At 64.1% G+C, this 55,580-nt stretch carries 59 protein-coding genes and 1 pseudogene; 13 read left to right on the top strand and 47 right to left on the bottom strand.

Annotation, left to right across the window (positions count from 1 at the left end; translation table 11 throughout):
• Positions 1-224 precede the first annotated feature (224 nt).
• Together pepN and JI748_RS08905 are read left to right on the top strand one after the other, a co-directional pair.
• Entirely contained in the window at positions 225-2,858 is a 2,634-nt protein-coding gene (pepN, locus tag JI748_RS08900) for an aminopeptidase N (RefSeq protein WP_201629695.1), read from the top strand.
• A 214-nt stretch (positions 2,859-3,072) separates the two neighbouring features.
• Positions 3,073-4,473: a sensor histidine kinase gene (locus JI748_RS08905; protein WP_201629696.1), complete on the top strand. Its 1,401-nt coding sequence runs from the start codon at positions 3,073-3,075 to the stop codon at positions 4,471-4,473.
• Here the strand turns inward: JI748_RS08905 and JI748_RS08910 are convergent.
• The 8 genes and pseudogenes from JI748_RS08910 to ccmI form a co-directional block, all read right to left on the bottom strand.
• Positions 4,474-7,245, bottom strand: a pseudogene (locus tag JI748_RS08910) (bifunctional [glutamine synthetase] adenylyltransferase/[glutamine synthetase]-adenylyl-L-tyrosine phosphorylase); the annotation flags it as partial.
• 149 nt (positions 7,246-7,394) lie between these two features.
• Complete coding sequence (locus JI748_RS08915; protein WP_201629698.1) at positions 7,395-8,810, bottom strand: sensor histidine kinase; 1,416 nt, start codon at positions 8,808-8,810, stop codon at positions 7,395-7,397.
• Between the two features lie 4 nt (positions 8,811-8,814).
• The gene (locus tag JI748_RS08920; RefSeq protein ID WP_201629699.1) at positions 8,815-9,486 is read right to left on the bottom strand and encodes a response regulator transcription factor; all 672 of its coding nucleotides are present in this window, start codon (positions 9,484-9,486) and stop codon (positions 8,815-8,817) included.
• Positions 9,487-9,552: 66 nt separating this feature from the next.
• Positions 9,553-11,085, bottom strand: coding sequence for a Do family serine endopeptidase (locus tag JI748_RS08925; RefSeq protein WP_201629701.1), 1,533 nt, complete (start codon positions 11,083-11,085; stop codon positions 9,553-9,555).
• 123 nt (positions 11,086-11,208) lie between these two features.
• A complete protein-coding gene (locus JI748_RS08930) occupies positions 11,209-11,673 on the bottom strand; it encodes a cytochrome c-type biogenesis protein (RefSeq protein ID WP_201629702.1) in 465 nt (154 codons plus the stop codon).
• On the bottom strand, positions 11,670-13,643 hold the full coding sequence (locus JI748_RS08935; protein WP_201629703.1) for a heme lyase CcmF/NrfE family subunit: 1,974 nt from the start codon (positions 13,641-13,643) through the stop codon (positions 11,670-11,672). Before JI748_RS08935 ends, JI748_RS08930 begins: the two co-directional genes overlap by 4 nt.
• A complete protein-coding gene (gene ccmE, locus JI748_RS08940) occupies positions 13,640-14,080 on the bottom strand; it encodes a cytochrome c maturation protein CcmE (protein WP_201637179.1) in 441 nt (146 codons plus the stop codon). Before ccmE ends, JI748_RS08935 begins: the two co-directional genes overlap by 4 nt.
• Positions 14,081-14,109: 29 nt before the next feature.
• On the bottom strand, positions 14,110-15,186 hold the full coding sequence (ccmI, locus tag JI748_RS08945) for a c-type cytochrome biogenesis protein CcmI (RefSeq protein WP_201629707.1): 1,077 nt from the start codon (positions 15,184-15,186) through the stop codon (positions 14,110-14,112).
• A 138-nt stretch (positions 15,187-15,324) separates the two neighbouring features.
• Between ccmI and JI748_RS08950 the strand changes: the two genes are divergently transcribed.
• Both JI748_RS08950 and JI748_RS08955 read left to right on the top strand, forming a co-directional pair.
• On the top strand, positions 15,325-16,401 hold the full coding sequence (locus tag JI748_RS08950) for a hypothetical protein (protein ID WP_201629708.1): 1,077 nt from the start codon (positions 15,325-15,327) through the stop codon (positions 16,399-16,401).
• Positions 16,398-18,359 (top strand): FAD-dependent oxidoreductase, encoded by a 1,962-nt coding sequence (locus JI748_RS08955; RefSeq protein ID WP_201629711.1) that lies wholly within the window; start codon positions 16,398-16,400, stop codon positions 18,357-18,359. Before JI748_RS08950 ends, JI748_RS08955 begins: the two co-directional genes overlap by 4 nt.
• Here JI748_RS08955 and JI748_RS08960 read toward each other — a convergent pair.
• The 24 genes from JI748_RS08960 to JI748_RS09070 all read right to left on the bottom strand — a co-directional run bounded on the left by JI748_RS08960 (position 18,356) and on the right by JI748_RS09070 (position 34,700).
• Complete coding sequence (locus tag JI748_RS08960; protein WP_201629712.1) at positions 18,356-19,573, bottom strand: hypothetical protein; 1,218 nt, start codon at positions 19,571-19,573, stop codon at positions 18,356-18,358. The genes JI748_RS08955 and JI748_RS08960 overlap by 4 nt on opposite strands.
• 82 nt (positions 19,574-19,655) lie before the next feature.
• Complete coding sequence (locus tag JI748_RS08965; protein WP_201629716.1) at positions 19,656-20,135, bottom strand: RT0821/Lpp0805 family surface protein; 480 nt, start codon at positions 20,133-20,135, stop codon at positions 19,656-19,658.
• A 61-nt stretch (positions 20,136-20,196) separates the two neighbouring features.
• Positions 20,197-21,573 (bottom strand): sensor histidine kinase, encoded by a 1,377-nt coding sequence (locus tag JI748_RS08970; RefSeq protein ID WP_201629718.1) that lies wholly within the window; start codon positions 21,571-21,573, stop codon positions 20,197-20,199.
• Positions 21,574-21,738: 165 nt separating this feature from the next.
• Entirely contained in the window at positions 21,739-22,398 is a 660-nt protein-coding gene (locus JI748_RS08975; RefSeq protein WP_164534957.1) for a response regulator transcription factor, read from the bottom strand.
• 34 nt (positions 22,399-22,432) lie between these two features.
• On the bottom strand, positions 22,433-22,732 hold the full coding sequence (locus tag JI748_RS08980; RefSeq protein WP_164534956.1) for a hypothetical protein: 300 nt from the start codon (positions 22,730-22,732) through the stop codon (positions 22,433-22,435).
• 75 nt (positions 22,733-22,807) lie between these two features.
• Positions 22,808-23,545, bottom strand: a complete 738-nt coding sequence (locus JI748_RS08985) for a glycoside hydrolase family 108 protein (RefSeq protein WP_201629725.1) — start codon at positions 23,543-23,545, stop codon at positions 22,808-22,810.
• Positions 23,538-26,042, bottom strand: a complete 2,505-nt coding sequence (locus tag JI748_RS08990) for a baseplate multidomain protein megatron (RefSeq protein ID WP_201629732.1) — start codon at positions 26,040-26,042, stop codon at positions 23,538-23,540. The genes JI748_RS08985 and JI748_RS08990 overlap by 8 nt, the downstream gene beginning before the upstream one ends.
• The gene (locus JI748_RS08995) at positions 25,988-26,830 is read right to left on the bottom strand and encodes a hypothetical protein (RefSeq protein ID WP_201629734.1); all 843 of its coding nucleotides are present in this window, start codon (positions 26,828-26,830) and stop codon (positions 25,988-25,990) included. Before JI748_RS08995 ends, JI748_RS08990 begins: the two co-directional genes overlap by 55 nt.
• A 131-nt stretch (positions 26,831-26,961) precedes the next feature.
• A complete protein-coding gene (locus JI748_RS09000; RefSeq protein WP_201629736.1) occupies positions 26,962-27,231 on the bottom strand; it encodes a hypothetical protein in 270 nt (89 codons plus the stop codon).
• Between the two features lie 140 nt (positions 27,232-27,371).
• Positions 27,372-27,791 carry an NlpC/P60 family protein gene (locus tag JI748_RS09005; RefSeq protein ID WP_233280471.1) on the bottom strand — a complete coding sequence of 140 codons (420 nt, stop codon included), beginning with the start codon at positions 27,789-27,791 and terminating at the stop codon, positions 27,372-27,374.
• Positions 27,788-28,513, bottom strand: coding sequence for a DUF2163 domain-containing protein (locus tag JI748_RS09010; protein ID WP_201629738.1), 726 nt, complete (start codon positions 28,511-28,513; stop codon positions 27,788-27,790). The genes JI748_RS09005 and JI748_RS09010 overlap by 4 nt, the downstream gene beginning before the upstream one ends.
• Complete coding sequence (locus tag JI748_RS17600; protein ID WP_407644922.1) at positions 28,401-28,679, bottom strand: baseplate hub domain-containing protein; 279 nt, start codon at positions 28,677-28,679, stop codon at positions 28,401-28,403. Before JI748_RS17600 ends, JI748_RS09010 begins: the two co-directional genes overlap by 113 nt.
• Entirely contained in the window at positions 28,676-29,293 is a 618-nt protein-coding gene (locus JI748_RS09015; protein ID WP_201629739.1) for a DUF2460 domain-containing protein, read from the bottom strand. The genes JI748_RS17600 and JI748_RS09015 overlap by 4 nt, the downstream gene beginning before the upstream one ends.
• A gap of 137 nt (positions 29,294-29,430) precedes the next feature.
• Positions 29,431-29,979: a phage tail tape measure protein gene (locus JI748_RS09020; RefSeq protein ID WP_201629740.1), complete on the bottom strand. Its 549-nt coding sequence runs from the start codon at positions 29,977-29,979 to the stop codon at positions 29,431-29,433.
• Positions 29,969-30,160, bottom strand: a complete 192-nt coding sequence (locus JI748_RS09025; protein WP_201629741.1) for a rcc01693 family protein — start codon at positions 30,158-30,160, stop codon at positions 29,969-29,971. The genes JI748_RS09020 and JI748_RS09025 overlap by 11 nt, the downstream gene beginning before the upstream one ends.
• On the bottom strand, positions 30,157-30,471 hold the full coding sequence (locus JI748_RS09030) for a gene transfer agent family protein (protein ID WP_201629742.1): 315 nt from the start codon (positions 30,469-30,471) through the stop codon (positions 30,157-30,159). Before JI748_RS09030 ends, JI748_RS09025 begins: the two co-directional genes overlap by 4 nt.
• Positions 30,472-30,629: 158 nt before the next feature.
• On the bottom strand, positions 30,630-31,043 hold the full coding sequence (locus JI748_RS09035) for a phage major tail protein, TP901-1 family (RefSeq protein WP_201629747.1): 414 nt from the start codon (positions 31,041-31,043) through the stop codon (positions 30,630-30,632).
• A gap of 146 nt (positions 31,044-31,189) precedes the next feature.
• A complete protein-coding gene (locus tag JI748_RS09040) occupies positions 31,190-31,582 on the bottom strand; it encodes a DUF3168 domain-containing protein (RefSeq protein WP_201629748.1) in 393 nt (130 codons plus the stop codon).
• 3 nt (positions 31,583-31,585) lie between these two features.
• Entirely contained in the window at positions 31,586-31,930 is a 345-nt protein-coding gene (locus JI748_RS09045; RefSeq protein WP_201629749.1) for a phage head closure protein, read from the bottom strand.
• The gene (locus JI748_RS09050; RefSeq protein WP_164534943.1) at positions 31,927-32,493 is read right to left on the bottom strand and encodes a head-tail connector protein; all 567 of its coding nucleotides are present in this window, start codon (positions 32,491-32,493) and stop codon (positions 31,927-31,929) included. The genes JI748_RS09045 and JI748_RS09050 overlap by 4 nt, the downstream gene beginning before the upstream one ends.
• A gap of 158 nt (positions 32,494-32,651) precedes the next feature.
• Complete coding sequence (locus JI748_RS09055; protein WP_201629753.1) at positions 32,652-33,878, bottom strand: phage major capsid protein; 1,227 nt, start codon at positions 33,876-33,878, stop codon at positions 32,652-32,654.
• A 9-nt stretch (positions 33,879-33,887) separates the two neighbouring features.
• Complete coding sequence (locus JI748_RS09060) at positions 33,888-34,367, bottom strand: HK97 family phage prohead protease (RefSeq protein WP_201629755.1); 480 nt, start codon at positions 34,365-34,367, stop codon at positions 33,888-33,890.
• A complete protein-coding gene (locus tag JI748_RS09065; protein WP_201629757.1) occupies positions 34,367-34,507 on the bottom strand; it encodes a hypothetical protein in 141 nt (46 codons plus the stop codon). The genes JI748_RS09060 and JI748_RS09065 overlap by 1 nt, the downstream gene beginning before the upstream one ends.
• A 4-nt stretch (positions 34,508-34,511) precedes the next feature.
• Positions 34,512-34,700 (bottom strand): hypothetical protein, encoded by a 189-nt coding sequence (locus tag JI748_RS09070; RefSeq protein WP_201629759.1) that lies wholly within the window; start codon positions 34,698-34,700, stop codon positions 34,512-34,514.
• Positions 34,701-34,795: 95 nt separating this feature from the next.
• Between JI748_RS09070 and JI748_RS09075 the strand changes: the two genes are divergently transcribed.
• Both JI748_RS09075 and JI748_RS09080 read left to right on the top strand, forming a co-directional pair.
• Positions 34,796-35,038: a DUF4160 domain-containing protein gene (locus JI748_RS09075; protein ID WP_201629760.1), complete on the top strand. Its 243-nt coding sequence runs from the start codon at positions 34,796-34,798 to the stop codon at positions 35,036-35,038.
• Complete coding sequence (locus tag JI748_RS09080; RefSeq protein WP_201629761.1) at positions 35,013-35,276, top strand: DUF2442 domain-containing protein; 264 nt, start codon at positions 35,013-35,015, stop codon at positions 35,274-35,276. Before JI748_RS09075 ends, JI748_RS09080 begins: the two co-directional genes overlap by 26 nt.
• Here the strand turns inward: JI748_RS09080 and JI748_RS09085 are convergent.
• Genes JI748_RS09085 through JI748_RS09095 form a run of 3 tightly spaced genes read right to left on the bottom strand, consistent with a single transcriptional unit; the run spans position 35,262 to position 38,089 of the window.
• Entirely contained in the window at positions 35,262-36,425 is a 1,164-nt protein-coding gene (locus tag JI748_RS09085) for a phage portal protein (protein WP_201629762.1), read from the bottom strand. The two genes, JI748_RS09080 and JI748_RS09085, sit on opposite strands and share 15 nt — an antisense overlap.
• Positions 36,426-36,435: 10 nt before the next feature.
• Positions 36,436-37,701: a DNA-packaging protein gene (locus tag JI748_RS09090; protein ID WP_233280472.1), complete on the bottom strand. Its 1,266-nt coding sequence runs from the start codon at positions 37,699-37,701 to the stop codon at positions 36,436-36,438.
• A complete protein-coding gene (locus tag JI748_RS09095; RefSeq protein WP_201629763.1) occupies positions 37,682-38,089 on the bottom strand; it encodes a hypothetical protein in 408 nt (135 codons plus the stop codon). The genes JI748_RS09090 and JI748_RS09095 overlap by 20 nt, the downstream gene beginning before the upstream one ends.
• 87 nt (positions 38,090-38,176) lie before the next feature.
• On the opposite strand from JI748_RS09095, the gene JI748_RS09100 reads away from it, so the two are divergent.
• A complete protein-coding gene (locus JI748_RS09100; protein WP_201629764.1) occupies positions 38,177-38,422 on the top strand; it encodes a KTSC domain-containing protein in 246 nt (81 codons plus the stop codon).
• Between the two features lie 226 nt (positions 38,423-38,648).
• Here the strand turns inward: JI748_RS09100 and JI748_RS09105 are convergent, their stop codons facing one another.
• The 4 genes from JI748_RS09105 to JI748_RS09120 all read right to left on the bottom strand — a co-directional run bounded on the left by JI748_RS09105 (position 38,649) and on the right by JI748_RS09120 (position 42,388).
• On the bottom strand, positions 38,649-39,881 hold the full coding sequence (locus JI748_RS09105; RefSeq protein WP_201629765.1) for a DUF2254 domain-containing protein: 1,233 nt from the start codon (positions 39,879-39,881) through the stop codon (positions 38,649-38,651).
• A gap of 48 nt (positions 39,882-39,929) precedes the next feature.
• A complete protein-coding gene (locus tag JI748_RS09110) occupies positions 39,930-41,189 on the bottom strand; it encodes an Hsp70 family protein (protein WP_201629766.1) in 1,260 nt (419 codons plus the stop codon).
• Positions 41,190-41,253: 64 nt separating this feature from the next.
• Complete coding sequence (locus tag JI748_RS09115; protein WP_201629768.1) at positions 41,254-41,859, bottom strand: diguanylate cyclase domain-containing protein; 606 nt, start codon at positions 41,857-41,859, stop codon at positions 41,254-41,256.
• Between the two features lie 73 nt (positions 41,860-41,932).
• The gene (locus JI748_RS09120) at positions 41,933-42,388 is read right to left on the bottom strand and encodes a YcgN family cysteine cluster protein (RefSeq protein WP_201629769.1); all 456 of its coding nucleotides are present in this window, start codon (positions 42,386-42,388) and stop codon (positions 41,933-41,935) included.
• A 137-nt stretch (positions 42,389-42,525) separates the two neighbouring features.
• On the opposite strand from JI748_RS09120, the gene JI748_RS09125 reads away from it, so the two are divergent.
• Positions 42,526-44,685: a transglycosylase domain-containing protein gene (locus JI748_RS09125; protein ID WP_233280473.1), complete on the top strand. Its 2,160-nt coding sequence runs from the start codon at positions 42,526-42,528 to the stop codon at positions 44,683-44,685.
• 82 nt (positions 44,686-44,767) lie between these two features.
• Here the strand turns inward: JI748_RS09125 and JI748_RS09130 are convergent, their stop codons facing one another.
• On the bottom strand, positions 44,768-45,202 hold the full coding sequence (locus tag JI748_RS09130; protein WP_201629770.1) for a hypothetical protein: 435 nt from the start codon (positions 45,200-45,202) through the stop codon (positions 44,768-44,770).
• A gap of 132 nt (positions 45,203-45,334) precedes the next feature.
• Here JI748_RS09130 and JI748_RS09135 point away from each other — a divergent pair, with 132 nt between their 5' ends.
• Both JI748_RS09135 and JI748_RS09140 read left to right on the top strand, forming a co-directional pair.
• Complete coding sequence (locus JI748_RS09135) at positions 45,335-45,907, top strand: DUF1214 domain-containing protein (RefSeq protein ID WP_201629771.1); 573 nt, start codon at positions 45,335-45,337, stop codon at positions 45,905-45,907.
• The gene (locus JI748_RS09140) at positions 45,904-46,455 is read left to right on the top strand and encodes a DUF1254 domain-containing protein (RefSeq protein WP_201629773.1); all 552 of its coding nucleotides are present in this window, start codon (positions 45,904-45,906) and stop codon (positions 46,453-46,455) included. Before JI748_RS09135 ends, JI748_RS09140 begins: the two co-directional genes overlap by 4 nt.
• On the opposite strand, the gene chrA is transcribed toward JI748_RS09140, so the two are convergent.
• From chrA to JI748_RS09155, 3 genes are read right to left on the bottom strand one after another with little or no spacing between them, the layout of a single operon-like run.
• Positions 46,447-47,634, bottom strand: coding sequence for a chromate efflux transporter (chrA, locus tag JI748_RS09145; RefSeq protein ID WP_233280474.1), 1,188 nt, complete (start codon positions 47,632-47,634; stop codon positions 46,447-46,449). The two genes, JI748_RS09140 and chrA, sit on opposite strands and share 9 nt — an antisense overlap.
• An 8-nt stretch (positions 47,635-47,642) precedes the next feature.
• Entirely contained in the window at positions 47,643-48,464 is an 822-nt protein-coding gene (locus JI748_RS09150) for a hypothetical protein (RefSeq protein ID WP_201629774.1), read from the bottom strand.
• Positions 48,457-48,627 (bottom strand): hypothetical protein, encoded by a 171-nt coding sequence (locus tag JI748_RS09155; RefSeq protein WP_201629775.1) that lies wholly within the window; start codon positions 48,625-48,627, stop codon positions 48,457-48,459. Before JI748_RS09155 ends, JI748_RS09150 begins: the two co-directional genes overlap by 8 nt.
• 191 nt (positions 48,628-48,818) lie before the next feature.
• Here JI748_RS09155 and JI748_RS09160 point away from each other — a divergent pair, with 191 nt between their 5' ends.
• Positions 48,819-49,961 carry a DUF2336 domain-containing protein gene (locus JI748_RS09160; RefSeq protein ID WP_201629776.1) on the top strand — a complete coding sequence of 381 codons (1,143 nt, stop codon included), beginning with the start codon at positions 48,819-48,821 and terminating at the stop codon, positions 49,959-49,961.
• Here JI748_RS09160 and JI748_RS09165 read toward each other — a convergent pair.
• Genes JI748_RS09165 through JI748_RS09175 form a run of 3 tightly spaced genes read right to left on the bottom strand, consistent with a single transcriptional unit; the run spans position 49,958 to position 53,339 of the window.
• On the bottom strand, positions 49,958-50,296 hold the full coding sequence (locus tag JI748_RS09165; RefSeq protein ID WP_201629777.1) for a DUF1491 family protein: 339 nt from the start codon (positions 50,294-50,296) through the stop codon (positions 49,958-49,960). The two genes, JI748_RS09160 and JI748_RS09165, sit on opposite strands and share 4 nt — an antisense overlap.
• A gap of 29 nt (positions 50,297-50,325) precedes the next feature.
• Positions 50,326-51,531: a peptidoglycan-binding domain-containing protein gene (locus JI748_RS09170; RefSeq protein ID WP_201629778.1), complete on the bottom strand. Its 1,206-nt coding sequence runs from the start codon at positions 51,529-51,531 to the stop codon at positions 50,326-50,328.
• Positions 51,528-53,339 carry a PAS domain-containing sensor histidine kinase gene (locus JI748_RS09175; protein WP_201629779.1) on the bottom strand — a complete coding sequence of 604 codons (1,812 nt, stop codon included), beginning with the start codon at positions 53,337-53,339 and terminating at the stop codon, positions 51,528-51,530. Before JI748_RS09175 ends, JI748_RS09170 begins: the two co-directional genes overlap by 4 nt.
• A gap of 336 nt (positions 53,340-53,675) precedes the next feature.
• On the opposite strand from JI748_RS09175, the gene JI748_RS09180 reads away from it, so the two are divergent.
• Positions 53,676-53,969, top strand: coding sequence for a hypothetical protein (locus JI748_RS09180; protein ID WP_201629781.1), 294 nt, complete (start codon positions 53,676-53,678; stop codon positions 53,967-53,969).
• A 113-nt stretch (positions 53,970-54,082) separates the two neighbouring features.
• Positions 54,083-54,508 carry a SufE family protein gene (locus JI748_RS09185; RefSeq protein WP_201629783.1) on the top strand — a complete coding sequence of 142 codons (426 nt, stop codon included), beginning with the start codon at positions 54,083-54,085 and terminating at the stop codon, positions 54,506-54,508.
• On the opposite strand, the gene JI748_RS09190 is transcribed toward JI748_RS09185, so the two are convergent.
• Positions 54,505-55,533: an acyltransferase family protein gene (locus tag JI748_RS09190; protein WP_201629785.1), complete on the bottom strand. Its 1,029-nt coding sequence runs from the start codon at positions 55,531-55,533 to the stop codon at positions 54,505-54,507. The two genes, JI748_RS09185 and JI748_RS09190, sit on opposite strands and share 4 nt — an antisense overlap.
• Positions 55,534-55,580: the final 47 nt, after the last annotated feature.

The following is a 55,580-nucleotide window of genomic DNA, read 5'->3' on the forward strand; positions in this document are numbered from 1 at the left end:
ACTGCTCAATTTGTTCAGTCGAGCGCTCGTGCCGTCGCAGTTTCGAGGCAGAGGAGCGGTGGGCGCATGGTCCTTCCCCAATCCCGTCTTAATTGACGGCGAGAACTGGGCTATGCAGCCAAGAGCCGCGTAGAATACATGGAACGGCGGAGTCGGCTGTAACCTTCCGGCCACAGATTTCACGCTTCCGTGTTCTTCACCCACGATGCAAAACTGGACCTTTCATGCGCACTGACACCGAACAGACCATCTACCTCAAGGACTATGCGCCGACCCCGTACCGCATCGTGTCAGTAGAACTGGACTTTCGGATCCTCGAGGAAGCGACCCGCGTACGCGCGCAACTCACTATAGAGCCGCGCGAAGAAACTGCGCCGAGTACGCCGCTGGTACTCAACGGCGATGGCCTCAAGCTTGAAACCATTGCCATCGACGGGCTGCCACTCGTTCTCTCGGCCTACGCGGCAGATGCCGATACCCTCACCGTGGTCGAACCGCCGAACCGCCGCTTCGTGCTCGACACCGAAGTCATGTTACAGCCAGAAGCCAATACCAAGCTTATGGGCCTCTACCGCTCCTCAGGCACATGGTGCACGCAGTGCGAGCCCGAAGGCTTCCGCCGCATCACCTACTATCTCGACCGGCCCGACGTGCTGGCTCCGTTCAAGGTTCGGATCACGGCACCTATGGCCGTCGCACCTGTTCTGCTCTCCAACGGCAACCTGATCGACAAGGGTGATGCCGGTGACGGGCTGCACTTCGCGCTTTGGGAAGATCCCTTCCCCAAGCCGGCCTACCTCTTCGCGCTGGTCGCCGGCGACCTCGGGTCGATCACCGACAGTTTTACCACGCAAAGCGGCCGCAAGGTCGATCTCGCCATCTACTGTACCCATGGCAAGGAGAACGAGTGCCATTACGCCATGGACAGCCTCAAGCGCTCCATGGCCTGGGACGAGCGCCGCTTCGGACGCGAATACGACCTCGACGTCTTCAACATCGTCGCAGTCTCCGATTTCAACTTCGGCGCCATGGAGAACAAAGGCCTCAACATCTTCAACGACAAGTTGGTGTTTGCCGAGCCGAACACGGCAACCGATGCCAACTATCATTCCATCGAGCGCGTCATCGCGCATGAATACTTCCACAACTGGACCGGCAATCGCATCACCTGCCGCGACTGGTTCCAGCTCTGCCTCAAGGAAGGCCTGACGGTTTATCGCGACCAGGAATTCACCTCGGACGAACGCAGCCGCCCCGTGCAGCGCATCCACGACGTGCAGAACCTGCGCAGCTCGCAATTTCCCGAAGACGGCGGTCCGCTTGCGCACCCGCCCCGTCCCGACAGCTTCCGCGAGATCAACAACTTCTATACGACCACGGTCTACGAAAAGGGCGCCGAGATCGTGCGGATGCTGGCGACGCTGCTCGGCGAGGCCGGTTTCCGCAAAGGCATGGATCTTTACTTCGAGCGCCATGACGGCGAAGCGACGACCATCGAGGCCTTCCTCAAGGTCTTCGAAGACGCGACCGGCACCGACCTCTCCCAGTTTGCAACCTGGTACCTGCAGGCCGGCACCCCGCAGATCACCGTCTCGGACAATTACGATGCGGCAAGCCAGACCTATTCGCTGACCCTTACCCAGAAGGTCGAGCCGACTCCGGGTCAGCCGGACAAGCAGCCTCTGCTGATCCCGGTGCGCTTCGGTCTTGTCGGCCCGAACGGCAGTGAGATGAGCTGGAGCGGCGTCTCGGGCGGTACGGCCAAAGACGACCTCATCCTCCTTGATCAACCCAGCGTCACCCTGCGCTTCACGGGCATCGCCAACAAGCCGATCCCGTCGCTGTTCCGCGGCTTCTCTGCGCCGATCAAGGTCAGCTCCAGCCTCAGCCAGTCCGACCTGCTGTTCCTGGCCGGTCATGACAGCGATCCGTTCAATCGGTGGGATGCATTACAGACCGTCCTGACCAATCTGATCGCCGGAGCCGCCCAGGGCCGGCCTTGGGCAGGCAGCGACCTCGACGCCCTGCGGCAGGCGATCGTGGATACGCTGGAGAACCCGGAGCTCGACGAGGCCTTCAAGGCCAATGTCATCGCCATTCCCGGTGAAAGCAGCATCGGCCGTCACATCGGCAAGGATGTCGACCCTGACTCCGTCGCCAAGGCGCGGCAAGCGCTGCTGGTCGCGCTGGTCAAACCGATCGAAGCCAGGCTCGAGGCCCTTTACCAGTCGCTCGAGACTTCCGCCGCCTATAGCCCCGACGCGCAACAGGCTGGAGAGCGGTCGCTCCGCACCGGCTTGCTCAATCTCCTGGTGGCTGGCGCCGGTCGCAGCGACTTGGCAGAGACGCAATACAACGCCGCCACCAACATGACCGACCGCTACGCCGCCATGGCGCTCGCGGCCCGGCACTGGACCGGCAACGCTCAAGCCCTGCTCGGCGATTTCCGCACGCGCTTCGCGGGTGACCCGCTGGTCTTCGACAAGTGGCTAACAGCCTGCGCGCAAGCCTCGGACGACGGCGTCATCGAGCGCATGCGCGCCACGCTCGCCGCGCCGGATTTCCCCAAGACCAATCCGAACCGCCTGCGCTCGCTGCTCGGCAGTTTCGTCATGACCAATCCCAGCCAATTTGCGCGCGCCGACGGTGCCGGTTTCCGCTTCATCACAGAAGCGGTCGCTGAAATCGACAAGGTCAACCCGCAGGTCGCCTCGCGCGTGCTCACCGGCTTCCGCGTCTTGCCTACGCTCGAAGCGGGCCGCCGGGAGAGCGGGAAAGCGGCTTTGGAGGCGCTCAAGACGCAGCATCAGCTTAGCCGTAACGTGAGCGAAATTTTGGATCGCATTTTGGCCAGTTAGTGCTGTCGTCGATCTGGCGCGTGGACCACCTGCCGCGCGCAAGTGAGTAGAAGAATTTTTCTTTCGGCTTAAGTGATTCAGCCGACTCCGCTTTTTCCGATGGGGCCCAAAACGGCCCTTTTGGAGCTCTGGACAGCCTGCCCCAAACCGATTCATAACTTGTTCAGGGTTAGTTTGGTTTGGGGCTAAACCCCCTTCGATAATGGAGAATTTCATGCGGTGGTCGGAGGTATCCGGCGCCGGCGCGCTCGGATTCCGCGCCGGCCTAGGAACAAAACGCCGCCTTAGGCCGCACAGCTTCCTCCTCCACCGCCTCGCCCCCGTCGCCACCACCGCCTTCCTCGCCGCCACCCTCTTTCTCGCCTACGACACGGCCACAAGTCTCAACAATCTCAGTGACTTGGAAGGCGTTGCAGGCCGCGGTGCCATCGCCTTCGCCCTTGCGGCCCTTTATACGATCCTCGCCACCCGCCGCCGCAGCAGCGCCACCGACCCGGTGCAGCGCGACAGTTATCTCGAACTGGCCGCAGCCATCCCGATGGGCGTCGCCTGCTGGACCAAGGCGGGCCAACTCATTGTTTGCAACGATCAATATCGCACGCGGCTCGATATCGACGATGCCGACATCACCTATCATCAAGCCGTCAGCCGCCTGATCGCCGGCGGTTACATGAAGGTCGTCGGCGAAGACGACCGCAGCCGCCTTCTCGAACTGCACCGCGAAGACGGCTCCTGCCTCCGCATCGACGAGCGCCCCCTTGGCGACGGCGCCTTCATGACGCTGGTCTCCGACGTTACCGAACGCAAACGCACCGACGCGCTCCTCACCGCAATCCGCGAGGACCAACGCCAGCTCGCCCGTCGCTACCACGAAGAAAAGCTCAAGGCCGAGGCTGCCAGCCAGGCCAAGACCAACTTCCTTGCCCATCTCAGCCACGATATCCGCACGCCGCTCAACCACATCATCGGCTTCGCCGACCTCATGAAGCACGAAACCTATGGTCCGCTCGGCGACCGGCGCTATGCCGAATATGTGCAGTCGATCAAGTCGTCGGGCGACCACTTGCTTTCCACATTCGCGGCCATCCTGGACCTTACGGAACTGGAAAGCGGTCAGCGGCCACTGCGGCAGGACCCGATCCTGCTCGACGAAGTGCTCGACACGGTGGTTCGCCGGTTTCAAGGACAAATGCAGCGCTCGGGCGTTCAGCTGATCGTTGGCAATAGCACCGGGGCCGTGCTTCGTGGCGATCGGCTGGGGCTGACGCGCATGCTGGGCAATATCGTCGACAATGCGGTGCGGTTTACCAAGGCGGGCGGCTCCGTGACCCTTGCCAGTTTTGCTGCCGAAGACGGCGTGGTCATCGAGATCAGCGATACGGGCATCGGCATGAATGAAGAGCGCCTTGCGAGCCTAAGCCAGCCTTTTGCCCTGGGCGACGCGACCTTCACCAAGGATGGCGTGGGGCCAGGCCTTGGCATCTCCATCGCTCGCGCTATCGCCGAACTCAGCGGCGGTCACATTGCGATCGACTCGAGCCCCCTGCTCGGCACGACGGTTGCCATCTCCTTGCCCATTGAACCGGCTGCCGCGGCTCTGGTCGCTGCCGAATAGCTAGAGCGTCCGTGCCTTTGCGTACCAGGCAGACGCGGCTGCGGCCACTTCCCCCTGCATGGCCCCAAGATCCAAGGCCAAGCGCTCGAAATCGGGATAGTGCACGAGTTGCGCCAGAAGCTCCTTGAAGGGCTGTGACCAGGCTTCTTCCTTGAATGGGCTGATCAGGGCCGAACTCATCACCTGCAGGATGGTGGAGTAAACCCCATGGATTTCTGCAAGGCGTTGTCCTTCGGGAACCAGGCCCTCCCGCCCGGCCTGTGCAAGCACTCGTGCGGTCGGCGCCTGTGGGAGGTTTATGGTAGCACCGGCTACTAGTTGCGCCGATTGGGCGATGAACTCCAGATCCACTAGCCCACCATGGGCAAGCTTTAGATCGAAAGCATGACGCGGCTTGCGCTCGCGCGCCATCAAGGCTCGCATGGAGACCACATCGTCGATGGTCTTGTTCGGGTCCCGCTGGCGCTGCATGATTTCAGCGATAGCTGTGTCCACCTCAGCGCCGAAACTGCCGGTGGAGGCGATAACCCGGGCACGGCTGAGCGCAAGATGTTCCCAGGTCCAGGCATTGTCGCGGTGATAGGCCTGAAAACCAGCGATGCTGGTCGCCAGGGGACCGGCATTGCCCGAAGGCCGCAGGCGCATGTCGGCCTCGTAAAGGACACCTTCGGAGGTCGGCGCGGACACAGCTGCCACGAGGCGCTGCGTCAGGCGGGCGAAGTAATGGGCCGGTCCCAGCCCTTTTTCGCCATCTGAGTCCATCTCGGGCGCGTCGTAAAGCAGGATGAAATCGAGGTCGGAGGTGAAGGTCATCTCCCCACTAGCCATCTTGCCGAAGCCGAGGAGGGCAACCTTGGCGCCGGGAATACGGCCATGGCGAAGCGCAAACTCGTCCTGCACTTTGTCGAACAGGCGCCGAAGCAGCGTTTCGGCAAGAGCGGTGAACTGTTCCCCTGCCCCGGCCGCACTCACCGTGCCGGACAGAAGTCCAGCGGCGATCAGGAATTTCTGCTCCTGGCCGATGATGCGGGCGCGGTCGATCAACTCTTCATAGGAGCGTGCGTCGCCTAGAAAGGTGTCGACTTTTGCGACCAGCACGTCACGGTGAGTGACATCATCGGCAAAGGCGGGATCAATCAGGCCATCCACCACATGGGCGCGGTGGATCACGGCTTCCGCCATGCGCGGCGCCGAGGCCATGAACTGGACCAGCAGGGTACGCAGCTGCTCATGATTGCGGAGCAGCGCGAAGAGCTGAACACCGCCGGGTAGTCGCGACAGAAAGTTGTCCATACGCGCCAAGGCTTCGTCCGCATTGCCGGCGCGGCCGAGTGTCGCCAGAAGCGCTGGCAGCAACTCCGTCAGATGGGCGCGCGCCGCGGCCGTGCGCGTCGCGGCGTAGCTGCCGTAGTGCCACTTACGGATTGTGTCGATCGCTTTGGAAGGATTAGAAAATCCCATGGCGGACAGCGTCTCGACCGTGCCCGGGTCGTCGTCACTGCCGGTAAATACAAGATTGCCTTCGCCTGAGCCGAGCGTGTCCCCTTCGGTGAAGAGCTCGGCGTAGTAGCGCGCCACCAGTTCCAGTGCCGCGCGGTAGCGACGTTCGAAGCGCGGTCGCTCGGGCTCACCCATCAGGCGGCCGATGACCGAAACACCCTCGGGGTTGTCGGGCATGATGTGCGTCTGTTCATCCCTTAGCATCTGCAGGCGGTTCTCGACAGCGCGAAGAAACCAATAGGTTTCGGTCAACTCCTTGGCCGCTTTTGGCGCAATCCAGTTCGCCCCAGACAACGCTTCCAGGGCCTCTACTGTTGGGCGAACGCGCAAGGCCTTGTCGCGGCCGCCGGCAATCAGTTGCTGGGTCTGGGTGAAGAACTCGATCTCGCGAATGCCGCCGCGGCCGAGTTTGACATTGTGTCCCTCGACGCGAATATCACCGACCTTTTTGGAGACGTTGATCTGGCGCTTCATGGCCTGGATGTCGGCAATGGTTGCAAAATCGAGATGCTTGCGCCAGACATAGGGCGCCAGTTCCTTGAGGAAGGCCTCGCCCACCGCCTTGTCGCCGGCGCAAGGCCGCGCCTTGATCCAGGCAGCGCGCTCCCAGTTTTGGCCGCGGACCTCGTAATAGGCCAGCGCCGCATCGACGGAGAGGGCGACGGGTGTCGAACCCGGGTCCGGTCGCAGGCGCAGGTCGGTGCGAAAGACGTAACCTCCGGCCTGCTGGTCCTGCATAAGGCCCACAAGCTTCTGCACGATGCGAGAATAGATCTTGGTCGCTTCGCCCGGATCCTTCAGCACCGGCTTCAGGGGATCGAAGAAGGCGACGATGTCGATGTCGGACGAGTAGTTGAGCTCCCGTCCACCGTGCTTGCCGAGTGCAAAGAGGGCGAGGCCGGAATTTGCGGCGCTCGCAAGCTCTGCGGGGATCGCGAGTTGGCCCTTGTCTGCCGCCTGCCGCATCAGGACGTCGAGCGCGGCTTCCAGAGCGGCGTCCGCGAGATCGGAAAGTGCCTCGGTCGCGCGGGCAGTCATCCAAAGACCACCCGTTTCTGCTACGGCTGCAAGAAGGGCAGTGCGCCCCTTGGCGCGGCGGAGTGCTTGGCTGACTTGGGCTTCATCGGCAGTCCGCCCGGCGAGTGCCACTTCGTCGAGCAAGTTGCCAAAGGCTATCTCTATGTCGCTGTCCAGAGCGGCAGCCAACCAGGTAGCGTGCGCTCGGGCGAGACTCAGAAGATATGGAGCCGACTCCAGAAGCGGCCCGAGCAAACCGGAAGCCTGGCGAAACGCCGCCGCTTCACCCGGTCCAAGCTCTGCCAGCAGGGCGTCGAACGAGGGGTGGTCAACGGAGGGGAGAGGCGACAGGAAGGTGCTCATTTTTGAGGCATACCCTGCCCATATAGTGCCGGCAAGGTGGCCTAGCTGGCCGGTAACTCCAGCACTGCGCGCACCCCTGGTGCGTTGTCCACGATCTCGAAATTCCCGCCATGCAGCCGTGCCACTGCATTGACCAAGGCAAGCCCGAGACCCGAGCCTGGCTCAGACCTGCTTTTCTCGAGACGAACAAAACGCTCAAGCACGCGCTTACGGTCAGCCTCGGGAATGCCAGGACCGTTGTCGGCAACGACAATCCGCACCAGATCGCCGAGCCGCTGCAGTTCCACCAAAATCTTTCCCGCGCTGCCGTCTTCGGGCCTGGCGTATTTGATAGCATTTTCGAGCAGGTTCACCATGGCCTGGCCGATCAGTTCACGGTTTGCCTTGAGCGTCACGCCGCCGGTAACTGCGCTGACCACTTCTATGCCTTCGTCTTCGGCCAGCGGTCCGTAAAGCTCAGCAACGTCCGCAACGATGCTGCTGACGTTGATCTCCGACAACGTACCAGACGGTGCACCGGCCTCGGCACGTGCGATCATCAGAAGGGCGTTGAACGTTTGGATCAGCCGGTCGCTTTCGCCGATCACGGTTTCCAGCGCCCGCTCCCGCGTTTCCTGGCTCGCCGTGTCCCGCAGAGCCGCTTCTGCCTGGTTGCGGAGGCGGGTCAGCGGCGTCTTGAGGTCATGGGCGACGTTATCGGTGACTTCCTTGAGGCCTTGCAGCAATTGCTCAATGCGATCGAGCATAGCGTTGAGGTTGGTGGCCAGGGCGTCGAATTCGTCGTTGCGCCGGGTCACCGGCACACGTTCCGAGAGATTGCCGGACATGATCTTGGTGGAGGTCTGCTGGATCGTATCGATGCGGCGCAGCACGCGTCGTGCAGTGATGCCGCCGGCAATCAGGGAAAACAGGATGATGCCGACGACACCGACCAAAAAACTCTGCAGGATAATGGCGGAATAGCCGCGCCGCTCGACGACATCGCGGCCGACAACAAGGCGCATGCCGTTATCGAGTTCGATCGAGCGAACAACGGCAATGCCGCCGCGCGGCCTGGAGGCGCCATCTGGCCCGGGCGGGCCGGCACCAAGAGGGTCTGGACGCTCATAATCGAACGTATAAACGCCGGGCTCGATCAGCACGTCGGCAGGGACATCGGTCACGTTGCCGAGCAGGTAAAGACCGGAAGCATCCCCCAAGAAGTAGATGCCGGGACCGGGATTGCTCGACAGGCGCCCCACCGCAAACGCTAGCGCACGAATGCCCTGATTGGCCTCGATGCGCTGGAACTGGCGCACTTCGCGGTCGATATCTTCGGCCTGCTGGCGCTGGATCTGGATGCTCGACTGCCAGCCGATAAAGGCCATCAGAAGGATGGCAAAGACGATGAAGATAGCGATGAACGTCGCCGTCAGCCGGACTGTCGATGTGCGCCAGACCTGGGCGAAGCGGCTCACCGCATCAGTCCCGGATCATGTAGCCGGCACCGCGCACAGTGTGCAGCAAAGGGCTGGCGTGCCCCTTGTCGATCTTGGAGCGAAGGCGCGACATATGAACGTCGATGACATTGGTCTGGGGGTCGAAATGATAGTCCCAGACATTTTCCAGAAGCATGGTGCGCGTCACCACCTTGCCGGCATTCTTCATCAGATATTCCAGCAGCCGGAATTCGCGCGGCTGCAGCAGGATCGTTTCACCGTCGCGTTCGACTTTGCGGCTCAGCCGGTCGAGCGACAGGCCGCCGACGCTGTAATTGGTTGCCGCTTCCGATGGACTGGAGCGGCGGGCTAGAACTTCGACGCGCGCCAGAAGCTCGGTGAAAGCATATGGCTTGGTCAGGTAATCGTCGCCGCCAGCGCGGAGCCCGGTGACGCGGTCGTCGACTTCGCCAAGAGCAGACAGGATGAGTACGGGTGTCTGGTCGTCTTCAGCGCGCAAGCTTTCGACGATGCTCAGGCCGTCGCGTCGCGGCAGCATGCGGTCGATGATGAGGACCTCGTAATCCATGCCCGATGCCATAGCGTAACCGGTTTCACCATCGGCGGCGTGGTGGGTAACGTGGCCGGCTTCGTCCAGCGCCTGTATCAGATAGCTGGCGGCTTCTCGATCATCCTCGATCAGTAAAATCTTCACGGCCGACGCTCCGCAGTGACTTACGCACAGAAAGCGGCCCCGAACCGAAGTCCGGGGCCGTGTTGTTTACTCGGCGATCGGCAGGCCGATGAACTGCACGTCACCGCTGCGCGACACCTTGAGCAGCACCGTATCGAGACCCTTGCCTTCGACGCCGGCCAGAGCCTGGTCGAAGTCGGCAGCCGAAGCGACGGGCTTGTTGTCGACTTCAAGGATCACGTCGCCGGTCGCCAGGCCACGCTGGGCCGCCGGAGTGTCTTCCTCAACGCTCTGGATCAGGAGACCACCCGAACCGTCACCGTTTGGAACTACGGTCATGCCGAGGCTGGTCGCGGCTTCCGGAATGGCTTCCGGCGGGGTCGGTTCGGCGGGCTGTTCTGGAGCCGCGGCGGTTTCATCGAGAACCTGGAGCTGGACCGAGACGGTGGTCTCGGCGCCATCGCGCCACAGGGTCAGTTCGACCGTCGAGTCCGGAGACTTGCTGCCAATGGTGCGGCTGAGATCGAGAGCATCGGAGATGTCTTCGTTATCAACCTTGAGGATGATGTCGCCAGACTTGATGCCGGCAGCGACCGCCGGGCCATCCGCAGTCGGTTCGCGAACAATGGCGCCGCTTGCCGTGGGAAGACCAACGCTATCGGCAATGTCCTTGGACACGTCCTGAATGGACACGCCCAGGTAGCCACGAGTCACCGCACCGTCCGTCACCAACTGATCGACGATCTGCCGGACGGTCCGCGCGGGGATCGCAAAGGCGATACCGACATTGCCGCCGTTGGGCGAGTAGATTGCAGTGTTGACGCCGACCACTTCGCCATTGGTGTTGAAGGCCGGGCCGCCCGAGTTGCCGGTGTTGACGGCAGCGTCGATCTGCAGGAAGTCACCATAGTTTGAGCCGCCGATATCGCGGCCGGCACCGGAAATGACGCCCACGGTCACGGTACCACCGAGGCCGAACGGGTTACCAACGGCAACCACCCAGTCGCCAACGCGGCTTGGCTCTTCGTCGCTCTCAAAGGTCACGAAGGGGAGGTCCTCGCCTTCGATCTTGAGCACGGCAAGGTCGGTGCGCTCGTCGGTGCCGACGACTTCAGCAATATGCTCGCTGCCATCATCGAAGATCACCGTCACCTTGGTCGCATCGGAAACAACGTGATTGTTGGTCACGACGTAACCGTCAGCCGAGGTGATGAAGCCCGAACCCGCTGCCATGAAGTGGCGCGGCCGACCCTGGCCACCCGGAGCGCCGCGGGGACCGTCCTGACCGAACTGGTCAAAGAAGTCGCGGAACGGATGGTCTTCCGGAAGATCCGGGAAATTGAACTCGAAGTTGCGGCCACCGCGCTGCACGCTCTCGCCGGGGGCTTCAGCCTCAACGAGAATCGAAACGACGGCGGGCTTTACGGCCTCAACGAGATCGGCGAAGCCCTGCTGCACGGATGCCTGCGGCACAACGATCTGTGCGGCATTCTGCACCTGGGCATTGGCTGCCTGGCCAGTCATGACGAAAGCGGTGGAAACGCCGCCCACGCCGACCATAAGGGCCAGCGCGGAAGCGCCAAGCCAACGACGGGTACGGGTAAGGATAGTCGAACGCATAGGAACTGGTCTCCTTGGATAAGCTCTCAACAGCTTGTGCCTAGAGATATGGAACGTCCCGCCTTTCTGTGAAGTTGCGCCGACATTAAACCTTGGCAATGTTGGCGGCGGGATTGCGGCGGGCTATGGCCGCGGTTGCTCGCGTTCCAGTTCGGCCAGCGCAGAAGCTTCTTCCGCGGACAGCTCGGACGGTCCGACAGAGTGCGTTTTCCGGCGGGCAAGAAGCAGCGCCGCAAGTCCGGCCAGCAACAAGATGGGGGCAGCTATCCACAACAGGACCGTGTGTGCTCCCAGGCGAGGATTGAGCAGCACGTATTCGCCGTACCGGTCTACTAAAAACTGCTCGACCTCGGCATTGCTGTCCCCCGCGACCAGCCGCTCACGCACCAGGACGCGCAGGTCTCGCGCAAGATCGGCGTCGCTGTCATCAATGGATTGATTCTGGCAGACGAGACACCGCAGGCCCGCCGAGATTTCGCGGGCACGCTGTTCGAGTGCTGCGTCGGGCAGGATCTCATTGGGGCTCAACGCAAGTGCCGGACCCGACAGCGCCAGAAAAGCGCATAAGATTACTATGCGCAGCTTCATTCTGCCGCCTTCGGCATGGCTTTGCGGGAGGGCTGCGGAGCACCAACGCGCAGGCGGCGGTCGGTGAGCGACAAGACCCCTGCCCCAGCCATCACCAGCGCCCCAAGCCAGATCAGGAGAATATAGGGCTTATGCCAAACTCGAATGACATGGGTATCGTCCAGCGGTTCTCCGAGCTGCAGGTAAAGCTGCGAGAGGCCATAGCTCTGAATAGCCGCTTCGGTGGTGGGCATGCCGCTTGCCACATAGGTGCGCCGCTCTGCGTCGAGCTCCGCCGTTCCGCCGCCGGGCGCCGTTACGGTGAAACGGCCGGTGTCAGCGATGTAGTTAGCGCCGGTCGATTGCTCGAAGCTGTCAAAGGCGATGACATAACCCGAAAGTTCCGTCGTCTCGCCCGGATTGAGCGTAGTGACGATTTCGGTTTCCCAAGCGCTGACGCTGACGATGCCCAGCACCGTCAAGCCAAGCCCGAGATGGCCGAGTGCCGTCGACCAGATGCTGCGCGGTAGGCCGATCAGTCGCCGCACGCTTTCGGCCGCCGGAATGCGCCCGATACGCGCTCGCTCGATCACCTCGGCCAGCGCGCCGAACGTCACCCAGAAACCAAGCAGCAGCCCAAGAGGCGCAAGGGAAATTGAGACGCCGCCTAGAGCGGAGATCAAGATGGTGAGGAAGATCGCCAAGGCCGCCATGCCGATCAGCCGCTGCCCGGCCGCCACGAGATCTGCGCGCTTCCAAGGCAGGAGCGGCCCGAAAGGAAGTACCAGCAGGAGCGGCGCCATCAGCGCGCCGAAGGTCAGGTTGAAGAACGGCGCACCCACCGAAATTGTCGTGCCCGTCAACGCATCGAGCACCAGCGGATAGAGCGTGCCAACCAGCACCGCGCCGACCGCCGTGGCGAGAAATAGATTGTTTAAGATCAGCGCCCCTTCGCGGCTGATCGGCGCGAAGAGCCCGCCTTGCCGCAGCGCCGGGGAGCGCAAAGCAAAAAGAAGAAAGGCACCACCAATCAGGATCGCCAGGATGGAGAGGATTACCAGGCCACGCGTAGGATCGCTGGCGAAGGTATGCACCGAGGTCAGAATGCCCGAGCGAACGAGGAACGTGCCCAAGAGCGACAGCGAGAAGGTGATGATGGACAGAAAGACAGTCCAGATCTTGAGCGCATTGCGCTTTTCCATCACCAGCGCCGAATGGAGCAGCGCCGTGCCTGCCAGCCAGGGCATGAAGCTTGCATTCTCGACCGGGTCCCAGAACCACCAGCCACCCCAGCCGAGTTCGTAATAGGCCCAGTAGGAGCCCATGGCGATGCCGAGCGTCAAAAAGATCCAGCTCAGCATCGTCCAAGGCCGCACCCAGCGGGCCCAGGCCTGATCGATGCGCCCCGACACAAGCGCAGCGATCGCAAAGGAGAAGCAGATCGAAAAGCCGACATAGCCGGCGTAGAGCAGCGGCGGATGGATCGCGAGACCGATGTCCTGCAACACCGGATTAAGATCGGCGCCTTCCAGCGGCGGTTGCGCCAGGCGTTCGAAGGGGTTGGACGTAAAAAGCGTAAAGCCAGCAAAGGCAGCCGTCAGCAGGCTCTGCGTTCCAAGCACCAGATTGTTGAGATCGGATGGCAGGCGCCGGCCAAAGGCGGCCACTAGCGCGCCGAACAGCACGAGGATCAGGATCCAGAGAACCATCGATCCTTCATGGTTTCCCCAAACGCCCGAGATCTTGAATATCAGCGGCTTTAGCGAGTGGGAATTGTTGGCAGCGAGCGCGAGGCTGAAGTCGGAAACAACAAAGGCTTGCACCAGCGCCAGGAAGGCGACGGCCACGAGCACGAATTGGAGCACCGAAGCTTGGCGCAGCACCATCGAGAGCCGGTCGCCCCTTTGCCACAGCAACAGGCCACCGATCGCCGAGACCATCGATATGGCGAAAGCCAGGATCAGCGAAAAATGGCCGAGCTCGATACTCACTGGCCGCCCTCCGGGCGCCACTCACCCTGTGCCTTGAGCGCCTCGACCACTTCCTTGGGCACATAGTTCTCGTCGTGCTTGGCGAGCACGTTGGTGGCGGTGAAGCGTCCGTCAGTGCCCATGCTGCCTTCAGCCACCACGCCCTGCCCCTCGCGGAAAAGATCAGGCAAAATACCGCTATAGTGGGCGGTGATGTCCATGCCACCATCGGTAACGACAAAGGTGTTGTCCTGCCCGCTACGCACCCAGCTGCCGTCCTTGACCAGACCGCCAAGGCGGATTGCCTGACCCGGCGCGACATCTCGAGCCGTGACATCGCTGGGCGAGTAGAAGAACACGATCTGGTCGCGCAAGGCCGTCAGCACCAGAGCCGTCGCGATTGCCAGGACCACAGCTAAACCGGCGATCACCGCTAAGCGCTTCTGCTTGCGAGTCATGCCCTTGCGGCGGGCGGGAGCAGGTGCGGTCACTGGCCGCCTCCATTCAGAACAAGGCCCGCGCCAAGCGCAAGCGTATCAAGGTCACCCCGATCAAATGCAGCAGGGTAAGCGGCAACGGCATCATCGTAGGCGTCTTGCGCTTTGTCGAGGTCGTTGAGCACGATGTAGGCCCGCACCAGCTGCGTCCATTCTTCGATGGTACCGCCGTCAACCGCCAGTCGCTCGGCCAGCCCCGCGACCATGCCGCTGATCATCTGCTGCTGATCGTCGGCAGTTGTCTCGACGCCGCCGTTTTGCGCCACGGCGAGCCCCTGACGCGCGGCGGGCAGCCAGCCTTCGTCGCCGGTCGAGAGGTCGATCGCGGCCGACCAGAGCCCTGCCGCCTCGTCATAGCGCTGAAGCCGCATCAGTTCGGCCGCCAGATAGAGACGAGAGCGCACATGAGCCGGATCGCTCTCGACCGCATCTTGCAGCAGTTGCAGCGCTTCCTCGGAGCCGGCATCACCGGCGGCCAGCATGAGTGCCTCGGCAAGGTCGGTCTGCAGTTCTGCTGTCGGCTCCGATAGTGCAATGACCCGACGATAGGCCTCGGCAGCATCATCGAAACGGCCAAGCTCGACATAGGCCGGCGCGATCACCGTCCACCCTCTGACATCGTCCGGGTCTGCAGCCAGTCGCGCTTCGATCTGAGTGATGGCAGCGTCCAGATCAAGGTTCTGCGCCGCAACTTCGGCACGCCCGGCAAGCGGCTGGGCCGACATTTCCGGGTGGCCCATCGCGGCGTAAAGGCCAAGACTCAGGGCGGCGATCGCGCCCAGACCGATCAGGATCGTACCTTGCCCAAGAGACTTTGCATCTGTGCGGACATCACCCTTGCTGCGCAACACTTCGCGCGCGAGTTCCGCCCGGGCTGCCAGCGCCTGATCAGGGCCGAGCTTGCCGCTGGCAACATCGGCATCGATGCCGGCAAGTAACAGCTTGAAATGGTTGTTTGTATCGCCTGAATCCGGGCTGGCTGCGTTGACCTCACGCCCAGCTGCCGCGTAGAACAACGCAGCGCAGGCGACGGCGGTAACGGCTATGGCGATCAACCAGAAAATCATGGGCCCCAAACGCTTGTCTGCCACGCGCGGCAAGGCATGGTTCTCTATAGGCCGAATGCGGCAGAAAGCCATCAAAACCAAGCGTGAACGGCCGGACGCATTGCCACAGGGGCCGCTTGTCGCAGGTTTTTGCCGCCCATGAGCGACACGCAGGCCGATTTCGCCGTCTTCGGGTCCACGCCTTTGGCGCGCCTCCTGGCAGGCCTTTTGGCTAGTGTGCACGGTCGCAAGGTCATCTTTGTCGGCGAAAGCCAGTCCGGGTACCGCCTCCCGCGCAGCATCGAACTTTCCGTCGCCCCGGTAACAAGGCCAGAAACCTGGGCGCTCCTTGCCGAGGGCGTCGCCGAGACCATGCGCCTGATCGGCAAAGTTGCAGGCAGAGCCGCATCCAGCCGCGTCGATCCTATCTTTTTCGCGGAAAGTGCGTGGGGCATCGAGGCCCTGTCCCACATCCGCCACATGGCGATGGGCTTCCGCATCGCTGCAGAGCCCGTCGCGCCATCGCTTCTGGGCGCCGGCCGCAGCGGCATCATTCTCCGCGACGCCATCCGGCTCAACCGGCCTGTCCTCGAACCTGCCCTGGACCTCTGGCTCGACCGCCACAAGGTGCAGCGGCTTGCTCCGGACCGCGTGGAGATCGCCCTCGACGGCTCGGTTTCGATCCATGCGGGCGGAAAATCGTCCGCAGCGCAACAGGCGGTCCTCGTTGACCCCGAAGCCATCATGGCCTGGCTACCCCTGCGGCAGTGGCCGACCTTGTTCCGCCGCCAGCCCGCCGCAACGATCCTCACGACGCCAACGCAACCGATTGCTGCTCCAGTCATGCTGGAAGTGGGCGACGGCACGGTTCTGCTGCAGCAGGCCGAAGGGGGCATCGCTGGGATCGGGCGGGGTGACCTTGCTGCATTTTCCGCCTCCATGCGCAGCCTCCTCGGTGCCGAACGGCAGGTCGAGCAAGCCGGGCAAACGGCCTTTCCGGCTCTTGTCACGGCAGACGGCGCCCCCGCCGTGGGACGCGCCGGCGGAACCGGCGCGGATGTCGTCGCCAATCTGGGTATGACTGGCGTCTTCTTGGCTCCGGCTCTGGCGCGGTGGCTCGCGGGCGACGCACAGCAGCATCAGGCCAACTGGTTTGCCGCGCGCCTTGTGACCCGCAATGTCCGGTCCGCCAGCGTCTCCGAATTCGCGCCCCCTCTGGAGGATCGCGTCGCATGAGGCCGCAGCACAATCGTCTGCCCGCCGACACCCGCCGCGGCTTCGCCGGCTCCGCAATCGACCGCTCGCGCCCGCTTCAGTTTCATCTCGATGGCCGGCAAGTTTCGGGTTTCGCCGGCGACACGGTGCTAAGCGCCGCTATTGCTTCGGGCATAGATACGATTGGCACCCACGCCGATCAGCCCATCGGACTCGCGTCCCGCTCCACCCCTGTCATCAGTCCTGCGAGCCTCGCCAACGATCCGCAGCGTGCCTTGCCCATGGCGCGAACGCCCGCAACCAATGGCGCCGAATACGTAACGCTTGGGGGCAAGACCATCAGTGCTCTGGGCCGCCTGTTCCAGCCCGGACGAACCCTGGGCTTGCCCCTTGATCAGCCCAAGGCCCTCGCCCGCCCGTGGCGCGCCATGCCGGGCACCGTCGAGCCGGCAGGCGATCTCATCATTATCGGCGCCGGCGTCGCAGGCCTCTCAGCCGCCCTTGCTGCCGCTCGTGCTGGTCTGCGCGTGACCGTCGTCGAGGCTAACCCCTATCTCGGCGGCCATTCTGGTCTGTTCGGCACCCAGGAGGGCGAGGACAGCCCAGAAGACAGCATGTCCCGCCTGACCGGGGAAGTGGCAGCCAATGCTGCAATCACCGTGCTGCGCTCCACCCATGCCTTCGCGATACGGGCCGGATCGGTACGCGTTCACCGCGTCGAACTGGTTAATGGCTCGCCCCAAGCCAAGGTCGTCGACCTCGAAGCACCGCGCATCATCCTTGCCACCGGATCACTCGAACGCCTGCCGATCTTTGCCGGCAATCGCCTCCCCGGCGTCACCGGCACACTCGACGCCTATGAGCTGGCTTTCCGCTTCGGCGTTTGGCCAGGTCACTCCGCTGTGGTCGCGACAACAAGTAATCCAGCCTATCGCCTTGCCATGCTGGCCAGCGACATCGGCGTATCCGTTTCCCGCATCGCCGACAGCCGCCCTGCTCCGGCCTCGCGATTCATCGAGTTCTCGCGCGCCTATGGCATCGTGCAGGCGCCCGGCGCCGTTCCGTCCATTGCCACCATGACCCGCAAAGGGGGCACGCTTTCAGTTGAACTCGAAGGCAGCACCGCCCACGCTCTCACGACCGAGCGCCTCCTGTTTTGCGGCGGGTGGCAACCGGACCTCACGCTCTGGCACGTCGCCGGTGGCGGCAGTCGCTGGAATCCTCTGCGGCACCGGCTCGAAGCCATCGGCATGATGGACGATATCGCCCTTGCGGGCAGCGCCGCAGGGTTTCTCACCCGCCGCGGCTGCATCCAAAGCGGTGCCGACGCCGTCGATGCCCTCCTCGGCCGCGAGCGTCACCCGATCGAAGATCCGGTGATCGACGCACTCTATGAAACTCCGGACGGCACTTGCCCGGTCGGACCCATCCGCCGCGACCCCGAAAGTTATCTCGATGGCGGTGCGCAGCTTCTCACCCGCCCGCATCCGCCGCGACGCCGTTGGCCCTTCGGCAAGGCCAAGGACGTCAGCGGCGTCACCGCGCTTTCTGAAGCCCCCCAGCCGCTCAGCATCGCCGAAGTTGGCGCTGGCGTCGATCTCGAGCTTATCCCGCACGAAGCGGCTGGCGTTGTCGCGCAGGAGCGCGTGGCGCTGGTGCCGCTCAGCGCCCCGTCCTCCGAGGCTCCGGTGGCGAATGCTTCCCCAGAGCCCGATCACATACCCGCATATTTGCACGGACGGTTTGGACCTGAAGCGCAGGTCGTGCGGCTGATCCCGTTCGAGCAGCGGCGCTTCAGTCCCGGCGCGCTGATCTATCGCACCGCCGACGCCGACCAACCGCTGCTGGCCATTGGCGTAGTGCTGCGGCAGGCCGACACTGCCGCCACGGCGCTGGTCGAGGCGGCAGCCGCGCGAGCCAACCTGCCGCTCAGCGTTCGCGACCATGGCCGCGCCATACCGGTCAAGATCGTAAGCTAGACCCGCCGCTCCGCCGCCGTCCGAGCGCGCTTCAGCGTTTCGGCATATTCGGGGTTGAAGCGGATCTCGGCCATCTTGATCGCCGCATCGAGCCTTGCGCCACTGGTCACATCGCTCGGGTTCTGCCGGATCAGGTCCAGATTGCGCTGAATGTGGATCTCCAGCGCCTGCCCGGACTGGCTCCAGGTCTGGTCAAACACGGCATTGAGCGCCAGCGAGTCGCGGCTGTCCCGCACCGCCGAGAGCAGATACATGCCGTTGATCGCCGCCAGCAGCCGATCTTCATCAATCCTGTCGATGCCTTCGCGGGGGCGGCGCATGGCTTGGTTGAGGTCGGTCACGACTTCCTTGAGCCGCGGCTCGATCCGGTCCGAGACCAGCTTGGTGATCGTCGACAGCACCTGCGTGGCCCGGCTGCCGCGCGAAAACTCGATATAGCTCGTCAGCGCCCGCACCAGCCGGTGGAAGCGTTCGAGGCTGCGGCAGACTAGGTCCGTGTCGGCAAAGGTGCCACTAAGCTGCAGGTGCTGCAGTTGGTTCTGCGCATGCGCAAGATAGGCGTCCACCAGCGGCGCAAAACCGTTGCGCGCGATGGCCGCTTCGCTGGCATTGCCGGACAGCTTGATCACCGCCGCGATCAACCGCGTCGGATTAGCCACCTGCCCCAGCGCCGCATGAAACAGGAGCGCTGCGATCTGCGCGTCCAGCAGCGGCATGGATTGAAGCGCCACGCCCAGCGCTCCGTCCTCGGTGATCGTGTTGATTGCCTTGCCAAAGCCCTGAGCCTTGGTCAGCAGCGCCCGAGAGCGAAGCGCCGCCAGCACCACGCCCACTTCTTCGCGCGCATGTTCGCGTGCGAACTGGGCGCGAAAACGGCGCATTGTTTCGGTGTCGCCGTCGATCTTTTCCAGCGCCGCCTTCATGCGCGCCAGCAGTTCCGGCATCAGCGGCTCGAGATCGGAAGCCTTGAAGGCGCCATTCGACACGCCCTCGGCCGAAATCAAGTCGGAACCGACGTCGCGCAACACCCATGTCCAGGCCGCTACCGCGCCGGCGCGGTCGACTGACCCGGGAAAACTGAAGGATACTGGACCTTCCACCAGAACAGGATCGATCAGGCCGCAAAATGGCTTGCGTGGGGCGGCCGAACTACGGGCCGCCGGCCGGGTGACTTGGGCAGCGGCGGCGGCTTTGCTCTGAGCGGGCTGGTTCATAAGGCTTTAAGGTCGGGGACTATTCATCCTCGACCCTATAGCGCCCTGGTAAACAAACCTTTTTGCGGTCCTCAGATACGGGTTATGCCGCGCCCTGGACCACGTTCCAGTTGCCGTTTTGCTCGCGGCAGGCGGTACCCTTCTTGACGAAATCGGTGCCGCCGATCTTCACGGTATGAGTGAAATCACGGCAGTCGAGATTGTTGACGCGCACATAGGGACCCACGGCAACCGAGCCGGTCGTGCCCTTGTCACCCGCCCACTGGCGCGGCGCACCCGGGCGGCCGAACTGCAGCGCATAGAACTGGGCGCTGTTCGCCTCGTTGGAGTCCTTGGCCGTCATCTGATTCAGCGCCGAGGCATCGACGAAACCATTGGCGATGCTGGTGGTCAGCCGCGCCGTTTGCACGGTCTGGGCCGAAGTGGCCACCATGGGCTGCGCCACCACAGGCTGCTGCTGCACGACCACCGGCGCCGCGGCCATCTGCGTGGTCCCGGCGCTGGTGCAGCCGGCAAGAGCCAGGGCAAACAGGGGAAGGGCGAATAAGGTCGAGCGATTCATATCGATTGTGGCCTTTGGCTGCGGTCAATTGCTTCTTGTGGCGTATTACGGCGAAAGTGCGTCACTCCGGGGCCGGCCGCGCCAGCCCTCCCAGGCGCGCCGTCGGCAGCCGCACTTCGACCAGCAGCCCGCCAAGCGCGCTGCGCTTGAGTTCCAGACTGCCGCCATAGACATCGACCAGTTCCTTGACGATATCCAGTCCCAGTCCGGTGCCCGGCGTTTTCTCGTCCAGCCTGACACCGCGCCGCAACACTTTCGTCGCGTCTTCCTCGCTGAGGCCCGGTCCATTGTCCTCGATCGCCAATACCAGCTGGGTCCCCTTGGCGCCGCGCTCGCTCACCAGCTTCACCCCGACCGCTCCCCGCGACCACTTGCAGGCATTGTCGAGAACATTGCCGGCCACTTCTTCAAGGTCCGCTTCATCACCCCGGAACCACGGAAGCGACGGATCGGGCGTATCGAACGCGATGTCGATGCCCGGATGAATCTTGCGCATGACCCGCGTCAGGCGCTGCAGGATCATCGCCGCATCGGCCTTCTTGCCCACCACCGAGGTGCGTGCTGCCAGCCGCGCGCGCTCGAGATAGGTCGAAACCAGGCTGCTCATCTTTTCGGTTTCGGATGTGACGACGTCTGCCAGTCCATCCTTTTGCGCCACCGCCTCGTTGCGCAAAACCGCGATCGGCGTCTTGAGCCCATGCGCCAGGTTGCCGACCTGGTTGCGCGCCCGCTCGATGATCTGCGCATTGGAGCGCAAGAGCTCGTTGACCTCTTCGGCCAAGGGCGCAATCTCGGTCGGATAGGTGCCCGACACTTCGGCCGCATCGCCCTCGCGCACCTGCTCGATCGCCGTGCTCAGCCGCGAAATCGGCCGCATGGCAATGCGCGCCACGATGGCGCTCATGATGGTCAGCATCACGCCCACTGCGCCCAGAACGATAAAGGCCTGGCCGCGGAAGTCGTCGACCAGCTCAAGTATTTCGGTGAGGTTGCCGGCGACCGTAATTGCGTAGCGGCCGCTTTCCAGCGTCACGCTCCGCTCAACCACCCGCAGACGCGTTCCGAATGGGTCATCCACAACTTCGGTGCTGCGCCCCCGGGCATCGGCGCTGGCCGAAACGCCTTGGAGGTCAATACCGACCACCGACGTTGAAAGATTGACCAGCCGCCCCGCATCGTCGCGAATGATCCAGTACCAACCCGATCGTGGCCGCTCGAAGCGCGGGTCGGCCAGGGCAATCCCGGGGTCTTGGGGATCGCGCGTGTCGAGTAGCGCTCCGGCGAGGCTTTCGACATGAAAGTCCAGCGTCTCGGAGAGACTGGTATCGAGCGCCCGCGAATAAAGGTCCGACAACAGATAGCCCGTCGTCATCATTGCCAGCACGAGAAAGCCGGCTGTCAGCCAGAACAGCGACGCCGCGATCGAGCCTTTACGCACCTCGACGCAACCTCATGGCGAAATGTTCGGCTCCCCTCCCCCTTGAGGGGAGGGGCTGGGGGTGGGGGTCCATCAGTGGGCCACTCAGCCACCCCCACCCTCGTTCCCTCCCCTCAAGGGGGAGGGAGGCGCGAGGACAGCCCCCTCTGAGTAGGTTCTGCATTCCTAATCTTCAGCGATCTGGTAACCGAGCCCGCGCACGGTCTGGATACAGTCGTCCGGCAGTTTCTTGCGCAGCCGGCCCACGAACACTTCGATCGTGTTGCTGTCGCGGTCAAAATCCTGGTCGTAAAGGTGCTCGGTCAGTTCGGTGCGCGAGATCACTTTTCCCTTGTGATGCATCAGGTAGCTCAGGAGCCGCAACTCGTGGCTGGTGAGCTTTACCGACTGTCCGTCCACCGTGACCTTGCCCGAGCGCGCATCGAGCCGCACCGCGCCGGCAACGATCTCGTTGCTCGCATGGCCAGCCGCCCGGCGGACCAGGGCGCGCACGCGGGCTAGGACTTCTTCCATGTGAAAGGGCTTGGCGACATAGTCGTCGGCGCCGGCATCGATGCCTTGCACCTTGTCGCTCCAGCGATCGCGTGCCGTCAGCAGCAGTACAGGCGTCGTCCTGCCCGCCCGCCGCCATTCTTCGAGCACCGAAAGCCCGTCCATCTGCGGCAGGCCAATGTCAAGGATAATGGCATCATAGGGTTCGGTGTCGCCAAGGAAGTGCCCTTCCTCGCCATCGAACGCGACGTCCACCGCATAGCCAGCTTCGGTCAGTGCATCCTTGATCTGCCGATTGAGGTTCGCATCGTCTTCGACAACTAAAATACGCAACGCTCAGGCCCCCACCCGATCAAGTGTTCAGCTTCTATTGTGCGTTCAGCACCAGGTTCTGCGCCTGTCCGTCGCTGCTCAGCACGCCGATAACATATACCAGCGCACCGCCTTCGTCACAGACCTGAACATTGAGGATATCGGTACTGGAGTCGACGCCAGCCGAGGCCAGGACCGCATCGAGCGACATGATCTCGCCCGATGCGACGGCTTCCTGGATCTGCCGTTTGTCGAGGCATGCCTGCGCCTGCGACTGGCCGGTACCGGCCAGTGCCAAGGCAAGAGCCAGTGCCATCGCGGCCACGGCTGAAGGTTTTGGTGCTTTGAGTTTCATGATCCCAAATCTAGCGGCAGGTTGCTGAATGGGACATGAATGGGGCGGAGACCCAACGGATCCGCCCCTTCGGCCCTAGACTTTGCCGATATCGGTCTTGAGGCCCTGCCGCAGGAAGATAATGGCCAGCGCCTCGAGCACGAGACTGCCGGCCGATCCGCCTTCCAGCGAAGGAACTTCGAGACCCATAATCTGCGCGATGCCTGCCAAAAGCATCAACGCAGCGACGATATAGGTTTTGTAGCCTGAAAGTGCATCCATCGTCTTTTCTCCTTTAGTGATTGTGATCGGCCGAACCGCCTTGAGCGCAACGGCACGCACTGCGGCGACCCGTTTGGTCCAGCCGCGCCCGAAGGTCGGAAAGGTCGCAAGATTGCGCAGGAAGCTGAGCCGCCCATCGCAAAGGGCATTGACCGTGCGCTTGCCGTCGGCCTGACGCACAGCCGCAAGGGTCACCGGGCCGACGACCCCGTCGGCGGCGACACTCAAAACTGCCTGCAAAGCTCTGATCGCCCGGTCGGGCCCGGAATTGACGGCATAGTCGAAGACCGCGAGATCGATGCCAATGGGCAGGCGGTCGGCCCCGGACGCCTCCCAGTAGAGCGCTCGATAGATGCGCCCGGCCTCAGCCCGGCCGAGTTTTCGAACCTCCTCCTTGGGCAGCGCCGTCCAGGGCGAGACCTGCCGCCATCGCGCCAGCGTCTTGCGAGTAATCCCCATATTGGTGGCGCCACCCGGATCGGTCGGATGATCCGAGTAGCCGCCTTCGTGTTTGAGCACCTCGGTGAGGCACGTCTCGAACCGGTCAGCCATTGAACCTTCCCCTTCCCCAATATCCTGCGCCGAGCACGGGACTGACCTGCGCTACGGCAAAGTCGAACGCCACCGCCGGCCCAGCGAAGTCCGCGAGCTGGTCGGCAACCAGATAGCTGGCGACATTCTCCGCCGTCGTGATCGTTCGTTTGAGCGTCACACCATCATAGATATCGACCCGCCAGGTTTCTGGTCCGGATTCCTGGCCTGGTTCGGCCACGCCCCAGCCATCGCCATTGGCGCGGCTGCGGCGCATCCAGCGCAACAGCACCGACCCATCTGCCTGCCGCTCCGCCGCTAGGTGAACCGGCGCTAGTGGCAGGGCCGGCCCGGGATCGAGGTCGACGACCAATGGTCGCCCGGCCATGTCGGCAGCACCCGCAAACACCCGGAGTGTGCGCCTTTCGCCGATGCGGTGCGCTTCGACCGGCAGGCTTACCGTCCCAGCGCCCAGCACCATGACCCGTCGCCCGCCCGAAATTGCCGCAGTTTGCGAGCCTTGCAGCCCCCTCAGCAAACGCGTCAGGCGGTAGCGGCCGGCGCTGATCAGCTCCGCATCGGCAAAGCCGATCACTTCCCAGCCGCCGCCATCGGTTTCCACGGCCAGCCGATTGCTCCCGGCCAGCGCCGCAGCCTCCTTAACATCGGCGAGATGCCCCGATCGCAACTGCACCTCGAGCACCGAAGCAAGGTCCCAAACTGCCTCCAGTCCCGCCCCAATGCCCGCCACCACGGTGCCGATCACCGCCGGGCGCGCCAATCCTGCCAGCGTCGCGCCAGTCACCTCGTCGGTCACGCGCACCGGGCCCGGCCACGGCTTTGCGAAAGCGCCCAGCACCAGCCGCGTTTTGTTCGGATCATCGGGCAGCGGCGGCAGATGCGTTGCCACCAAGACCGGCACCACCGCCGGCATCGGCACCCCGCCGCCACCGCGCGGCCGGTCCACGCCGGTCGCCACGGCATCTCCCCGCGCAACTGCCGTCGCCGACACCCGCCGCACCGCTCCGTCCCGGATTTCCGTGACCTCGAACGGCCCCTCGGCCAGTTCCGGCAAGGCAATGCGGTCGCCCGGCTCAAGCGCCACCCTGTTCGGTGGCAGCGCCAGCTCGACGCGATCACCGGCCACCCCCTTGGCGTCCAGCAGCCGCTCTGCGGCCAGTCGTGCACCGGCTCCATCCAGCACCATCGGCAGGCTCTGGCTTTGCAGCGGTCCATTGCCCGGCCGCAATGCAGTTGCCGTCGCCGTCAGGTAATCGCGTTCGCGATCGAAGTAACCCAGCCCTAGCCGCCCGGCCTTTTCCGCCCCATCACCCCGGCGACGCGTCACGACCGGTGCATCTAACTCCGCCAGGAGGTCATGCTCCAGCGTCACCACCGCGCCGCGCACCAGGCCGACCAGGGTCCCATTGCGCGCCATCAGCTTCTGTCCGGTAATCTCCAGCACCGGCTCGATCGCCTCGCGCGCCGTACCCGGCCCGCGCACCAGCACACCGCCGATCAGCGGCGCTGCCGGGGCTGCCTCGACCGCGATGCCATGATCGGCCGCAATCGCCCCGATCAATTCGTCGCTCGACGCGCCACCCAGCCGCCCGGTCAGCCAGTGCCCGGTGCGATGGTTCGGCCCATCCGACCACACCTCCTCCAGCGCCGGAAAACTTGGAAATGGCCGCGCATCCCAGGTCCAAAGATAGACCCGGTCGGTATCGACCATCCCCGCCGGATTATTGGCCGGATCGCGCCAGAACTGCTGATGCGCTCGCAGAAACTGCCGCTGCATCAGTCCGTCCGGCATGCCGCTCGAAAAGTACGGCCGCCCGCCCTCGGCGCTCTTGTCGTCACCAAAAATGTTGGGCTGGTTCGCCCCCTTGTCAACGGCGCCGCAACCGAGTTCCGTCAGCCAGATCGGTTTTGACCCCGGCACCCATGCCGTCGGCACCGCGCTTCGCACCCCGCCCGGCCGGTCAAAATGCTGCTGGCTCCAGAAGGCGCGGATATCCTTGTAGCGCCACACCCAGGGCTCGCCGTAAGCCCCGTCGGTGATCGGCGTCCTCACCTGCGCGCGCCGGTCCGCGTCGCTGGCATAATACCAGTCGAAGCCCTCGCCTCCCGCGACATTGCCTTGAAGATAATCGAGCGCATAGGCAGTCTCGGCCAAAGCCGCATCGAGATGACCCTCGCCGTCGCGCCAGTCGCTGAGCGGCATGTAGCAGTCGATCCCCACCGCATCGATCGCAGGCGAGGCCCAGAGCGGATCGAGGTGAAAGAACTTCTCCCCGGCCGCCTGATAACCCGAATACTCGCTCCAATCCGCCGCATAGCTAAGCTTTACGCCCGGCCCCACCACCGCCCGTACATCGCCTGCCAGCGCCACAAGCGCATCGACGAACGGGAACGTGTTCCCTGCTCCGCGCACGGTGGTCAGCCCCCGCATCTCCGACCCGATCAGCAGCGCATCCGCCCCCGCGGACGCCGCGATCGACGCATAGTGCAGAACCATGGCCCGATAACCCGGCACGAAGGCCGCAACTCGGCCGCCGATGTCCCAGTGATCCGCCCGCGCCAAGGGTAAGCTGCCTGCTCCATCCCGCCATACGGGTCCGGCAGGCCATTCCCCGCCGGCACATCCATCATCAACAGCGGATAAAGCGTGACCTTGACGCCCCGCGCCCGCAAATCCGCAATCGCCGCCAAAACCGTCGCATCCGAAGGCGTACCGCCATAAGCCGGCCCGCCATTGTGGTAGGAAACCACCGGCACATCGCCGCGCCCCAGCCCCGCGACGCTCCAGCTTACGCCCTCGATATCACGCCCCGCCGCCTCCACCCGCGGGCTCACCTGGCAGTGGGCGCACCTCAGATCGTCGCCGAACCAGCTCACCACCAGCGCCACATGCTCCAGGTTGGGGCATAGCGCCATCAACTCGTCGATGGACCAACTCCAGTTGCTGACGCCGGGCAGGAGATGGGCGTTCTCGCTCACCCCCTCGCCCTCGCCCAGCACCCGCACCCGCGGCACCGGGTCATAGCCGAACTCGGTCGCCCCCGGGATCACCGTCACCGCGCGAATGGAGGGTTCGAGGTCGCCCACCACCCGGCAAAGCTCCACCGAAAGCTGCGGAATACGATTGCCGAAGCGGCTCAGCGGCAGGTTCTCGACCACAAGGTAACAGAGCCCGCGATAGGCCGGTGCATTGCCCACCCCCTGCACCGCCTCGATAAGACTGTCCGGCAGTTGCCCTTCGTCGCCGTGATAGAACCGCAGGTTCAGCCCGCGCGTATCGAGCAACTACCCGTCCGCCCAGATCCGACCCAGCCGCGCCACCCGCCCTTCGCAAAGGCCCACGGCAAAGCTTGCCAGCACCTCCTCGTGCTGTTCGGGCTCCGGTTGCGCGAACCCCTTCGAGCCCGCCGTTTCGGTCACCTGTCGCAACAGCTCGCGCGCCCAGATGATATTGCCCGAAAGCCGCCCCCAGCCATAAAGCCGCGGGATCGCGGCCCCTCAGTCGAGCCGCCCAGGCGCACGTCGGACATCGGCGCCTCGCCCGCCTGGCGTTTGTCGCCAAACAGCATGCCGTCGACCGCCGACCCCGCCAGCGCCCCCAGCGCCCGACCAATGGTCGCCCCGATCGGCCCGCCAAACACGCCGCCAACAAACTGCCCGGCAACCGACAATGCCAGTGTGGCCATGTCTTATTCCTATCTTTGGTAAGCGCACAGGACTGCTCCCCTCCCCCTTGAGGGGAGGGGTTGGGGGTGGGGGTCCATCAGCTGGCCACCCAACCACCCCACCCTCAGTCCCTCCCCTCAAGGGGGAGGCAAGCCGAGCCTCAGATGTTCGGAAACTCAAACCGTCCGCTCACCCGCCGCGCCCAACCGTCGGTCAAATTCGCCTCCACCACGCCCAGATGCTCCTGCGCATGGATGAACCGCTCGGCCGAAACCATGATGCCGCAATGGCGTGCCTCGCTCATGCCGCCGAGCCGGAACAGCACCACCTGCCCCGCCCCCGTCGGCCCATCGACGAGCAGCAAAAAGCGCTCGGCCGCCGCGCGCAGCGCCCCATCCGCTTCCCCGCGCCAATCCGCCCGATAGGCCGGCACCGCCACTGGCTCCGCGCCATAAAGCGCACGCCAAACCCCGCGCAGCAGCCCCAGGCAATCGCACCCTGCCCCCAGCGTTGACGCCCGATGCCGATAGGGCGTGCCCAGCCATTCCCGCGCCGCTGCCAACACAAGATCGGCGTTCACGGCACCACCGCCCGTCCGTCCATGGCATCGCCGCTGCGTGGATGGCGCAGCACGTAGTCGCTGCCCGGCACATGCGGAAAGCCGCGAAAATTGACCCCATTGCCGAACCGCGCCTTGCAGGTTGCAAAGCGCCGGTCGCAGCCAACCGTCACCTCGAGCACATCGCCCGGCTCAACCCATTCGCCGACCTTGGTGGCAAAGCCCAGCACATCGCCCTCCGGCACACGCCGATGCGTCAGCACCGGATCGGCGAGGCCCTCGCGCCTGCCGACACTCCAGTGCCCCACCCCAAAGGCAAACCAACCCTCGTCGAACCCGCCCAGCCCCGCCACCAGCACCTGAAACGGATCGATCACCGCCAGGACGGTCGCCATGCCCCGATGCGCCGGCAGCGTTAGATCAACGCCGCAGCGCCCATCCCCCACCACCGCATCGCAGAGCCCCTGATAAAGCCGGCCCCGCACCGCGTTCAGCGCCTGCTGCGGCGATCGGAGCTCGGCCCGAAACACCCCGTCCTCGCGCACGATCTCGCCGATCGTATCGACCCGCAGGCGCAGTCGCTGCTCCGGCGCTGCCCAGTTCACCAGCCAGGTTTCCACCTGCGCGCCGTCATAACGACCGAGCAAAATATCGTCCTCGGCGATTGCCGCGCTGGCTAGCACGCCCAGCACCTCGCCCGTCTCGACCTGTGCCCCCAGGCGCGCCGGGCACCTCGCCGCCATCGAACCCATGCATCGGCGCGCAGCGCGTTCCCTCGACCACCAGCGCCCGATCATGATCGGTAAAACCCAGGACCACGCCATCGCTGCGCAACACGCGCCAGCAATGCGCCGTCGTCGTCTCGCCCTGCGCCAGGTGCGCGGCAAAACCGTCCGCCACTGCCCTCATGGCAAAATCTCCACCAGCGGTATGCTCGGCGCCTCGGCTCCATCGAAACTCGTCAGCTCGATGTCCAACCGGTCGGTATCGAAGCGCACCGGCACATCGAACAAAAACCCCGCCGTCACCGCCGCGCCACTGGCCGGCGCCACCGCAAAGCCGACGACCCCGGTGGTCACATCCACCGTCCAGCCACTTAACTCGACGCCCCCGACCGCGACCCGCACGCTGCCCGCCACCGGCTTGGCGATCGTCCGCAGGTACGGGTCGAACGCCGACCCATAGCGCTTGCTCAACTGAAACTGCGTGCGCACGCCATCGCCGGTGCCGATCAGCTGGTCGGTCGGCAGCGGCACCGTTCCGCCCGAAGAATGATCCAGCCCGTCGCGCCACAAGAACCCATGCAGCCGCCCGCGCCTTTCCTCGAAAAAGGCCAGCACCGCCTGCATGTCGGCCCGCGATTTGACGCCATAGCCGGCATTGTAGCGCCGCCGCGAATGATGCCACCGCCCATTGCGCCGCTCGCCACCGCCCGCCAGCTGCACGACATCGGTCTTGCGCTCCGGCCCACCCCGCGCCCCCAGCGCGATATCGAGCGGAAACCTCGTATGATGAAAGGTCATGGTTTTGATCCTGGAAGACACCCCCACCCGACCTCCCCCTGCAGCAGGGGGAGGAGTCAAATCGGGGCTGTCGAAAATCGTGCCGCACACGCGATCAGTCCCTCCCCCTCCTGAAGGGGGAGGCTAGGTGGGGGTCTTCAACTCCCCCGACTTCCTCTGCGCACCGCCCGCAACAGCATCGCGCTCACCTCCGCCTCGCTGGCCGCAAAGCTCCGTGCATCGCTCGCCGTCACATTGAACGTCACGTTCACCGCGCCTCCACCGCCCGCCACGCCCAGCCTTCCGTCTGCCCCACGCTGCAGCGGCATGATCGCTTCCGGCCCCGCTTCGCCCGCCAGTCCCATGCCCTTGCCCAGCGGAAAGTAACTCGGGCTCGCGATCACCCCGCCCTTGGCAAAGGCGGTGACCCCGCCCAGCGCCGGGTTGGTCGCGGTGAAAAGGTTTTCCACCAGCCCGACGACCAGCGTGCCCAGCGGCTTGAACGCCGCCTTGAGCGCGATATCGGCAAAGGCTCCGGCGATATCGCCCAGCACCGATCGGAACGACTTGCCGTCCGTCACCGCCCCGCGAAATGCCCGGCTCACCGAGCGCGCGACCCCATCCGCCAGGTCGCCGATGCGGCCCAGCTCCACCGAAACGTCGCTCAGTTCGTCGCGGAAGCTTTCGCCGAAAAGATCAGTGGCCATCGGGAAAACGCTCCATCAGTTCCTCAAGCCCCGGCCGATCCAGCGGCCCGGCCCGCTCGCCCATGACCGCGCCCCAGGCGCACGCGAGCTCGCGCGGCGTCATGCGCCAGAACTGGTCCGGCGGCAGGCGCAAGACGCCCAAGCCAAACCCCATCGCGTCTTTCCAGGGAAAGGGCTTCATTCCCCATCCCCAAAGGTTGCCTTCAGCAGCCGCACCGCAATCTCCGCTGCCCCGCGCAGTCCGCCCTCGATGGTCAGCCGCGCCAAATCGTCATCGGTGATGTCATTGCCACCGCCCCGCAGCCCCGCCCCCAGGATCGCCTTCAGATCCCGCGCCGAAATCCTGCCGCCCCCAAACCGCTCCGCCAGCCCGGCGAGGTCACCAGCGCCCAACCGCGCCTCCAACTCCGCCAAAGCCCCTAGCGTCAGACAAAGCGTCACCCGCTCGCCGCCAATCTCGGCCGCGATCTCGCCTCGATGAATGTTCGTCATTTCGTTTTCCTCGCACCGCACTATCGGCTCTTTTGCTCCCCTCCCCCCTGAGGGGAGGGGCTGGGGGTGGGGGTCCATCAATGGACCACAAAACTACCCCCACCCTCATTCCCTCCCCTCAAGGGGGAGGGAGGCGACAGACCAACCGTCAGGGCAACTTAAACCGCCACAAACGTCACTTCCCCAGCGCTTTCCAGCGCCAGGTCGAACGTCACTTCGCCCGCATGATCGGCCGAAAATTCCAGCGCCACGATCTGAAACGGCCCCGCCACGGTACCAAAATCCGGCAGGATCAGCTGCCAGTTCCGGATCGTCCCGGCAAAGAACAGCGCCCTGATTGCCGCGTCCGAAGCGCCGTCCTTGAACACGCCCGACCCCGACACCGAAGCGCGCTTCACGCCGCCGCCCGCCAGCAATTCCCGCCAGCGCCCGGCACTTTCCTGGTCGGTCGTATCGACGCTTGCCGCATTGAAATTGAGGCTGCGCGTCCGCAGCCCCGCCACCGTCAAAAAGCTCCACGACCCCGTCTGGTCGAGCTTCAAAAGCATATCCTTGCCGCTCTGCGCCGCCATGATTTCTCCTTTAGGAAAGACCCCCACCCGACCTCCCCCTGTAGGATGGGGAGGAGCTCTATTGTGTTTGAGGCACCATCGAGCCTCCGCAACGGCGGGACTCCTCCCCCTTCTGCAGGGGGAGGCGGGGTGGGGGTGCCCCAGCACTACTCCGTCAAAAACCGCAGCATCACCGCTGCCTTCGCCTGCCCGGTCTTGCCGTCGATCACCGTCTCGGTCCGTACATGCTCGGCATGGGTGACCACGAGCCCTGCCGGGCTCGCGTCCGACCCCGCCGCCACCACGCGCTCCACCATCTCCAGCGCCAATTTCCGGCTCGGCTGGTCGCTCCAGCAATGGATCAGCACCCGATGCTCCTGGCCCTTGGCCTCGTCGCCATCGGTCTGCCGCATGTCGTGCCGATCGATCACCAGATATGGCGCCGGCCGGCCACGCGGCGGCGCGTCGAACACGCCCCCGGGCCCAATCAGTGCCGTCAGTGCCGCATCGCCCTCCAGCGCCTCGACCAGCGCCGCCTGCAAACTTGCAATCGGGTGCATGACCTACCCCGTAAAACTGGTTTCGCTGCAGGCGCAGCTCAGATATGCCCGCCGCCCGTTGAGGTCCGCCGCGCTCACCACATCGAGGTTGCGCCCGCGATAAACGATGCGGTCGCCGGCCGAGATGTCGCTGCGAAAGCGCAGCACCACGCTGTGCGACACCGCCACCGCCTGCCCATCGGCATTGGTACCCTGCCGCCCAGCTAGGCTGCGCACGCGCGCCCAGACCGCGTTCAGCGGCACATAGATGCGCTGGTGCCCGCCACCGCCATCACCCAGGCTTTCGCGGCGCTTGAGCTGCACCCGATCGGTCAGCGTGCCGATCGGCGGCACCTTGTCCCCGCTCATAGCCGCACCCGCTTGTGCCGGCTGACGAGGCGGTCGAAGCCGCTCGGCACCACCGCGCCCGAACCGGCAATGATCACCGCATCGCGGTGCTCGTGCCAATGCGCCACCAGCGCCAGCACGGCCTGGCGCAAATCGGCCGGCACTTCATGCGGCGCCGTCGCCAGACCCGCAACATAGTCGATCTCGATGCCACCCCGCTCCTGCAGAAGCGGCATGCCGACAACCACGCGCGGCACCAACAACCGGTCCCGTTCCGAGCCGAACTGGCCAAGCGCGATATCGTGGCTGCCGCCATTGTCATCGGTCGCCGTGATCGCCGTTACCGATTGCAGCGGCGCCACCGGCAGCTTGACCACGCCATTGGCCGGCCAATCGTCCAGCACCACGCGCCACGTTTGCGGCATCATCGCCTGCCCCGTCACGCCTTCCACATGCAGCCGCGCCGCGCCGATCAGCGTCGTGATCAGCCCATCTTCGGCCGCATCGTCGACCTTCAAGAACAGCTTCGCCTCGGCAAGCGAAACTGGCTCCGCAGCGGGCCCCGCCAGGAGATAGGACGTCATGTTTTCTTTCCTTACTTCGAATGGCACCGCGGCCCGAAGGGAGGGCCGTCAGCCTGGATCAGATGGAGTGGAAGCCCGAGCACCGGAGCGCAGCGTACTGTGAGTACGTGAGCACCGGAGCACAGGGCTTTCGCTTCAGATGACCAGGATCACGGCCATCACGAGGTGCCGAACTTGAGGAGCTTGATCGCGTCGTAGTCCGCAATCCCGCCCCCCACGCGTTTGGTCGTGTAGAACAGCACATAGGGTTTGGAGCTGAACGGATCGCGCAAGACGCTCACCCCTTGGCGATCCACGATCAGATAACCCCGCTTGAAGTCGCCGAACGCCACCGAGAACGAATTAGCCCCAATGTTCGGCATGTCCTCGGCCTCGACCAGCGGGAAGCCCATGAAGCTGGCCTTGCCATCGGCCGCCGCTGCCGGCTGCCAAAGGTAATTGCCATCCGCATCCTTGAGCTTGCGCAGCGCCCCTTGCGTCTTGCGGTTCATCACCCAGCTGGCATTCTGGCGATAACCGGCCTTGAGTGCATAAACGAGGTCGATCAGGATGTCGGAGGCATTGCTGGCCGGCAGCGCGCCGGACTGGCCGGTCGCCAGATACCCCAGCTTGCCCCAGGCCCAGCTCGTCTCCGCCACCGTATCGGCATGGAGGAAACCTTCGGGCTTGTTGACCCCATCGCCGGACACGAATGCCGTGGTTTCCTGCGCCGCAAAGGCCGCATTGACCTCGTCGGCAATCCACTGCCCCACATCCACCGCCGCGTCGTCGAGAAAAGCGGTTGTCGCCGCCGGCATGGCATAAAGTTCGGTGGTCGGGTAGCTCAGCTCCGCCAGCGTCGGCGAATTGGTGGTCGGACGGCTCGCCGCCTCCCCCACCCAGCCGGTCTGCGGACCCGATACGGTGATCGGCCGCTTATAGACCGCGCCCGACACCTGTCGCACGCCGGCAATGGCGCGGATCGGCGACAGATGCGTCATCAGCCGCGTGATCTCGCCTTCGACCTCGGCCGGCACGACATAGCCGCCATCGGCCGCGACGCCTGTCTGCAGCGCCTTTTCCTCGCCGCGCTTCACGTAAGAAGAAAACGCCTCCTTGTATTCTCCATCCGGCAGGCCCACGCCCTTGCCCTCGATCGCCGGGCGCCCCCGTTCGGCCTGCGCGCGGTCCAGCGCCGCCTTGTGCCCGTCGAGCACGCGGTTCAGCCGGTCCAGCTTGCCTTCCAACAGGCCGTCGGCCGTACCGCGCTTTTCGATCTCATGGAGGCGCTGGTCGTTGGTGCGCTTGAATTCTTCGAACGCGGTCGAAAATTCGCTGAACAGCTGGGCAATATCTCCCCCTGCGCCGGCCTTGATTTCAAGGCCGTCGTCGATCCGATCCATCATCGGTGTCCCCTATCGGTTGCGGATTTGTCGTGTGGCGGCGGCAATCGCCGCGCCGGCCGTGAGGGGGGCGGCGATGCGCGCGTCCTCCATCATCGGAAAGGTCACGATCGACACTTCGTAAAGGTCGATCTCATGAAGCATGCGATAGCCGGTTCCCGGCTCGCGGCTGGCCTTGACCGTGCGAAAGCCGATCGAGAGCCCATCGAGCGCCCGCGCCTCGATCAGCCGCCGCAGCGCCTCCGCCCGCGGCACGCCGCCCGTCAGCTGCCCGGAAACGAAGAGCCCGTGGCTGTCCTCACCCAGGCTTTCCCAGATGCCGACCGGCTCCTTGGGATCGTGCTGAAACAAGAGCCGAATGCGCCCGCGCTTTCGGCTGAGGCTTTTGCTGAAAGCTCCCGGCAACACCACGTCGCCGCCGCCGTCGAGCCGGTTAAAGACACTGGCATAGCCCGAAAAGCGCCCGTCGCCATCGATCGGGATCGCCCCCATCAGCGCTTGCCCCCCGCCGACCCGCGCCGCGTCTGCCCTTTGCCCGCACCGCGCTTCTGGTCGGCGATCGTCCCCGCCAGGTTCCACGCAAACTGCTTGAACGTCTGCTGCGCCGCTTCGCGATTTCCCTTTTCGGTCATGTTCTTAGTCCTCCTTCCGGAACAGCTGATTCAATGCGGCAATCTCGCGCACGAAGTCGTTGAAGTGCCGGTTCACCTGCGCCATTTCCTTGAGGCTCCACACCAGAAGCGCACTCGCCCCGCTCGCCCACAAAAACAGCGCCAAATGCGCCAGATCCCCCCGCTCGATGATGGTCTTGGTCAGGTCATTCACAGGAAATTTCCCCCTCCGTTAACCTGGCGGCGGCTAGGCCAAGACTCTTGGTGCAGCCGCACGCTAGCGTCATGCCAAATTGGACAGGAGGCTTCATGCCCACGATCCTTCGCCTGGACGGCTACCGGTTTTATTTCTACAGCGGTGAGGGCAACGAGCCGCCCCACATCCATGTTGAATTCGGTGACAAGCTCGCCAAGTATTGGCTTGAGCCCGTGGAACTGGCATCATCGAAACGGTTCCGCGCTCATGAGCTTGGGCCGTTGCGCGAGGTAGTGCTCGCCAATCGAGATGCATTCCTGAAGGCGTGGCATGAACACCTTGACCCTCGAAACTGAACCGCTCGCAATTGACGTCTCCGTTGACGACACGACGCTTCATGTCAGTCTCGACGACGGCCGCGGGCTGTCGGTGCCCGTTGCCTGGTTCCCGCGGCTGCGCGATGCGTCGCAGGCCCATCGCGCCAACTGGCGCTTGATCGGCGTCGGTGAGGGCATTCACTGGGAAGACCTCGACGAAGATATTTCCGTCCTTGGGCTTCTGGCTGGCTATCGCCGCCAGTCACGTGCCGCCTAGCCCCACCAGCTCCCGCTTCTCAGCGTCGGTCAGAAAATCCGCCGCGCTCACCCGTGCCCACAAGCTCGCCTTGTCGTCGGCCAGTGCCTCGACCCCGTCGAAATCAGGTACCACCTCAGCCCCATCAAACGCGGGCCCCAGCCATCCGCTCAATTCCTCGGCCACACGCACCACGAGCGGCACCAGGGTTTGGCGCCACAGCGCCCGATTGGCTTCGGCGAGGTTGGCATAGGTATTGTCGCCGGGGATGCCGAGCAGCATGGGCGGCACGCCGAAGGCGAGCGCAATGTCGCGCGCCGCCGCATGGCGCGCCTCGATGAAATCCATTTCGCGCGGGCTCATGGCGATGGCCTTCCAGTCCAGCCCCCCATCGAGCACCATGGGCCGGCCCGCATTCGCCGCCCCCGAAAACTGCTCCTCCAGCTCGCCCTTGAGCCGGCTGAACTGGTCTTCGGTTAGGTTTCCGCCCGCCGCCGAATAAACCAGTGCCCCGCTCGGCCGCGCCGCATTGTCGAGCAGCGCCTTATTCCACTGCGCCGAGGCATTGTGGATATCGAGGCTCGTCTGCGCGGCCTCGAGCGGCGCCATGCCATAGTGGTCGTCCAGCGGGTGGAACAGCGCCAGGTGCAAGACGCCCGGCACCGGCAGCGGCTCCTGCCCAATCCGCGTCGCCCTGCCCCCGGCCTTGTAGTCATAAGCCACCGGCCAGCCGTCGCGCCCGGCCACCACGCTCATTCGATCCGGCCGCAGCACGAATAGGGTGCGCACCGCGCCATCGACGATCCCGGCCTGGAGATACGCATTCCCCGCCGTCTGCAGATAGGCATAAACCGCTTCCAGCAGTTCCGCGCCGGACTGCCGGCCGTTGGGCCGCGCTAGCAACTCCGCCAGCGGATGATCGGCGACCTTCTGCCCGTCCGCCACCACGGTGAGCGGCACCCGGTTGGCGGCCTCGGCAATCAGCCGTATGCAGCGATAAACCACCGGATTGCGCATGAACCCCTGGTTGACGAGGCTGGCATAGCCGCGCCCGCTCCATTGCGCCGGCCCCAGCTGGCTTAGGGTCAGCATGGTGTGGCCCGCAAAAGCCTTGCTTTCACGAGGCGTGTTCGATCGCCCGCCCAAAAGGCGGTTCATCCAGTTAGCCATCTAGTTATCCTCAAAGTCCGCGGATGCGCGGCCGTCTTTCGTTCAGCACCAGCTCGGTCAGCGCCCAGACCAGCGCATCCACGCGATCCGGCGAATGCCCGTCCGCCTTACCGTCCGGGCCAAAGGCGCAAAGTTCGTCTTCGAGCGCTGTCAGCCCCTCGACATGGCGCACCAGCCCCCTGGCATAAAGCGCCGCCACCGGCTCAGTGCGCACCCAATTGCCGCGCGTCGCCCGCGCCTCGCGCACCGGCACGCTCGGGTCTTCCCCATGCAGCATTTGCTTCACCAGATCGCCGCCCTGGTTGACCTCGACCACGATGCAGTCGGCGTCATGAGCATGAAACGCCGCCACTGCGCGCTTGGCCCAAACCGTCGGCTGCACGCCGCGCAACGTCGCGTCCTCCAGCACCACGGCGCCCTCCCCGCTCCGTCCCGCCACGACGATGCCACAGGCATCGGAGCGCGCCGTGCCGGTGACTGCCGGATCCACCGCCACCACCACCCGCCCGTCAGCCCCCTCGCTGCCGTGCCGAAACATCGCGCGCTGCCAGAGCGCATCCTCGCGATCCTCGATCAGCTCGCCCTCGAGTTCCTGCCGGCCTAGCAAGGTTCCCCGATAACGCCCAACGACCGCATCCATGAAAGATGGCGCCAGATACTTATAGTTATCCTGGGTGGTCATCCGCACCACCCGCGTTTGATTGTCCGAAACGAGCCGCTTTATCAGCGGCGTCGCACGCGGCGTGGTGGTCGCCAGCTGCTGCGGCCGGTCCCCCAGCCGGAGGCCAAACTGCAGCTGATCCCAGGCCTCCTCTGCCCGCGGCCATTTGCCGATTTCATCGCACCAGGCCGCAGCAAACTGGGGACCGCGAAATCGCTCCGGATCAGAAGCCGTCATGATCATGGCCTCGACCTTGTTGGGCCATACAAGGCGGTTATTTCCCTTGAGCACTGGCCGCTCTTCATCCGGACAGGTTGCGAGAAGTCCGCTTTCCCCGCGCACCATGATGTCGAGCGCCTCGCCCATGGTTTCGCCCACCAAAGCAATGGGCCCAATCTCTTGCCGGGCCAAGCCCCGAACCCATTCGGCGCCGGCCCGCGTCTTGCCCGATCCGCGTCCCCCCATGAGCAGCCAGGTTGTCCAGTCTCCCTCGGGCGCCAGTTGTTCGGGTCTTGCCCAATCAGGCCACGAGAACAAAAGCCGATAGGCTTCGTCATCGCTCTTGAGGGCCACTTCGCGCTCGGCTTCCTCGCGGTTAGCGCTTTGATTGGGCAAGGCGATCCACCAGTTTGGCGCGGATATCTGCCATATTGCGGCGTGTCACCGGCTCGACATTGCGTTCCGACGCGCCCAGTTCGATCAGCTTGTCGAGTGTTTTGACCTGCGTCGCCAGGGTAGCGGTCTGTTTGTCGATCGGTTCGTCCACCGCTTGCTCCAATTTGGTTACCTGTTGATCGAGGACACGCAGCATGCGCGTCACAAGTTGGCCCTTGTCGGGTGGCTTGGTGCGGTTGCTCTTCCAATGGTGGCGCTCTCGCTGGTAGCGAAGTTGTGCCAGCGTGATCCCATAGCGGCTGCAAATCACCTTGGTCTGGAAGTGCCGCCCCTCATATTCCGCACGGATGCTTTCCCAGTCAGGCCGGGCTTTGGTCGTTTCTGCCATGTCGTTGACTCATATGTGAATCCCGCCGCCGGAACGCGCGGGAATCGAGCGGGATTCGTCTTTGCGGAGTCACATGGGAGAACCCCGATGTCCGCAGGAATCCGCAAGATCCATTACAAACCAGACCTCGAGGAGCTCTCGATCTGGTTCGGCCCGAACTTCCGCCGCTACAAGTATTTCGGCGTGCCCGAACACATGTTCGAAGCCCTGCGCGACGCCCCGTCCCGCACCGGCTTTTTCAACGCCTTCATCAAAGGCCGCTTCGACTGCGCCCTCGCCGACCCCTCCGCCCTGCGCAACCAACGCTGGCAAGACATCCGCTCGGCTTCCTAACCCAATTCTTCGACTATGCCTGAACTATAGCCCAAGGCCGTGACGGGAGGATAAGTGGGATAAGTTTAGTGCCCGTTTGCTCTTGTACGAAGTGAAGCCCCCCACCCCGCCTCCCCCGAAAGACGGGGGAGGAGCCCCTCTGTGCCTCTCCCCAGCCGGCGGCTAGCACCGGCCAAACTCCTCCCCCTCCTAAAGGGGAGGCCGGGTGGGGGTCTCTCAACCAACCCTAATCCCTCTCCCCAACCCACCCCGCCACCACCCTCAAATCCCCTAAATCACTCTCCGCCGTCATCGCCGCCTCCGCCCGCGCCACCACATCCTTCGCCATCTCCCGCGCCGCTGCGGCAAAAGTCGGCTTCGTCGCGGCCACGGTCTCGAGGCTCTTGAGCACCCGCGACACCACCTCGATGATCCCTGCTCCGTCCCGCGCCAGCGGCCGGTAGAAGTCCACCAGCACATCGCGTGGCACCAGCGGCGCGACCAGCACACGGTCGTTCTCGCCGCACTTGCGCTCGTCGTGCCATTCCAGCAGCAGGCGCGTCACCGTATCGATGACGATGATCGCTGTGCCCGGATCATTGATGCCGGCGGACATGGCTTTGTCGGCAATTTCACCCAGGACGATAAAGCCAAAGCGCGGATCGCTGTCATAGGCCCGCTGTTCGCCAAGAACGAAGCAGGCGAGCAGCGCCTTGCCCAGATCCTCGTCGAACGTTCCCTCGACCGTCAGCAGCGGCCGCACCGGCGTGGCATAGGTCCCCGGCCTCCCCAGCACGCTGATGCGAAGGTCATGTTCCTCCGCTAGCTTTTGCAAGGCTTTGGCATCGCAAAGCTGCACATAACCAGGCCGCTCGGCACTTAATGGCTGCCCCTGCGCTTCGCCATCGAGCCGCCCGCAATCGAACAGCGGATGTTCGCTCATGGTCTTCAGCGATTTTCGCGTCGCCTCTTCGACCACTCCGATCGTGTGACCAACCCGACCGATCACCGAGATATGGCCGATCCAGCGGATCAGCGACGCCACGACCAGTACTAGAACGCCCAGCGTCATGACGAACAGGAAGACCCGCCCCGTATCGTTGTAGAGCCCCGCCGATAGCCCGATAATGCCGACGATCGAATACAAAAACGCGCCGATAAAGACCGAGATCGAGGTCTGAGCGCGCATGTCCCCGGCGATCAGCGGCACGGCGCGCGGCGTCGTCGCGCTCGATGCAGCCGAGAAGGCACCGACCACGGTCGAGAGCGCAAAGACCGCCACCGTCAGCAGGCTCGATGCCAGGATTTCAAGGATCGTCTGCACGGCATTGCTGGGCAGGACGAAGGGCAGTTCGTCGGGCGCATAGCGCGCCAGAATATAGGCTATCGCCACCGTCAGCACCGCGAGCAGCGAGAATGCCGCCGGCAAAAACCACATGCGCTGCAACAGCTGGCGCAACTTGAACTGCAGATATGTCATCGAACCCCCATGCTTCCATCGCTAACGCATGGAAGTCCTGGGAGATGCTTAGTCGCCGAAGATGCGCCTTGCCTCCATCGCCAGCCCCAGCCCGACGCTCCCCAGCACGTCCGTCCGCACCACCTCGGCGCTCCTAAACATCGCCTGCAGCCGCCCGGCGACGGCCGGAACCAGGGTCGAACCGCCGGTCAGGATCAGGCTGTCGACATCGCCGGCTGCCACCCCTGCCCGCTGCAAGGTTTCGGCAATCGTTGTTTCCAGCCGCAGCACCGATTGCTCCAGCGCCTCGCCCAACTGGCCGACCGTGATCGCGGTCGCAATCTCGCGCTCGCGCACCGGGAAAGCGAATGCCGTCCTTTCCCGGTCCGACAGGTCTATCTTGGCCGCCTCGACCGCCCCCACCAGCCGGTGCCCCAGCCGGTCCTCGACCAGCATGACCATGGTCTCGACCCGTTCTGCTTCCACCGCCTCGCGCATGGTCGAGCGCAGGTCGCGGATCGCCTGCGCGTCATAGAGGCGGTTGATCCGGTGCCAGGTCGAAAGATCGTAGTAGGGCGCGACAGGCAGGTGGCGCTTGCCGTCCCTTGTTCGCGATCCAAGTCCCAGCTCGGGCATGACCCGGCTCATCGCCAGCAGTCGATCGAAATCGGTGCCGCCGATATGGACGCCCGCCGTGGCCAGGATATCGCCCGACCGATCTGCCTTGCCGGCCCGATCCGGTGATACCCGCACCAGTGAAAAGTCCGACGTGCCGCCGCCAAGGTCGACGATCAGCGCCAGCTTTTCACCGCTCACCTGCCGCTCGTAATCGAGCGCCGCCGCGATCGGCTCGAACTGGAACGCGATTTCGGCAAAGCCTTGCGCCCGCACCGCTGCTTCGAGCTGATCCTGCGCCGCACGATCGGCTGCGGGGTCATCGTCGACGAACTGAACGGGGCGGCCCATCACCACCCGCGTCAGTTCGGCGCCAAGCCGCGCCTCGGCCCGGCGCTTGAGCTCGGCGACATAGATGCCGATGATATCGCCAAAGCCCAGCCGCCGGCCCTTGATCCGCGTCGTGTCGGCAAACAGCGCCGTTCCCAGCACGCTCTTGAGCGACCGCATCAGCCGCCCTTCGGCGCCGGTCACATATTCGGCCACCGCCGCGCGCCCAAAATAGGTGCGATTATCCTCGAAGCCGAAGAACAAGACGCTGGGCATGGTCTGGTGCTCGCCTTCCAGCGCCACGAGAAGCGGATGTCCGTCCGCCGCGACACGGCCGAGCGTGGAATTGGACGTGCCGAAGTCGAGGCCGCAGGCAAGGGTCATGAGGTCCGTCCGAAAAATGGGGACGGCCCTCTTAGGGGCTCAGGGCAAAAGTGGCAACCCGGCGTCAGGCGGCTTTGGCGCGCTTTTCGTCCATGCCGCGATAGTCGACGATTTCGAGCCGCCCGATGCCGCGGCGCTGCGCCTTTTCCACCGCTTCGGTGGCGCCGCTGAGGACGGAGCGGTCGAGCGGGCCCTGGGGGTTGACCACGCAAAGACCCATGCTCAGCGTCACATGCCCGGCATGGCTGCCCCGATGCGCCAGGCCCTGGCGGCGGACGGCCACGGCGATGCGGGATGTTAGTTCGCGCGCCATCAGCCGCGGCATGTCGGGCAGGACGATCACGAAGCCGGCCTGTTCGCCGCGCACGCAAAGATCGCCATGGCGCGGCAACACGGCGTTGATCGCCGCCTCGAGCGTCGTCAGGCTTTCCTCGACCGCCTCGGCGCCATAGGCGGCAAAATACTCGGCATAAAGGTCCATTTCGAGTGCCAGCACGCAGAGCGAGACCTTGTGCTCGGCGGCCTCGTTCCAGCCCTTGCGCAGTTCTTCGTCGATCCGCTGTGGCGGCAGCATCTTGCGGCCGGTCGCGTCCGCACCCTCGTCGCCACGGCCCAAAGCCGCGCGCACCCGGGACCAGAAGCCGTCCTTGCCGCTTGAGATGGAGTTCATCGAGCCTATCCTGGGCCGTTCGCTAAGCGCCGATCAGGCCACAGGAGTGGTTAACGCCCGGTAACCACCACCCTCACAAATGGTCGGGCGGCTCGTATTCCGGCCAGTCCACGGCATGGGCTTCCCATTCTTCGGGATCGACTTCGGTTTCGAGAAACGTCCGCCCCTTGATCGAGACGCCCACATCCACCACCGTCTGCGGATCGCCCGAAACCAGCGGGTGCCACCAGGCCAGCCCCTTGCCCTCCGCCATGCGGCGATAGGCGCAGGTGGTCGGGATCCAGGGAATGGTGCGCACATTGACCGTATCGAGCTTGATGCAGTCGGGTACCTTGGCCTGACGGTTGGGATAATCGGTGCAGCCGCAGCCATTGCCGTCCAGTAGCTGGCAGCGCACGTCCGAGGTGATCAGCGTCCCCGTGTCCTCGTCCTCGAGCTTGATCAGGCAGCAGCGGCCGCAGCCGTCGCAGAGCGCTTCCCACTCTGCTGGCGTCATTTGTTCGAGGGTTTTTTCTTCCCAGAAAGCCATCCGAAACCGTTCTGCATTAAGTTGTGGCCGGTTTGCGCTTGCCCGGGCGGGAACGCAATCATATTCCAGCGATTGTGTTGTCCTCGATCCAGCGGCGGGGCAACATGTGAGCTGGTCGAACTGGGTTGGGGCAAGACGTGCAGGATCCGTTCTACACCAAGGAAAAGCGGCGCAAGCCGGCCGGCATGCTGGCCGCCGACGCCTGGCTCGATTCGTCGCTCTACGAATTCTGGCAGACCGCCGGCCGCGGCTATACGCGCTACCAGGACTTCATGTCCCGCTTTCACGTTTCCGGCATAAAGCGCCTGTTTGTCGAGGTTTTATCTGACGCCTTCAGCTTCGCCGCCATCGGCGTTGTGCTGGTCGTCGCCCTCGCCCTCCCCGCCTTCGACATCATCGACCGTGGCGCCTTCAACAAGGCAGAGGACTATTCCGTCGTCTTTCTTGATCGCTACGGCACCGAAATCGGCCGCCGCGGCATCCGCTCTGACGACAGCGTCGCCCTCGACCAAATGCCGGACTATCTGATCAAAGCGACGCTCGCGACGGAGGATCGGCGCTTCTACGAACACTTCGGCATAGACGTCGTCGGTACGCTTCGCGCTGTTGCCACCAATGCCCAGGGCGAGCGCGGGACGCAGGGCGGTTCGTCCATCACCCAGCAGCTGGCGAAAAACCTGTTCCTTTCCTCGGAACGCACTATCAACCGCAAAATCGTTGAGGCCTTCCTCGCCGTCTGGCTCGAATGGCATTATTCCAAGGACCAGATCCTCAAGCTCTACTTCGACCGCGCCTATATGGGCGGCGGCAATTTCGGCGTCACCGCCGCCTCCGAATACTATTTCGGCAAGCGCGTGCAGGACATTTCGCTGGCGGAAGCTGCCATGCTCGCCGGCCTTTTCAAGGCTCCCGGCAACTACGCGCCGCATGTCGATCTTGCTGCAGCCCGCGGCCGTGCCAACCTCGTTCTGACCAACCTCGTCGCCTCGGGCTTCCTCACCGAAGGCCAGGTTACCGCTGCCCGCCGGCACCCGGCTTCTGCCATCGATCGTACCGCCGATATTAATTCGCCCAACTACTTTCTCGATTACGCCTTCGAGGAAGCCAAGCTCCTGATCGAAGCCAACAATGCGCCGGGCAACAATTTCCAGGTCCGCACCACGATCGATACGACGCTCCAGAGCTATGCGGAGGAAGCGGTCAATTCCGTCATCCGCGAGCAGGGCGAGCAGTATCGCGTCGAACAAGGCTCGATGGTCGTGACCGACACCGAAGGCGCCATCCGTGCCATGGTCGGCGGCACCGATTATGCCAAATCGCAGTTCAACCGCGCCATCGTGTCGACGCGCCAGCCGGGCTCGGCCTACAAAGCCTTCGTTTATGCCGAAGCCTTCGAGCAGCTCGGCCTCACGCCCTCCGATCCGATCACCGACCGCCCGGTCTGCATCGGCGACTGGTGCCCGCAGAATTACGGCCGCAACTACAAGGGCACGGTGAGCCTCCAGAGCGCGTTCGCCCAGTCGCTCAACACCGTCCCGGTCACCCTCTCGATCAAGACCGGTCGCGACCCGATCGCCGCGCTGAGCCATCGCATGGGCCTGCGCGCAGAATACCCCGTCACCCGCTCGCTGGCGCTGGGCGTCGCCTCGGTGTCGGTCATCGACATGACCTCGTCCTATGCCGTCTTTGCCAACCACGGTCTCAAGACACCCGCCTATGGCATCACGCGCCTTACAACGCTCAACGACCAGGTCATCTGGGAGCATGATATCGAGGCACCCAAGGAGCGCGTCCTTTCCGAGCAGACCGTCGCCTATATGAACCAGATGTTCCGCGCCGTGGTCACCGGCGGCACCGGCACCCGTGCGCAGATCGAGGGCGTGCCGACCCTGGGCAAGAGCGGCACCACGACCTCATATCGCGATGCCTGGTTCTGCGGCTTCACCGGCAATTTCGTCGCCGCCGTCTGGTTCGGCAACGATGACTACCGGCCCACCAACAACCTCACGGGCGGCACGCTTCCAGCTATTGCCTGGCAGAAGTTCATGGCCTACGCCCACACCAATGTCGAGGTGCAGCCGGTCTTCGGCATCGACTTCGAAATGCCGGAAACCATCATCGCCGATGCGACGGATGAAGAAGTCGAAGAAGTGGTCCAGCGTCCCCCCAGCCTCAAGCCTGCCGCCGCGCGCAAGCTGCTGGACCTCGCCGGCCGCCTCGAAACCACGCTGGCCAATGCCCGCCCGGTTACAGACACAGCTAGCGCCTCGACACCGGTTGCCACGACGGGGCTCTAAGTTACCCCCTTCCGAGCGTGGCTAGGTCCGAAGCGCTGTAGCAAAGCTAGGGAGGGGTGTCTTCCCGCAACCGCCCTCCCCCCTACTCCCGCCGATACTCTCCGGAAAACGTCACGTTCATCCCCCCGCACATCATATTGTCCCCCACCCGCAAGACCTCGCCATCAAGCATCATCTCGATCAAACACGCATAGTCATCGGCCACCATGCCGACCGGCTCCGCCCCTTCATCGCCCGCGATGAAAACCAGCCGGTTGTCTTCGATCCAGCTGCGCGGCACTGTCACGCTGAACTCGCCGACATTGACCCCGCCGCGCTCCACCCGCTCCGGATCGCTCGCACCCCAAGTCGCAAAGCCTTCGATGCCGAGCGACTTCTTGTTGGCTACGATTGAGATTTCCTGCTCCTCCCCTGCCGACCAGGTGCCCGCCCAATCGGTGAGCACCGGCTGCGCCCGAACCGCGCTGGCTGACAGCGCCACCACCAGAACCGCGATAACCCCGCGCGTGCCAATCATCCGAGCCTCCTCACGTCCGCGACTTTCCCGGCAGAATCGCTTTCGCCCCGCCCGAGCCATTGGTATAGCCATAGGTAACCGCAAATCCGCCGGTCCAGCCACTATGTTGCTATCTGAGAGAAGCTGAGCTCCGTGCGTTTCGTCCTCCGCCTGCTGATGATGATTGCGGTGGCCCTCGCGGTAGGCTTTGGTCTCAGCTACTACGCGCTGACCGATGGCCGCCTCTTCGGCGCGGTGCAACTTGGACCGTGGACGACCTGGCCCGATATTGGCTCGCCCTCACCCAATCCCTATACGCGCAGCCACATCACGCGCGAAGCGGCGCTGCAGCTTGGGCGCAGCGAAGGCCTCACCTTTATCGCCACCCAGGACAGCGACGGCGCTCCGCTTGATCTCAGCTGCTCCTACCGTCTCGACGGCCATGTGCCGGTTTCAACGTTCTGGACCCTCGAAGCCATCGACGCCAACTGGATCAATCTTGCCGCTCCGGGCACCGATACAGCCATGCGCTCGAGCGAATTGGTACGCGTCGACGGCGCCATCCGCATTCATGTCGGCACGCAGCTGCGCCCGCTCAATTGGCTCGAACTCACCGGCACTGGCCCCTTCAGCCTTGTCATGACGCTCTACGATACGACAGCTCTTCTGGGCTTCACCTCCGCCGACATGGTCATGCCCTCGATCACCAGCGAGGCCTGCCGATGATCCGCACCGTGCTTTGGTTGATCGGCGGCGTGCTCCTGGGCGGCGTCATCCATATCGTCGTGATCCTAACCCTTCCGATGCTGGCGGAAGAAACCACCTGGACCCGCGTCGCAGCGCTCGATGCGAAGAACCGAGTCCTGGTTTTGCCACCCATTGCCCAAGGCCAACCCAATCCTTTGCATCTTGATCCGGAACTGAGCTACGGCCTTTGCCGTCTCGACCTTTCGGAAGGCCCCGCCTATCTCAGCGGCTCGCTTCCCGATGCCTTCTGGTCGGTTGCCCTCTTCAACACTTCGGGCATCGTCACCTATTCGACCACCAATCGAGACGGCATCGGCCAGACGGTCGAAATGGGCATCTTCAATGCCGCGCAGACGCGGCTCCTGGCCCAGCAGCAGATCGATGTCGAAGAAGGCCTGCTTGTCGTCGAGGCCAGCAGCAACGAACTTTTCGTTTTGCTCCGCCTTTCGCCCCCGCATGAAGTCATGCGCCCACGGTTCGAGGAAGCGCTGTCGCAGATTACCTGCGGACCGCGGCCGTCAAACTAAGCCGATCAAGGCTCCAGCCAGGCCGAGGCCGACCACGACCATCCAGGGCGCCACTTTCCAGGACACCAGGGCGACAAAGCCAGCGAGAGCCAAGGCAAAATCGAGCGGCGTTAGGACGGCGCTGGTAAAGACCGGATCGTAAAGCGCCACGCCCAGAATGCCGACCACAGCCGCATTGGCGCCGCGCATCGCAGCCTGCGCCCCCGACCAGCGGCGAAGCCTGTTCCAGAACGGCAGCGCCGCCAAGAGGATCAGCAGCCCCGGCAGGAAAATGCCGACCAGCGCGATTGCGGCGCCGGGCAAGCCGTTGCTCACCGCGCCAAGATAGGCGGCAAAAGTGAAAAGCGGCCCGGGCACCGCCTGCGTTGCGCCATAGCCGGCAAGAAACGCATCGGGCGAGACCCAGCCGCGGAGGACGGTTTCAGCCTCAAGAAGCGGCAACATGACATGGCCGCCGCCGAAAACCAGCGATCCGGCGCGATAAAAGGCGTCGAACAAGGCCACGCCCTGCCCCGCCCCTGCAAGCAAGGGAAGCCCGGCCAGCAAAACCACGAACAGGGCCAATGCAATCAGGCCAAGCGTCGATGAAATCGGGAAGAACGGTTGATCGGCCTTAGGCTCGTCATCCCGGCGCAACAGGATAAGACCTGCAACAATGCCAAAGACGATGGCGCCCAACTGCCCCAGCGCGCCCCCACCGAGCACGACCAGAAACACCGCCAGAACCGCAATCGCCGCCCGCTCCCGATCCGGCGTCAGCGAGCGGGCCATGCCCAGCACCGCCTGTGCCACAACCGCAACGGCCACGAGCTTCAGCCCATGCAAAACGCCCTGCGCGAGCGGACCATCGAGGGCAGCTGCGCCATAGGCAAAAAGCACAAGAAGCACAGCCGACGGCAGCGTAAACCCGGTCCAGGCCGCCAGCGCGCCGAGCTGTCCGGCGCGCCTTAGCCCTAACGCAAAGCCCACCTGGCTCGATGCCGGCCCGGGCAAGAATTGGCACAGCGCCACGAGATCGGCATAGCCGGCTTCATCGATCCAGCGCCGCCGCACCACCAGTTCGTCGCGGAAATAGCCGAGATGAGCGATCGGGCCGCCAAAGCTCGTGAGCCCGAGCTTCAGAAAGGCCCAGAACACTTCAAGCGGCGTGCCCCGCTCCACCTCGATCTCGTCCGTCACCTATACGCCTATTTCTGCACGACCACTTCGGTGTCGATGCGCATAGTTTGATAGCGTGATGGTATGGTGACACCGCCGCCGGTTCCCACAGCCGTCGCTCCGGAGCAAAAATCGCCGCGATTTGCCCGGTCCACCCAGGGCCGCATCCGGCGAAGGCTTTCGTCGACGCTGATCGATTGCTCATGCGGCGTTTCGACCAGCAGGTGGTCGAGCGCATAGTCATAGCTGTCGTAGCGATAGGTCAGCGCCCGCACGAACCAGTCGATATGCCACTGGTTCTCCGCCCGCCGCGCCGCGACATTGTCGGCAACGCCCTGCTCGAGCCCGCCGATCTCCGCCAGCGCCACTCGGCGCTGACGATCGACTTCGAGCACCGCGCAGATCGACTGGAACGTCGCAGGCAAGGTATCGAGGTCGGCCAGGATGTGCCGGCCCACCGTCGAATAGCGCGTCGGCGACGACCGGTATTCCGTGGTCCTGAGCCAGGTGTAGTAGCGATCCGTCGAAAACTGATAATCGCGCGCCCGGCCGATGCGGGTGCGCTGCAGCTCGACCGACGAATCGAACATCCAGTCCTTGCCATGCGCTGCCACCAGGAACCGCCAGGTGCGATCATGCATCAGCACTTCCTGGTCAGTCTGGTTGAAGTCGGAAACCGGCTCCTTGCGCACGCGCGCCAGCTGATCGCCGGCATAGGGCATGATGGTGTCATGCAGAACGCCCGGCTGCGCCCGGCCGAAATCCCCCACCGGCCGCGCGACGCAGCCGCTCAGCGTGGCAAGAGCCAGGGCAACAAGGACGGTTCGGCCAAGCGTAATAAAGTCAAACACGCTTGCGCTTGCGTCCCTTGGCGGCGACGCCGGCTGCCGGTGGCGGCGGCGCGCCGCGTTCATACCGCACCCCGGTGAAAATCAGGATCTGCGCCCCGCCGGTAAACAGTGGTCCGGCCTCCGCAGATTTCTTGTGCCCGTCAAATTGTAGAAGCGTACCCAAGATGGCCTCCATAGCCACGAATGCTCCCCCGTCCCTAGTGGGGGCAGCGGTCTAAAAACGATGTGCGCGACGCCCCTCGCGCTTGATGGCCATTAAGATGTCGTCAAGGTTAACAGTCTGCTAACGAATTGACGGCAAGAGTGATCTGGCATCGAATTTGGTGCAGATAACGAGTCGACGGTTCCGCCAGAATGCTTGGATTTCAGCCCTACGAAACCTTTCAGCTGCTGATCGAAACCGGCGGGGTCGATCGCACAAATACGCTGCTGATAGCCGCTTGCGACGCTTATGCGCGGCGCGGCAAGCCGACCATTCCTGAAATGGAACAGTTCGAGACGCTCGCCAACCGCCTCTTCCCCACCGCCGGTCCGCAGGCGCGCGCCAAGGGTGCCGCCATGCTCGGCCGCGCCGAGGTGCTGTCGCCGACACTCGAAAAGCTCGTGGTCGACAACATCGGCGAAGACCTCATCCCCTTCCTCGAAAACGCGCTCGAGCTTTCCGACCAGACCATGCTCGACATCATCGCGCGCTATGACGTCCCGGCCTGCGCAACGCTCGCGACCCGCGCCGACCTTTCCAACGTCGTCCTCGCCAAGCTCTTCCAGATGAATTCGCGCAAGGTCTACCGCGCCCTGGCCGGCAATGCCTATATCGTGCCGCGCGGCGCCTATCTCAGCGCCCTGGCGCGTTCGGCGCAGATGGACCACCTCGTTGCCGAAGCCCTCGGCCGCCGCGACGATTTCGACGCGGCGCTCCTCGCACCCGCCTTTTTCGATCTTTCCGATGCACACCGCGTCAAGGTCATCGAAGCCTTCGCCAATCGCGCCACTCCCGCCGCGCCGATCTCGCGCACCATCGAGCAGCTGTCGGTCGCTACGGGGGAATTGACCAAGGCGCTGATGAAGCTCTTTTCCGAGAACCGCCGTCCCGAGGTCACCAAGCTCCTCTCGCAGATCACCGGCCTTGACGAAGTGCGTTGCGGGCAGATTGCCCACGACGTCACGGGCGCCTCCCTCTTCGTGATCCTCCGCGCATTCGGCTCCACTGCCTATGACGGGCTGAAGGTTTTGATCCACGCCACCAGCCACGACGGCGAGCGCTCCAAGGACCTGGCCGACTTCGCCGGTCTCTTCAGCGCCGTTTCGCCCGAATCCATGGCCTACCTGATGAGCGCCTGGCGCGGCGAAGTGAACCTCTTGGAACTGTCCAAGCAGCAGTACCAGCCCTTTACCCAGACCAGCCGCCGCACCGAAAAGATGGCTCCCGCGCACAATCCGGTCGTCGATCAGGCTATCGAGGCCCTCGCCCGCATCGGCATCCGCCGCGCCAGCTAGGCCTTGGCCAGCTCAATACCAGGATCGTCACCGCGCAAGTCGAGGCTGATAACCCAGAGGTCGGGATCGAACCCGGCCTCCTGGGCAATCCGGTCGCGCACCTTTTGCGGCTCCACCCGGCTGAACCGGCGCTGGAACACCAGCCCTGCGCCCTCGCCCCGGCTCACCACCGGCGCGGGCGTGAACAGCGAACGCGTCCCATCGAGGTGGTCGAGTTCGATGAAAACCTGGCCGGCGATCGGATCGCCACGGCGCGCGACGACGCACATGTTTCCCAGGTCATTGTGCCGGCGCACAAAGGCCATGCACCAGAGGTCGCTGCGCAGCGTCGCCATAAAAACCCTATCGGTCGCGTGCGACGGTTCTAGATGGTGGCGCCGGCCTTGAGCAAGAGCTCGACGAGGTCGGGCTTGACCTGACCGGTCATCCGATAGCTGTGGAAGTTCTCGAATTCGCGGATAGCGCGAGCAGTTTCAGCCCCCGGCTTGCCGTCGATAGGCGCGCGGAAAAAGCCTAGGCTCGCAAGGCCGCGCTGAATTTGTGCCACGAGCGCGCCATCGGACGCCGGAGGGACGTAGGGCACCGGTTCGGCGGCCGGGGCAAGAGCCGCCTGCACCGGCTGGGCAGCCTGCTGCGTCGCCGGGCTCCGTGCCAGTGCAGCTGGCATGCTCTGGGTCGGCACAACGGGCAGTGCTGCCTTGGGCACGGGTGGATTGGCGACCGGCTGAACCGCGCCGGTCCGCGGCGTGTCGACTGCTGCAATGATAGAGTCGATGGTGCTGGCGGCGCTCTGTGCGACGCCGTCAAATGCCTCTTCGGCTCGCGTCAGGCCAGGCACGCGAGCAAGGAGTTGATCTTGCTGTGGTTCGACCGCGACCGGCGCCGATGGCGTTGAGGCAAGGGATGCCTGCTGCACAACGGGTGCATCAGGCTGCACCGGGGCTAGCCCGGCTTGCGCCTGTGGCTGCTGCGCTAGTGGCTGAGCGACCCGTCCAGCTGGATCGGACGACAGGATAGCGTCCAGCACCGCGGCATCGGTCGAGCCGGTCAGTTTCATGCCGTTGCGCTGCTCGAAGGCGCGAATGGCCTCAGCGGTCTTGGGCCCGTAATAGCCGTCGACCTTGCCGCTAAAGAGCTGCAACTCGAAGAGCTTCTTCTGCACTTCGAACATTTTGGCATTGCCGACCGGTCCATCCGGCAGGGGCGGCGGCGGCACGCTTCCGGTGGTCTCGTTGCTGGTGACCATCGGCGCCGCCACCTCGGTTGCGTCGGGGATCGGCGGCAGGGCCGGCACTGTCTCCACCAGCTCGGGACGCTCCGCCACCGGCGTCGGCGCAACAGCAAGGCTCTGGTGCGCAGGCGCAAAGAAAGGGGACGGATGTTCCGCGGTCTGGAAATAAAGCGCGTTGCTGCCGGCCAAGGCGGTCATGGTCACCATTGCCAGGATGCCGGTGGAGGCCATCGGCGCTTTCATGTAGCGCGAAAAAGTCCAGAGCCCCGCTCGGCTCAAGGTGCCAAGCAGGGCGCTGCCAGCCATCAGCGGCAGCTGTGTCAGGGTGGAAGCCGTCATTGCGCTTTTCTTGTTTCTTTTTGCCATAGAGGTAAGGCGGCAGCCAAAGGCTCACGGTGAAGAGGAACGATCTCGGCAGTTTCGCTGGCTTTGGTTGCCGGACCGTTTATGGGCAGAAGAACTGTGATGGTTGTCCCCGTTCCCAGTTCGGAAATGGCGCGCAACGTGCCGCCATGCAGCTCGACCAGGCCTTTGACAATCGAAAGGCCAAGGCCAGTGCCCTCATATTTGCGGGTCAACCCGTCATGCACCTGGAAGAAGGGTTCGCCGATTCGGTCGAGCGCTGCAGGCGCCATGCCGATGCCGCGATCCCGCACCGAAAGGCTGATCGACTGGCCCTGGCGCTTGACGGTGACAGCCACCTGTCCGCCCTCATGGCTGAACTTGATCGCGTTGGAGAGCAGGTTGATCAGGATCTGCCGGCAAACGCGCTCATCGGCCGTCAGCAGCGGCAGGTCTGCCTCGATCTCCGACAGGAGACGAACCCGACGCTCCTGAGCCATGGTTTCGACCATGGCGAAGCAGGCCGGTACGATATCGGCCGGAGCGATCGGCTCCGCCTGGATCTCGAACTTGCCGGCCTCGATGCGCGACATGTCGAGCAGCATGCTGACGACCTCCAGCAGGTGCCGTCCACTCTGGTGGATCAGGCCGGCATATTCCTTGTGCGTGCCGGAAAGCTCGCCGCCGATGCCACTGGTCATCATCTCGGAGAAGCCGACAACGGCGTTGAGCGGCGTGCGCAATTCATGGCCAATGGTCGCAAGGAACCGCGACTTGGCCTGCGACGCATCTTCGGCGACGCGGCGCGCCTCGGCCATAGCGGCCTCGGTGTCCTTGCGGCTGGTGATGTCGCGCAGCAAGGCAATGACCTCGTGGGCCGAATCGCTGGCCGGCTCATCAAGAATCGGCGCCAGCTGCGCATCGACCCAGATGAAGCGCGGAACGCTCGATCGGGCATGCGGATCGTCCTGGCGCATTCGCATTTCGACGCTGCGGCTGCGGCCAAGCTGGCTGGCATCGGCGAATGCGTTGAGGAATGCGGGTCGGTCGAGCACATGCACGCGCTCCACCAGCGTATTGCCGGAAATCTGGTAGCGCGGGCAGCCGAAAAGGGGCTCCGAGGATCGTGACGCCAGCAGCACCGAGCCGTCCGTCCCAAAGCGCAGCACCGCATCCTGCACATGTTCGATCAGGTGCCGATAGGCACTGATCTGCGCCTTGTCGTGCACTTCGAAGGCGGCGTTGATGTGATGGGCGCTATAGGCAACCACGGCGAATGCAATCGCAAAGCCCAAGCCTGAGGCAGGCAGCAACTGTGCATCCGGCAGGGGATTGGCCGGCAGCCCCAGAAGCGTGCTGACCAGGGCGATTGCGATGATCGGCAGAAGGCCAAGCCAGCTCACCCGGCGCATGCTGCGTCGGGCGACCAGGGCTGCTAGCACCGGACCCATCAGCGCCATGCCCAGACCAGCGTCTCCCAAGCGAGGATCGGCGATGGTCAGCACGAGGCCTGCGGCCATCAGCGTTGTGACCTGTGCGGCGGCGGAAAGGTCGAACTGCCCGCGCTGGTGCATTGCCAGTGCCGTCAAGGCGCCGCCGAGCACGAGACAAGTGACGATGAAAGCAAGCGGCGCGCCGGCGACCATGGCATAGAGCGCAGGCCCGATGGCGAGGACTCCGGCAGCCAGCAGCAAGCGGGAATTGTTGCCGATGGTCTTGCGGCGCAGCAGTTCGGGCCGGTTGCCGACCCCGGCAAAGGCTGGGTCGCGTCCATTTCTCGCTCCGAAGGCCTTGAGACTACGCATGAACTGAACTCGCAACACCGACGCCCTTGTTCCGGAAAGTACGCTCCGGACGACCCTTGCCGGGCCTTTGTTGCCCAGCTCGATAGCCGGGTCTCTTGTCGATCAACCTCGTCCCCAACCGCTAAGACAGGGTTTAAGGAGCGCTGCTCAAGCCGCTATTGGGTTCCTGCGGAAGGAGGTTTTGGCGTTTAGCGTAAACAAGCCGTTGCCGTGCACGACGCAGCCGCTGACGATTTGATTCAAATTTTATGCAATTGCCGCAGACCCGTTTAAGCGGCCCCCGCTAGGCTTATTTCATCGAACGGGAATAGGCCCGTTGCGATAGGGATGAAGCCGATGTTCCTGCTGCGCTCCGCATTCTGGCTGACCTTGGCCTTCGTGCTGATCCGGCCCGAGATCGACGTTCGCGATACCGCCGAGAGCCTCTCCAACGAGGCCTTGGCGCAAGGCGGCGCCTTCATCTCCGAGCAGATCTCCGCAATCGACTGCACCGAACTTGTTTGTCACGGCGGAAAGGCTCTTGCCGTGGCAGCCCTCCAGAACACTCAGCAGGCCGGCGATCCCATGCACACGACCCCGGCCAAGCCTGCCATTCCGCTGCCCCGGCCCCGGCCGGACCGCCCGGTCTGACGAACACGAAACTTCCGTTGCCTTCTGGCTTCTGCCGCAAGCACATTGCCTCGTGCTTGCGGCATTTTCTTTGACCACTGGCAAAGGCGCGAGGCGTGGCCTAGATAGAACCTATGACCCAGCCGCAAGCTTTTCAGGACATCGCCGAGAACCTTTCCTTCCTCGATGATTGGGAGGACCGCTACCGCTATCTGATCGAACTGGGCCAGGCTCTGCCCCGGCTTGACGACGCCGAGCGCAATGCCGGCAACAAGGTCAACGGCTGCATGTCTCAGGTCTGGCTGGTGGCCGAGCCGGAACAGGTCGAGGGCGAAGCCGGACTGCGCTTCCGCGGCGAAAGCGACGCCATGATCGTCCAGGGGCTCGTCGCCGTGCTCTTGGCGCTTTATTCGGACCGCAAGGCGCGCGACATCGCCGTTACCGACGCTATCGCCCTTTTCGACGAACTGGGCCTGCGCGAGCATCTGACCACGCAGCGATCCAATGGCCTCGTCGCCATGGTCAACCGCATCCGCAACGAAGCCAAGGCGCTCACCTAGGCGTAGCGGCGGAGCCTGCCGATCAGCGGCTTTTCGATCGCTCGATAGATCAGGTAGCCGACAAAAACGCCACCAAAGATCGCGGCGAGCTCCGCGGCAAAGATCAAGACCGGATCGTCGGTGCCCATCATGCGCAGCAAAACGCCGGCGATCGCGGCCACCGAAAACATGTGGACCAGATAGATCGAATAGGACGCATCGCCCAGCCGCTCGAGCGTGGGCAGATAAGGCACCTGACGTTCCCGCGCCACCAGCAGGGCGACCGTCGCAGCCGCGAAGGACAGCAGCCCCACAAAGGCGCTCTGGTCCTCGACCAGGCCGCGGTCCCAGTAGAACCCTTCGAACAGCCCGAAGACGCCGACCAGTCCAACAAGAAACAAGACCTCTGCCCGAAGCGCGCTCAGCCAGCCGCGGATATAGGCAAGACCCAGCCATGCCCCGGCCACAAAGGCGAGTGGCATGAAGCTCGTATAGAAGGCCGGGATAGCATCGGTCGGGCGGAACATCATGCCGATGATTGCGAGCGCCAGATAAGCGATGGTCAGCACCCAGACGCGAGTGGTGGCGCCCAGAAACGCGAGCACGGCAAAGCAGACGTAGAAGAACATCTCATAATTCAGCGTCCAACCGAGCTTATAAAGCGGGTGAAAGCCATGCGAGGCCGGGTTGTAGAAGGGAATAAAGAATAGCGACAGGATCAGTTGTTCGCCGTCGAACACAGTTGTCTTGAAGACGCTGGGCAGGATCAGGGCAGCCGCGGCTGCAAGGGCAGTCGCCGCCCAATAGAGCGGAACGACGCGCAGGATGCGGCGGCGCATGAACTTGCCGGCGTCGAAGCGCCCTTCCCCGGTCACCGCCACCATGATGAAGCCGGACACGACAAAAAACAGAATCACGCCCAGCCAGCCCAGACGCCCATAAAGCAGGGTCTGCTCTGCCAATGGGTAGAGCAGTGCATGGGAGGCGAGCACCATCAGCGCCGCGATGGCGCGCAGATATTGGATCGTATGGAGTTTGGTGTTCATGAGGCCGCAACAATGTTCGGCGCCTTTTACCACGGTGCCGAACAGCC

The sequence above is a fragment of the Devosia rhizoryzae genome (genome assembly GCF_016698665.1).
Lineage (GTDB): Bacteria > Pseudomonadota > Alphaproteobacteria > Rhizobiales > Devosiaceae > Devosia > Devosia rhizoryzae.

Coding starts and splice junctions, on each gene's coding strand:
- JI748_RS08990 (WP_201629732.1), bottom strand. CDS start 26,042: ATGGTTCTGCACTATGCGTCGATCGCGGCGTCCGCGGGGGCGGATGCG.
- JI748_RS08955 (WP_201629711.1), top strand. CDS start 16,398: ATGAGGCCGCAGCACAATCGTCTGCCCGCCGACACCCGCCGCGGCTTC.
- JI748_RS09065 (WP_201629757.1), bottom strand. CDS start 34,507: ATGACCGAAAAGGGAAATCGCGAAGCGGCGCAGCAGACGTTCAAGCAG.
- JI748_RS08925 (WP_201629701.1), bottom strand. CDS start 11,085: ATGCGTTCGACTATCCTTACCCGTACCCGTCGTTGGCTTGGCGCTTCC.
- JI748_RS09115 (WP_201629768.1), bottom strand. CDS start 41,859: ATGAACTCCATCTCAAGCGGCAAGGACGGCTTCTGGTCCCGGGTGCGC.
- JI748_RS08965 (WP_201629716.1), bottom strand. CDS start 20,135: ATGAATCGCTCGACCTTATTCGCCCTTCCCCTGTTTGCCCTGGCTCTT.
- JI748_RS09185 (WP_201629783.1), top strand. CDS start 54,083: ATGACCCAGCCGCAAGCTTTTCAGGACATCGCCGAGAACCTTTCCTTC.
- JI748_RS09160 (WP_201629776.1), top strand. CDS start 48,819: ATGCTTGGATTTCAGCCCTACGAAACCTTTCAGCTGCTGATCGAAACC.
- JI748_RS09000 (WP_201629736.1), bottom strand. CDS start 27,231: ATGGCCACACTGGCATTGTCGGTTGCCGGGCAGTTTGTTGGCGGCGTG.
- JI748_RS08985 (WP_201629725.1), bottom strand. CDS start 23,545: ATGGCTGACCGGTTCGAGACGTGCCTCACCGAGGTGCTCAAACACGAA.
- JI748_RS09080 (WP_201629761.1), top strand. CDS start 35,013: ATGAACACCTTGACCCTCGAAACTGAACCGCTCGCAATTGACGTCTCC.
- JI748_RS09035 (WP_201629747.1), bottom strand. CDS start 31,043: ATGGCGGCGCAGAGCGGCAAGGATATGCTTTTGAAGCTCGACCAGACG.
- JI748_RS09075 (WP_201629760.1), top strand. CDS start 34,796: ATGCCCACGATCCTTCGCCTGGACGGCTACCGGTTTTATTTCTACAGC.
- JI748_RS09190 (WP_201629785.1), bottom strand. CDS start 55,533: ATGAACACCAAACTCCATACGATCCAATATCTGCGCGCCATCGCGGCG.
- JI748_RS08905 (WP_201629696.1), top strand. CDS start 3,073: ATGCGGTGGTCGGAGGTATCCGGCGCCGGCGCGCTCGGATTCCGCGCC.
- JI748_RS09120 (WP_201629769.1), bottom strand. CDS start 42,388: ATGGCTTTCTGGGAAGAAAAAACCCTCGAACAAATGACGCCAGCAGAG.
- JI748_RS09165 (WP_201629777.1), bottom strand. CDS start 50,296: ATGGCGACGCTGCGCAGCGACCTCTGGTGCATGGCCTTTGTGCGCCGG.
- JI748_RS09020 (WP_201629740.1), bottom strand. CDS start 29,979: ATGGCCACTGATCTTTTCGGCGAAAGCTTCCGCGACGAACTGAGCGAC.
- JI748_RS08980 (WP_164534956.1), bottom strand. CDS start 22,732: ATGAAACTCAAAGCACCAAAACCTTCAGCCGTGGCCGCGATGGCACTG.
- JI748_RS09015 (WP_201629739.1), bottom strand. CDS start 29,293: ATGACCTTTCATCATACGAGGTTTCCGCTCGATATCGCGCTGGGGGCG.
- JI748_RS09140 (WP_201629773.1), top strand. CDS start 45,904: ATGATCCGCACCGTGCTTTGGTTGATCGGCGGCGTGCTCCTGGGCGGC.
- JI748_RS09175 (WP_201629779.1), bottom strand. CDS start 53,339: ATGCGTAGTCTCAAGGCCTTCGGAGCGAGAAATGGACGCGACCCAGCC.
- JI748_RS09040 (WP_201629748.1), bottom strand. CDS start 31,582: ATGCACCCGATTGCAAGTTTGCAGGCGGCGCTGGTCGAGGCGCTGGAG.
- ccmI (WP_201629707.1), bottom strand. CDS start 15,186: ATGATTTTCTGGTTGATCGCCATAGCCGTTACCGCCGTCGCCTGCGCT.
- JI748_RS09170 (WP_201629778.1), bottom strand. CDS start 51,531: ATGACGGCTTCCACCCTGACACAGCTGCCGCTGATGGCTGGCAGCGCC.
- JI748_RS09060 (WP_201629755.1), bottom strand. CDS start 34,367: ATGGGGGCGATCCCGATCGATGGCGACGGGCGCTTTTCGGGCTATGCC.
- JI748_RS09085 (WP_201629762.1), bottom strand. CDS start 36,425: ATGGCTAACTGGATGAACCGCCTTTTGGGCGGGCGATCGAACACGCCT.
- JI748_RS09055 (WP_201629753.1), bottom strand. CDS start 33,878: ATGATGGATCGGATCGACGACGGCCTTGAAATCAAGGCCGGCGCAGGG.
- pepN (WP_201629695.1), top strand. CDS start 225: ATGCGCACTGACACCGAACAGACCATCTACCTCAAGGACTATGCGCCG.
- JI748_RS09180 (WP_201629781.1), top strand. CDS start 53,676: ATGTTCCTGCTGCGCTCCGCATTCTGGCTGACCTTGGCCTTCGTGCTG.
- JI748_RS08930 (WP_201629702.1), bottom strand. CDS start 11,673: ATGAAGCTGCGCATAGTAATCTTATGCGCTTTTCTGGCGCTGTCGGGT.
- JI748_RS09050 (WP_164534943.1), bottom strand. CDS start 32,493: ATGACGTCCTATCTCCTGGCGGGGCCCGCTGCGGAGCCAGTTTCGCTT.
- JI748_RS09030 (WP_201629742.1), bottom strand. CDS start 30,471: ATGACGAACATTCATCGAGGCGAGATCGCGGCCGAGATTGGCGGCGAG.
- JI748_RS09025 (WP_201629741.1), bottom strand. CDS start 30,160: ATGAAGCCCTTTCCCTGGAAAGACGCGATGGGGTTTGGCTTGGGCGTC.
- JI748_RS09105 (WP_201629765.1), bottom strand. CDS start 39,881: ATGACATATCTGCAGTTCAAGTTGCGCCAGCTGTTGCAGCGCATGTGG.
- JI748_RS08950 (WP_201629708.1), top strand. CDS start 15,325: ATGAGCGACACGCAGGCCGATTTCGCCGTCTTCGGGTCCACGCCTTTG.
- JI748_RS08960 (WP_201629712.1), bottom strand. CDS start 19,573: ATGAACCAGCCCGCTCAGAGCAAAGCCGCCGCCGCTGCCCAAGTCACC.
- JI748_RS09010 (WP_201629738.1), bottom strand. CDS start 28,513: ATGGCGGCGAGGTGCCCGGCGCGCCTGGGGGCACAGGTCGAGACGGGC.
- JI748_RS09095 (WP_201629763.1), bottom strand. CDS start 38,089: ATGGCAGAAACGACCAAAGCCCGGCCTGACTGGGAAAGCATCCGTGCG.
- JI748_RS09100 (WP_201629764.1), top strand. CDS start 38,177: ATGTCCGCAGGAATCCGCAAGATCCATTACAAACCAGACCTCGAGGAG.
- JI748_RS17600 (WP_407644922.1), bottom strand. CDS start 28,679: ATGAGGGCAGTGGCGGACGGTTTTGCCGCGCACCTGGCGCAGGGCGAG.
- ccmE (WP_201637179.1), bottom strand. CDS start 14,080: ATGACTCGCAAGCAGAAGCGCTTAGCGGTGATCGCCGGTTTAGCTGTG.
- JI748_RS09130 (WP_201629770.1), bottom strand. CDS start 45,202: ATGATTGGCACGCGCGGGGTTATCGCGGTTCTGGTGGTGGCGCTGTCA.
- JI748_RS09045 (WP_201629749.1), bottom strand. CDS start 31,930: ATGAGCGGGGACAAGGTGCCGCCGATCGGCACGCTGACCGATCGGGTG.
- JI748_RS09110 (WP_201629766.1), bottom strand. CDS start 41,189: ATGACCCTTGCCTGCGGCCTCGACTTCGGCACGTCCAATTCCACGCTC.